The 57,671-nt window shown below is 70.3% G+C and carries 49 protein-coding genes (2 of these 49 cut by a window edge); 29 read left to right on the top strand and 20 right to left on the bottom strand.

All coding sequences use genetic code 11. The annotated features are described in order from the left end of the window. The 4 genes in view from KIP79_RS08355 to KIP79_RS08340 are tightly spaced (at most 13 nt apart) and all read right to left on the bottom strand, a layout consistent with a single transcriptional unit that may run on beyond the window. A protein-coding gene (locus KIP79_RS08355) for an SDR family NAD(P)-dependent oxidoreductase (RefSeq protein ID WP_214104112.1) crosses the window boundary here: on the bottom strand, window positions 1–221 show its beginning. The gene continues 592 nt to the left of window position 1, outside the view; the window shows 221 of its 813 coding nt (coding positions 1–221); the start codon lies at window positions 219–221; its stop codon lies off the left edge, out of view. Window positions 222–234: 13 nt separating this feature from the next. Next, window positions 235–1,134, bottom strand: a complete 900-nt coding sequence (locus tag KIP79_RS08350; protein WP_308169621.1) for a 3-hydroxyacyl-CoA dehydrogenase family protein — start codon at window positions 1,132–1,134, stop codon at window positions 235–237. Next, window positions 1,131–2,264, bottom strand: coding sequence for an acyl-CoA dehydrogenase family protein (locus KIP79_RS08345; RefSeq protein ID WP_214104111.1), 1,134 nt, complete (start codon window positions 2,262–2,264; stop codon window positions 1,131–1,133). Before KIP79_RS08345 ends, KIP79_RS08350 begins: the two co-directional genes overlap by 4 nt. Next, window positions 2,242–3,102, bottom strand: coding sequence for an SMP-30/gluconolactonase/LRE family protein (locus KIP79_RS08340; RefSeq protein ID WP_214104110.1), 861 nt, complete (start codon window positions 3,100–3,102; stop codon window positions 2,242–2,244). Before KIP79_RS08340 ends, KIP79_RS08345 begins: the two co-directional genes overlap by 23 nt. A 149-nt stretch (window positions 3,103–3,251) precedes the next feature. Between KIP79_RS08340 and KIP79_RS08335 the strand changes: the two genes are divergently transcribed. From KIP79_RS08335 to KIP79_RS08300, 8 genes are all read left to right on the top strand, one after another. Then, window positions 3,252–4,469: an acetyl-CoA C-acetyltransferase gene (locus KIP79_RS08335; RefSeq protein WP_214104109.1), complete on the top strand. Its 1,218-nt coding sequence runs from the start codon at window positions 3,252–3,254 to the stop codon at window positions 4,467–4,469. Window positions 4,470–4,699: 230 nt separating this feature from the next. Continuing rightward, window positions 4,700–5,815 (top strand): ABC transporter substrate-binding protein, encoded by a 1,116-nt coding sequence (locus tag KIP79_RS08330; RefSeq protein WP_214104108.1) that lies wholly within the window; start codon window positions 4,700–4,702, stop codon window positions 5,813–5,815. Continuing rightward, a complete protein-coding gene (locus KIP79_RS08325) occupies window positions 5,812–6,639 on the top strand; it encodes an ABC transporter ATP-binding protein (protein WP_214104107.1) in 828 nt (275 codons plus the stop codon). Before KIP79_RS08330 ends, KIP79_RS08325 begins: the two co-directional genes overlap by 4 nt. Then, window positions 6,636–7,532 carry an ABC transporter permease gene (locus KIP79_RS08320; RefSeq protein WP_214104106.1) on the top strand — a complete coding sequence of 299 codons (897 nt, stop codon included), beginning with the start codon at window positions 6,636–6,638 and terminating at the stop codon, window positions 7,530–7,532. The genes KIP79_RS08325 and KIP79_RS08320 overlap by 4 nt, the downstream gene beginning before the upstream one ends. Window positions 7,533–7,725: 193 nt before the next feature. Continuing rightward, the gene (locus tag KIP79_RS08315) at window positions 7,726–8,952 is read left to right on the top strand and encodes a TetR-type transcription factor C-terminal domain-containing protein (RefSeq protein WP_214104105.1); all 1,227 of its coding nucleotides are present in this window, start codon (window positions 7,726–7,728) and stop codon (window positions 8,950–8,952) included. A 150-nt stretch (window positions 8,953–9,102) separates the two neighbouring features. Next, a complete protein-coding gene (locus KIP79_RS08310; protein ID WP_214104104.1) occupies window positions 9,103–9,669 on the top strand; it encodes a hypothetical protein in 567 nt (188 codons plus the stop codon). Window positions 9,670–9,877: 208 nt separating this feature from the next. Continuing rightward, complete coding sequence (locus KIP79_RS08305; RefSeq protein WP_214104103.1) at window positions 9,878–10,879, top strand: MDR family NADP-dependent oxidoreductase; 1,002 nt, start codon at window positions 9,878–9,880, stop codon at window positions 10,877–10,879. Between the two features lie 17 nt (window positions 10,880–10,896). Further along, window positions 10,897–11,286, top strand: coding sequence for a MerR family transcriptional regulator (locus KIP79_RS08300; RefSeq protein ID WP_214104102.1), 390 nt, complete (start codon window positions 10,897–10,899; stop codon window positions 11,284–11,286). Between the two features lie 102 nt (window positions 11,287–11,388). On the opposite strand, the gene KIP79_RS08295 is transcribed toward KIP79_RS08300, so the two are convergent. Then, the gene (locus KIP79_RS08295; protein WP_214104101.1) at window positions 11,389–12,804 is read right to left on the bottom strand and encodes an MFS transporter; all 1,416 of its coding nucleotides are present in this window, start codon (window positions 12,802–12,804) and stop codon (window positions 11,389–11,391) included. Window positions 12,805–12,901: 97 nt separating this feature from the next. Between KIP79_RS08295 and KIP79_RS08290 the strand changes: the two genes are divergently transcribed. The 15 genes from KIP79_RS08290 to KIP79_RS08220 all read left to right on the top strand — a co-directional run bounded on the left by KIP79_RS08290 (window position 12,902) and on the right by KIP79_RS08220 (window position 32,236). Next, window positions 12,902–13,330, top strand: coding sequence for a MarR family winged helix-turn-helix transcriptional regulator (locus KIP79_RS08290; protein ID WP_214104100.1), 429 nt, complete (start codon window positions 12,902–12,904; stop codon window positions 13,328–13,330). A gap of 222 nt (window positions 13,331–13,552) precedes the next feature. After that, on the top strand, window positions 13,553–14,914 hold the full coding sequence (locus KIP79_RS08285; RefSeq protein WP_214104099.1) for a GntR family transcriptional regulator: 1,362 nt from the start codon (window positions 13,553–13,555) through the stop codon (window positions 14,912–14,914). Between the two features lie 59 nt (window positions 14,915–14,973). Further along, window positions 14,974–16,686, top strand: a complete 1,713-nt coding sequence (locus KIP79_RS08280) for an ABC transporter ATP-binding protein (RefSeq protein ID WP_214104098.1) — start codon at window positions 14,974–14,976, stop codon at window positions 16,684–16,686. Beyond that, complete coding sequence (locus KIP79_RS08275; protein WP_214104097.1) at window positions 16,683–18,542, top strand: ABC transporter ATP-binding protein; 1,860 nt, start codon at window positions 16,683–16,685, stop codon at window positions 18,540–18,542. Before KIP79_RS08280 ends, KIP79_RS08275 begins: the two co-directional genes overlap by 4 nt. A gap of 301 nt (window positions 18,543–18,843) precedes the next feature. Further along, window positions 18,844–19,818, top strand: a complete 975-nt coding sequence (locus KIP79_RS08270; RefSeq protein ID WP_214104096.1) for an ABC transporter permease — start codon at window positions 18,844–18,846, stop codon at window positions 19,816–19,818. 3 nt (window positions 19,819–19,821) lie between these two features. Beyond that, window positions 19,822–20,691 carry an ABC transporter permease gene (locus tag KIP79_RS08265; protein WP_214104095.1) on the top strand — a complete coding sequence of 290 codons (870 nt, stop codon included), beginning with the start codon at window positions 19,822–19,824 and terminating at the stop codon, window positions 20,689–20,691. After that, window positions 20,688–22,397 carry a nickel ABC transporter ATP-binding protein NikE gene (nikE, locus tag KIP79_RS08260; RefSeq protein ID WP_214104094.1) on the top strand — a complete coding sequence of 570 codons (1,710 nt, stop codon included), beginning with the start codon at window positions 20,688–20,690 and terminating at the stop codon, window positions 22,395–22,397. Before KIP79_RS08265 ends, nikE begins: the two co-directional genes overlap by 4 nt. Next, window positions 22,394–24,523: an NtaA/DmoA family FMN-dependent monooxygenase gene (locus tag KIP79_RS08255; RefSeq protein WP_214104093.1), complete on the top strand. Its 2,130-nt coding sequence runs from the start codon at window positions 22,394–22,396 to the stop codon at window positions 24,521–24,523. Before nikE ends, KIP79_RS08255 begins: the two co-directional genes overlap by 4 nt. Further along, window positions 24,520–25,731 carry an acyl-CoA dehydrogenase family protein gene (locus KIP79_RS08250; protein WP_214104092.1) on the top strand — a complete coding sequence of 404 codons (1,212 nt, stop codon included), beginning with the start codon at window positions 24,520–24,522 and terminating at the stop codon, window positions 25,729–25,731. The genes KIP79_RS08255 and KIP79_RS08250 overlap by 4 nt, the downstream gene beginning before the upstream one ends. A gap of 14 nt (window positions 25,732–25,745) precedes the next feature. After that, the gene (locus KIP79_RS08245; protein WP_214104091.1) at window positions 25,746–26,822 is read left to right on the top strand and encodes an aldo/keto reductase; all 1,077 of its coding nucleotides are present in this window, start codon (window positions 25,746–25,748) and stop codon (window positions 26,820–26,822) included. Continuing rightward, complete coding sequence (locus KIP79_RS08240; protein ID WP_214104090.1) at window positions 26,819–27,508, top strand: NAD(P)H-binding protein; 690 nt, start codon at window positions 26,819–26,821, stop codon at window positions 27,506–27,508. Before KIP79_RS08245 ends, KIP79_RS08240 begins: the two co-directional genes overlap by 4 nt. Next, entirely contained in the window at window positions 27,505–29,238 is a 1,734-nt protein-coding gene (locus KIP79_RS08235) for a DUF7405 family protein (RefSeq protein WP_214104089.1), read from the top strand. Before KIP79_RS08240 ends, KIP79_RS08235 begins: the two co-directional genes overlap by 4 nt. Window positions 29,239–29,241: 3 nt before the next feature. After that, on the top strand, window positions 29,242–30,801 hold the full coding sequence (locus KIP79_RS08230) for an ABC transporter substrate-binding protein (protein WP_214104088.1): 1,560 nt from the start codon (window positions 29,242–29,244) through the stop codon (window positions 30,799–30,801). Window positions 30,802–30,882: 81 nt separating this feature from the next. Continuing rightward, window positions 30,883–31,668, top strand: a complete 786-nt coding sequence (locus KIP79_RS08225; protein WP_214104087.1) for a DUF1684 domain-containing protein — start codon at window positions 30,883–30,885, stop codon at window positions 31,666–31,668. A gap of 106 nt (window positions 31,669–31,774) precedes the next feature. After that, complete coding sequence (locus KIP79_RS08220; protein WP_214104086.1) at window positions 31,775–32,236, top strand: RrF2 family transcriptional regulator; 462 nt, start codon at window positions 31,775–31,777, stop codon at window positions 32,234–32,236. Window positions 32,237–32,269: 33 nt separating this feature from the next. On the opposite strand, the gene mgtA is transcribed toward KIP79_RS08220, so the two are convergent. The 8 genes from mgtA to KIP79_RS08180 all read right to left on the bottom strand — a co-directional run bounded on the left by mgtA (window position 32,270) and on the right by KIP79_RS08180 (window position 42,555). After that, window positions 32,270–34,843: a magnesium-translocating P-type ATPase gene (mgtA, locus tag KIP79_RS08215; RefSeq protein ID WP_214104260.1), complete on the bottom strand. Its 2,574-nt coding sequence runs from the start codon at window positions 34,841–34,843 to the stop codon at window positions 32,270–32,272. Between the two features lie 265 nt (window positions 34,844–35,108). Further along, a complete protein-coding gene (locus KIP79_RS08210) occupies window positions 35,109–36,572 on the bottom strand; it encodes a hydrogenase large subunit (protein WP_308169620.1) in 1,464 nt (487 codons plus the stop codon). Then, window positions 36,569–38,047 carry a proton-conducting transporter transmembrane domain-containing protein gene (locus KIP79_RS08205; protein ID WP_214104085.1) on the bottom strand — a complete coding sequence of 493 codons (1,479 nt, stop codon included), beginning with the start codon at window positions 38,045–38,047 and terminating at the stop codon, window positions 36,569–36,571. Before KIP79_RS08205 ends, KIP79_RS08210 begins: the two co-directional genes overlap by 4 nt. Then, on the bottom strand, window positions 38,047–38,706 hold the full coding sequence (locus KIP79_RS08200) for a hypothetical protein (RefSeq protein ID WP_214104084.1): 660 nt from the start codon (window positions 38,704–38,706) through the stop codon (window positions 38,047–38,049). The genes KIP79_RS08205 and KIP79_RS08200 overlap by 1 nt, the downstream gene beginning before the upstream one ends. A 12-nt stretch (window positions 38,707–38,718) precedes the next feature. Continuing rightward, window positions 38,719–39,663, bottom strand: coding sequence for a respiratory chain complex I subunit 1 family protein (locus tag KIP79_RS08195; RefSeq protein ID WP_308169619.1), 945 nt, complete (start codon window positions 39,661–39,663; stop codon window positions 38,719–38,721). After that, the gene (locus tag KIP79_RS08190) at window positions 39,660–41,720 is read right to left on the bottom strand and encodes a proton-conducting transporter transmembrane domain-containing protein (RefSeq protein ID WP_214104083.1); all 2,061 of its coding nucleotides are present in this window, start codon (window positions 41,718–41,720) and stop codon (window positions 39,660–39,662) included. Before KIP79_RS08190 ends, KIP79_RS08195 begins: the two co-directional genes overlap by 4 nt. Then, window positions 41,717–42,196: an NADH-quinone oxidoreductase subunit B family protein gene (locus KIP79_RS08185; RefSeq protein WP_214104082.1), complete on the bottom strand. Its 480-nt coding sequence runs from the start codon at window positions 42,194–42,196 to the stop codon at window positions 41,717–41,719. The genes KIP79_RS08190 and KIP79_RS08185 overlap by 4 nt, the downstream gene beginning before the upstream one ends. Next, complete coding sequence (locus KIP79_RS08180; RefSeq protein WP_214104081.1) at window positions 42,193–42,555, bottom strand: ArsR/SmtB family transcription factor; 363 nt, start codon at window positions 42,553–42,555, stop codon at window positions 42,193–42,195. Before KIP79_RS08180 ends, KIP79_RS08185 begins: the two co-directional genes overlap by 4 nt. Window positions 42,556–42,929: 374 nt before the next feature. Here KIP79_RS08180 and KIP79_RS08175 point away from each other — a divergent pair, with 374 nt between their 5' ends. The 3 genes from KIP79_RS08175 to KIP79_RS08165 all read left to right on the top strand — a co-directional run bounded on the left by KIP79_RS08175 (window position 42,930) and on the right by KIP79_RS08165 (window position 44,663). Further along, on the top strand, window positions 42,930–43,289 hold the full coding sequence (locus KIP79_RS08175; protein WP_214104080.1) for an AMP-binding protein: 360 nt from the start codon (window positions 42,930–42,932) through the stop codon (window positions 43,287–43,289). 2 nt (window positions 43,290–43,291) lie between these two features. After that, complete coding sequence (locus KIP79_RS50010) at window positions 43,292–43,801, top strand: SDR family oxidoreductase (RefSeq protein WP_372453534.1); 510 nt, start codon at window positions 43,292–43,294, stop codon at window positions 43,799–43,801. Between the two features lie 145 nt (window positions 43,802–43,946). Further along, complete coding sequence (locus KIP79_RS08165) at window positions 43,947–44,663, top strand: nitroreductase (protein ID WP_214104078.1); 717 nt, start codon at window positions 43,947–43,949, stop codon at window positions 44,661–44,663. A gap of 513 nt (window positions 44,664–45,176) precedes the next feature. Here KIP79_RS08165 and KIP79_RS08160 read toward each other — a convergent pair. Further along, the gene (locus KIP79_RS08160) at window positions 45,177–46,313 is read right to left on the bottom strand and encodes an FAS1-like dehydratase domain-containing protein (protein WP_214104077.1); all 1,137 of its coding nucleotides are present in this window, start codon (window positions 46,311–46,313) and stop codon (window positions 45,177–45,179) included. Window positions 46,314–47,002: 689 nt separating this feature from the next. Between KIP79_RS08160 and KIP79_RS08155 the strand changes: the two genes are divergently transcribed. The 3 genes from KIP79_RS08155 (at window position 47,003) to KIP79_RS08145 (ending at window position 51,505) form a co-directional block, all read left to right on the top strand. Beyond that, window positions 47,003–47,926 (top strand): MarR family transcriptional regulator, encoded by a 924-nt coding sequence (locus KIP79_RS08155; protein WP_214104076.1) that lies wholly within the window; start codon window positions 47,003–47,005, stop codon window positions 47,924–47,926. Window positions 47,927–48,014: 88 nt separating this feature from the next. Continuing rightward, window positions 48,015–50,333 carry a CaiB/BaiF CoA transferase family protein gene (locus KIP79_RS08150; protein ID WP_214104075.1) on the top strand — a complete coding sequence of 773 codons (2,319 nt, stop codon included), beginning with the start codon at window positions 48,015–48,017 and terminating at the stop codon, window positions 50,331–50,333. 23 nt (window positions 50,334–50,356) lie between these two features. After that, on the top strand, window positions 50,357–51,505 hold the full coding sequence (locus KIP79_RS08145) for a CaiB/BaiF CoA transferase family protein (protein ID WP_214104074.1): 1,149 nt from the start codon (window positions 50,357–50,359) through the stop codon (window positions 51,503–51,505). 47 nt (window positions 51,506–51,552) lie between these two features. Here KIP79_RS08145 and KIP79_RS08140 read toward each other — a convergent pair whose 3' ends face one another. The 6 genes from KIP79_RS08140 to KIP79_RS08115 all read right to left on the bottom strand — a co-directional run. Next, window positions 51,553–52,536: an ABC transporter ATP-binding protein gene (locus KIP79_RS08140; RefSeq protein WP_214104073.1), complete on the bottom strand. Its 984-nt coding sequence runs from the start codon at window positions 52,534–52,536 to the stop codon at window positions 51,553–51,555. Further along, entirely contained in the window at window positions 52,533–53,570 is a 1,038-nt protein-coding gene (locus tag KIP79_RS08135; protein ID WP_214104072.1) for an ABC transporter ATP-binding protein, read from the bottom strand. Before KIP79_RS08135 ends, KIP79_RS08140 begins: the two co-directional genes overlap by 4 nt. Next, window positions 53,567–55,141, bottom strand: a complete 1,575-nt coding sequence (locus KIP79_RS08130) for an ABC transporter substrate-binding protein (protein ID WP_214104071.1) — start codon at window positions 55,139–55,141, stop codon at window positions 53,567–53,569. The genes KIP79_RS08135 and KIP79_RS08130 overlap by 4 nt, the downstream gene beginning before the upstream one ends. Before the next feature lie 36 nt (window positions 55,142–55,177). After that, window positions 55,178–56,074 (bottom strand): ABC transporter permease, encoded by an 897-nt coding sequence (locus KIP79_RS08125; RefSeq protein ID WP_214104070.1) that lies wholly within the window; start codon window positions 56,072–56,074, stop codon window positions 55,178–55,180. Beyond that, window positions 56,071–57,021, bottom strand: a complete 951-nt coding sequence (locus KIP79_RS08120; RefSeq protein WP_214104069.1) for an ABC transporter permease — start codon at window positions 57,019–57,021, stop codon at window positions 56,071–56,073. The genes KIP79_RS08125 and KIP79_RS08120 overlap by 4 nt, the downstream gene beginning before the upstream one ends. A gap of 171 nt (window positions 57,022–57,192) precedes the next feature. Next, on the bottom strand, window positions 57,193–57,671 hold the 3' portion of the coding sequence (locus tag KIP79_RS08115) for an enoyl-CoA hydratase/isomerase family protein (protein WP_214104068.1). 283 nt of this gene lie beyond the right edge of the window; 479 of the gene's 762 nt are visible here — the last part of the coding sequence; the start codon falls outside the window, past its right edge — the gene reads right to left on this strand; its stop codon occupies window positions 57,193–57,195.

The raw sequence follows: 57,671 nt of genomic DNA, 5'->3' as shown, positions 1-57,671 counted from the left end.
GTGACCAGGGGCAGCGCCCGCCCACCGGCCGCCTCGATCTCGGCCGCGGCGTCGGCGATCCCGCCTTCGAACGCGCCCGACCCCGAGTCCTTCGTCCGGGCGGCGAGGACCACGGTGGCCCCGTGCCCGGCGAGCGTGGTGGCGATGGACCGGCCGATGCCCCGGCTGGCGCCGGTGACGACGGCGACCCGTCCGGTCAGGTCGGGTAGCGGAACGGACATGCTGACTCCTTGATCAAACGCTGATGTCGGCCGCGCGCCGGATCCTGCCGCGGGCGTCCCACTCGTAGAAGCCGTGGCCCGACTTGACGCCCAGACGGCCCGCCCCCACGAGGCGGCGGAGCAGGTCCGGGGGCCGGAACCGGTCGCCGAGCTCCGCGTGCAGGTGCTCGGCGATGGCCAGCCGAACGTCCAGGCCCACCAGGTCGCTGAGGGCCAGCGGCCCGATGGGGAAGCGGTAGCCCTTCACCATGCCGGCGTCGATGTCCTCCGCCGAGGCCACGCCTTCCTCCAGCATGCGGATCGCCTCCAGGCCGATGGCGATGCCCAGCCGGCTGGTGGCGAACCCCGGCGAGTCCCTGACCTCGATCGACTCCTTGCCGATCCGCCGAACGAGGTCATGGCAGGCGGCCGTGACCCGGCTGGCGGTGCGCTCTCCGCGTACGATCTCCACCAGCGCCGACCGGGGGACCGGGTTGAAGAAGTGCAGCCCGACGAAACGCTCCGCGTCCGGCAGGCGCCGGGCGAGCGCGTCGATGGACAGGGCGCTGGTGTTGGTGGCGATGACAGCGGCCGGGTAGGCCAGGGCCAGTCGGTTCAACACGCCGGCCTTCAGGTCCTCGTCTTCGGGCACCGACTCGATGGCGAACGTGATGTCCGTACGCGCCGGGAGGCCGGCGCCGACGTCGAGCCGGCGGGCGAGCTCTGCCACCGCGGCGGGGAGTTCGTTTCTGGCCGCCCGTCTCTCCAGCCCGGCGAGGACCCTCTCCCGGGCGGCGAGGGCCGCGGTGTCGTCGATCTCCGTCAGGCAGACCGCGAAGCCGTTCTCGAGGAACGCCTGCGCGATTCCGGCACCCATGGTGCCACCCCCGACCACGAGGATGCGTTCGGTGTCCGGAAGGGTGTCGTTGTTCACCCACCAAGTATACCAAACGATCCGTACACCTTGCTTTCCCTTGGCAGTCCGAGCATGCGTTCGGCGACGATGTTGCGCAGCACCTCGCCGGTGCCGCCCATGATCGTGTAGCTGGGCGCGTAGGCCAGGGCGCGGCCGAGGCCGTCCCAGGCCAGGGCGGGAAGCCCCAGGGTGCGCGACGCGAAGGCGGCCACCCGTTGCTCGTGCTCGGTGCAGAACGCCTTGGTGACGGCGGAGAAACCCGCCGGGCCCTGCCGCGCGGTCTCCCTGAGCACCATGAGGCGGCCGACGCGGTAGCCGGTCTCCAGCCGGGCGATCTCCTGCCGGACCTCAGCCTTGGAGAGGTCGGCGTGGGGCAGGGCGGTGTCGTACAGCAGGCGGTTGGACAGCAGCCGGTCGACGCCGCCGCGCTCGTGTTCCAGCTGCCTCATGGTCTGCCCGAAGGCGGCGCCCTCGACGCCGACGAGGTTCTCGGCCGGGACCTCGGCCTCGTCGAAGAAGACCTCACAGAAGTGCCGTCCGCCCGCCATGTCGAGGATGGGCCGCACGGTGATGCCGGGGGTGTCCATCGGCACGATCAACTCGCTGATGCCCTGGTGTCCCGTTCCGTCCCCGGTGCGGCAGATCAGGTAACAGAAGTCCGCGGTGGCGGCGAAGCTGGTCCAGATCTTCTGGCCGTCCACCACCCAGCCGCGCCCGGATCTGCGGGCGCGGGTGCGCAGGGACGCGACGTCGCTGCCCGCGCCGGGTTCGCTCATGCCGATGCACCAGGTCGACTCCCCGGCGAGGATGCCCGGCAGGAAGCGACGGCGCTGCTCCTGGCTGCCGAAAGCGATGAGCGAGGGGCCGATCTGGCGATCGGCGAACCAGCTCGCCGCGATGGGCGCCCCCGCGGTCAGCATCGCCTCGCTCACGATGAACCGGTCGAGCGGCGGGCGTCCGCCACCGCCGTGCTCCTCGGGCCAGCCCATGCCGATCCAGCCGCGTACGGCCAGCTCCCTGGAGAACTCGCGAGAGTATCCCGTCATCCAGGCGTCGGAGTGGGCGCCGAACCGGGTGACGGCGTCTGCGGCGACCTTCGCCGCCTCGGCCGCCAGGCGCCGTTGCTCAGGAGTCCAGTCGAAGTCCATCGCTCACCTCCGTGGCCCGCGGGTAGGGGGCCGTGGCGCGCTCGACGCGCCCGAGGGACTGGCCGAGGTGGTATCGCCGCAGGTCGGTCTCCGCCGTGAGGCCGAAGAAGGTGTCACCGTCCGGGCCGCCCAGCACGCAGGCCACCGCCCAGCGGCCGGTGGTCGGCACGGTGTGGGTGATCCGGCCCCGGGCGTCGATCCGGACGAACTCGCCCGCGAACGGAGAACCGAACCAGACGCCACCCGCGGCGTCAAGGCAAAGGCCGTCGGCCTGGTGCGACCCGAGCTCCGCGTGGACCGCGCGGTCGTGCAGCGTTCCGTCGGGGGCGATCCGAAACCGGGTGATGATCCGCCGGGGGGTCTCGGCGACAAGCAGTTCGTCCCGCCCGGTAACCGCCATCCCGTTGGCGAAGGTGACGTCGGGGCAGGCCACCGACACCTCTCCCGTTGGAGCGACCCGGAGCAGCGGGCCCGGCCGGGGACGCTCCCCGGCCGCCAGGTCGTAGCCGAAGCAACCGACGAACAGATTGCCGTGCCGGTCGGCCGTCATGTCGTTGAGCAGCCCGACCGCCACCCCGCTCAGGTCGGCCCAGGTCCTGGTCACGCCTTCCGGGCCCAGGCCCAGTACCCGCCCGGTCCGCATCGACGCCACCAGCGCTCCCTGACGGGTGAAGGCCAGCCCCGACGGGGTGCCGGGGACCGGCAGGCGGCCGGTCACCCGTTCGCCGGTGACGGTCAGCACCTCCCCCTGGTCGAAGTCGGACAGCCAGAGCCGGCCGTCGTGCCAGCGCGGCGACTCCACGTATCCGAGACCGTCGACGAGCACCTCGAGTTCCACACCGCCTCCTGTAATCGGTACGGTCAGTATACCGAGTCCGCGCAACCCCGCCCGGCACGTTCACCCGGAATCCATACATCCCAGGAACGCGGCATGGCCCAGGCTCGGCCCAATTTGTATACTGAACATATAGTTTCCTAGGAGTCATCTTGCCTGAGGCTGTCATCGTCAGTGCCGCCCGCTCGCCCATCGGCAGGGCGTACAAAGGAAGCCTGACCACCATCCGCCCGGACGAACTCGCCGTCCAGGTGGCGCGGGCGGCGCTCGACCGCGTTCCCGGCCTCGACCCCGCCACGGTCGACGACCTGATCCTGGGTTGCGGGCTGCCCGGCGGGGAACAGGGGTTCAATCTGGGCCGCGTCGTGGCCGTCGGGCTCGGACTCGACAAGCTGCCCGGCGTCACCGTGAACCGCTTCTGCTCCTCATCCCTCCAGACCACCCGGATGGCGATGCACGCCATCCGGGCCGGCGAGGGGGACGTCTTCCTCTCCGTCGGCGTCGAGACCGTCTCCCGGCTCGGCCCGAATCCGCCCGACTCGGACACCACCGTCCACAACCCCCGGTACGACCAGGCTCAACGCCGGACCGCCGACCAGGCCGTGGCCAACACGGCCTGGTCCGACCCCCGGACCGACGGCCAGGTCCCCGACATCTACATCGCGATGGGCCAGACGGCCGAGAACGTCGCCACCCGCTACGCCGTCTCCCGGGAGGACCAGGACCGTTACGCCGCGCGCTCGCAGAACCTGGCGGAAGCGGCGCTCGACGCCGGGTTCTGGGGCCGTGAGATCACCCCGGTGACGCTGCCTGACGGGACCGTGGTCTCGCGCGACGACGGCCCCCGGCGCGGCACCACCCTGGAGGGTCTGGCCCGGCTGGAGCCCGTGTTCCGGAAGAAGGGCACGGTGACCGCGGGGAACGCCTGCCCCCTGAACGACGGCGCGGCGGCACTGGTGATCATGAGCGACGTCCGGGCCGGGGAACTCGGTCTGACCCCTCTGGCGAGGATCGTGGCGACCGGGATCTCCGGGGTCTCGCCGGAGATCATGGGCCTGGGGCCGGTCGAGGCGACGCGCGACGCCCTGAACAGGGCCGGGATGTCCCTGGGGGACATCGACCTGTTCGAGATCAACGAGGCGTTCGCCTCCCAGGTCCTGGCCAGCGTCGACGAACTCGGCGCAGACCTCGCCAAGGTGAACGTGCACGGGGGCGCGATCGCCATCGGCCACCCCTTCGGGATGACCGGCGCGCGGATCACCACGACACTCCTCAACGGCCTGGCGAGCCGCGACGCCACCATCGGCCTGGAGACCATGTGCGTCGGCGGCGGCCAGGGCATGGCGATGATCGTCGAGCGCCTGGCCTGAGGCCCACGGCAGGAGCGACGGACGGACATCGATCCGGCACGCTGCTGATCAGGCCGGCCCCGGAGGCGCCGCGGCGAGTCGTGACCGTCCACCATACACTTACCGAGAAGTTTACTTTGATGAAACCTTGCCAGCATCTGCGGCTGTGTCTACACTCACCGTCAAGTATACATCGGCTGGCCCGGGAACCTGAAAGTCGCTCCCCCCGGTGGAGCAGTGAGGAATAACCGATGTTGGATTCCGTTAAGCGTGTGGCCCTCGCCGGATTCGCCGGCGTCCTGGTGCTGGGCGGGCTGGCGGCGTGCGGGTCAAGTGACTCGGAAGCGCCGAAGATCACCTCGGCGCAGGCAAGCGACAGCGCTGATCCCCTGGCCCCCAGGCCGCTGTCCCAGCGGACCACGGTGACCATGGCACAGGTGGGGGCGATCATCTCCAACCTGCCCGTGTACGTCGCCGACGCCAAGGGCGAACTGGAGAAGGAGAACATCGAGCTGAAGCTCGAGACCATCGGGATCCCCGACAACCTGCTGGTCGTGGAGCGTGGCGACGCCGACTTCACCAACGGCACCGTCTCGGCCGGCATCCTGAACTTCCAGGCGAGCGGCAAGAACGTCCGCCTGGCCTTCCCCGGCGGCACCACGCGGCCCGAGTCCAAGTTCGGTCTGTGGGTGTCGAAGAAGGTCGCCGGTGATGACGGCGTCGTCCAACCTGAGGAACTCAAGGGCCTGAAGATCTACGGCCCCTCGGGCCCGAACGTCAGTCTCTACTACTACCTGGAGCCGATCAACGCGAAGGCCGGGGACGGCGCGAAGATCACGCCCCAGGACGTCACGCTCGAAACACTCGCGGCCGCCGACGTCGCAACCGCCCTCACCAACGGCTCGATCGACGCAGGCCTCGTCCTCGACCCCTTCTGGCTGACCCTCAAGGAGAACGACTGCTGCGTCTGGGTGTCGGGCAAACCCGAGTACCCGGTCTCCGCCTACCTGTACGGCCCGTCGCTGCTGGAGAAGGAGCCGCAGGTCGGCCTCGCACTGACCAGGGCCCTCACCCGTACCGTCCGTGACCACCTCCAGGGCGACTGGACGAAGGACCAGGAAATCGTGAAGATCGCGAGCAAGTACACCGGTCAGCCCGGCGACACCCTCGTCAAGCTGCCCTCGGACGACTACGGCACCGGCGACCCCGCCCAGATGGCCGCGCGGCTGGACCAGCGTTACCTCGACGGCGCCCAGTCGGAGTTCGCCGCACGCAAGGTCGCCGGCTCCGCGATGCTCAACTACGACAAGCCGCTGGAGTACGCCTCCGTCTTCTACGACGGATTCCTGAAGGAACTGGCCGGATGAGCGTGATCGCGCACTCGGAGGCCGGGGTCAAGGTGCGGGTCGAAGGGGTCTCGAAAGTCTTCCCGCACAAGGCCGCGCCGGTCCAGGCGCTGGACGCCGTGGATCTCACCATCGGCGAGGGCGAGTTCGTCTGCATGGTGGGTCCCTCGGGCTGCGGGAAGTCGACCCTGCTGCGCATCGTCGCCGACCTGATGAAGCCCAGCACCGGCCAGGTCGAGGTGTCCCACGTCGACCCGGCCCGCCCATGGCGCTCGGTGGTGTTCCAGGACTACGGCATCTTCCCGTGGAAGACCGTCGCCCACAACGTACGCCTCGGCCTCCAACTCAACGGGGTGCCCAAGAAGAGGAGCGCGGAGCTGGCCGAGGCCTGGCTCGATCGTGTCGGCCTGGCCGACTTCGCCGACGTGCTGCCGGACACCCTGTCGGGCGGAATGCGCCAGCGGGTCTCGGTGGCACGGGCTTTCGCGCTGGAGCCCGAACTCCTCCTCATGGACGAGCCGTTCGCAGCCCTGGACATCCAGCTCCGCACGATCATGCAAGACGAGCTCGTGGCCCTGTGGCAGACGCAGCGGCGCTCGGTCCTGTTCATCACCCACAACCTGGACGAGGCCATCTACCTCGGCGACCGGGTGGTCCTGATGAGTTCGCGTCCCGGCCGAGTGGTCGCCGACTTCCCCGTGCCCTTCGAACGCCCGCGTGACCCGCGGATCCGGGGCTCGGCGGAGTTCGCCGAGCTCGAACAGCGCATCTGGGATCTGCTGCGGGTCGAGGTGGAGAAGGCGCTGCCCGGCACGATGAAGACCGGCACGAGGGATTCGCGATGACTGAAGTGAGGAGCGAGACGGTCAGCGATCCGGCCGGGCTCGGAGTGCCCGATGGCCAGGAGCGTGCGCGGACGGTGCGGGTCGTGCCGGGCCCACGGGAACGCGATCTGAAGGGGTCCGTGCGTCGCAGGCGCCGGCTGGACAACGTCCTGCGCTGGGGGACCCCGGTCATCCTGGTGATGTTGTGGCAGCTCACAGCCGTCAACGAGCTCATCGACCGCAACTTCTTCCCCGCGCCCACCGACGTGGCGGTCGAGGCCAGACGGCTGATCGAAGAGGGCATCCTGTGGGAACACCTGTGGGGTTCCGTCCGGCGCATCCTCGAAGGCACGGCCCTGGGGGCGCTGCTGGGGGTGACGATCGGCATGTGTCTCGGCTCGGTGCGGTCGCTGCGTGTGGCGATCGGGCCGATCATCAGTGCCCTTTACACGGTCCCCAAGCTCGCGGTCCTGCCGCTGCTGCTGCTCATCTTCGGCCTGGGGGAGCGGCCCGCCATCCTGCTCATCATGATCGCGGTCTTCTTCGTGGTCTGCATCTCGACGACGGCGGCGGTCCTGGAGGTTCCGAAGGGGTACCACGAGGCGTTCAACTCCATGAGCGTCTCCCGGGTCAGGCGGTTCCAGCACGTGATCATTCCGGCGGCCATGCCGGGCATCGTCGTCTCGCTGCGAATCAGCGCGGGAATGGCGGTCCTGGTGGCGATCGGCGTCGAGTTCGTCCACGGGGACAACGGGCTTGGATTCCTGATCTGGCAATCCTGGCAGCTGTTCCTCGCGCCGCGGATGTATGTCGGAATCGTCACCGTCGCACTGTTCGGTGTCGCCTTCCAGGGGGCGATCACCTTCCTCGGTCGCCGGTTGACACCCTGGATCCCGAGCGTCAGCGGGCGGTGAGGCTCCCGGAAGAGCCTGATGAACCACATGCCGGCGGTGCGGCGACGGCCCGCCGCCGGCACATCGTGCTGACTGGATCGGGTTGGGATTACCCTATGCTGGTTGATGGAACCAGCCACCGGAACGGAGGCTTGTCGCCCCCAACACAGCAAACGGAGATGCCGTCGTTGTCGTCTCGAACAGGAGCGGGCTCATGACGGTTGCGCGTCGCTCGGCGAATCGAATTCCGGCTGAGGAAAGACGGCAGCAGATTCTCGAATGCGCGACCGAGCTGTTCGCTCTCCAGGGTTTCGATTCGACGACCATGGATGACATCGCGCGGGCGGCCAAAATAACCAAGCGCACACTCTACCGATACGTGACCTCCAAGGAAGAGTTGCTTTTCGAGCTGCACGACAGCTTCACGGTGCAGCAGCTCTTCCCTCAGGCCACCGACAACGGTGACCCCGTCGATCTGCTGGTGGCGTTCATCTCCCGCCACGTGCAGATGGTCGCCGAACACCCGACCGCGATCGGAGTGTTCTTCGGAGAGCGCAAGCATCTCAGCGAGAAGAACGCCAAACTCATCGAGCGGCGCCGCGACGACTACGAGTCCGCGGCGGTGTCCATCATCCGCATGGGGATCGACCAGGGCGAGTTCGTCGACGTCAACGCGCGGGTCGTGGCGCAGGCGATGCTCGGGGCGATGACCGAGATGCACCGCTGGTACCAGCCGGACGGCCCGCTGACGGTGCCCGGGATCGCCGAGCTGACCACCGACCTGTTCCTGCGCGGCGCCGCCGCGGACCGGAGCCAGGCGCTGCCCACCGCGTCGCCCGCGCCCCAGGTGACGACCTCGGCGGTGAACGCCGGCCGCCAGAAGGTAGTCGACGCGGCCACCAAGAGTTTCGCCCGGGCCGGATACCACGCGAGCTCGATCCGCGACCTCGCCGACGTGGCCGAGATCACCAAGGGCGCCGTGATGTACCACGCCGGCTACAAACACGATCTTCTTGAGGAGATCCACCGCAACACCTACAAGGACAGCATCGCGCAGTTGCAGTCGGCCCTGCGCGGGGTCCCCACGGATCCGGTGGCAATGCTGGTCGCGCTCATCCGTTCCCACACCGAGTTCGTCGCCGCCCGGCGCGACGCCATCGCAGTGATCAACGAGAACATGCGCTACCTGGAACCCATAGCCCACCGCAGCATCGACAAGCTGAACGTGCGATGGGTGGCCATCTTCCGTGACGTGATCGAGGCAGGGGTCGACTCCGGCCGACTGCGCCCACTGGACGCGGGCCTCATGACGCGCACCCTCATCGGCATGTTCAACTCCGCGGCCCGCTGGTACAACCCGACCGGCCGGTTGAGCCCCGCGGAACTCGCCGACATTTTCGCCCGCCTCTTCGTGCTCGGGCTGCTCTCGAACGGCGAGTGACGGGAGGGGCATCCGCTCGCGGGTGAGCCCACAGTTCCCTGGCGGTCTGCAGGAATTCGGCCGCGCGGCTGTAGCGGTCGACCTCGGCCGGATTTCATGTATTATCGATCTAATATACATGAAATACCGGTGCTGCCCAGGAGGTGGACCATGCCCACCAATCCCGCCACCCACCTGCACGAACACCGCTCCGGCAGCCCCGACGGTTTCGCCGCCCTCGCGGCAGCCCGCGCGCTGGCGAACGACCTGACCTCAGCCTCCTACCCGGCCGACGGGTACCGCATCGACCGCCTCCAGGACACCGGCCTCCTCGCTATCAAGATCGGCGATCCCGGCGTCAGCCCGCGCGTCCTCACCAGAATCGTCACGATCATCGCCACCGCGGATCCCGACCTCGCCCACTTCTACCGCGCCCACCTCCTCAACGCCGCCGGCAGCGCCCACTCCTCCGGTTCCCTGGCCCTGCTCCTGCTCACCGCCATCGAACTGGGCGCCGCGAAACGCGCGCTGACCGGACCCGACACCTACCCGGCCTGGTCCGAACACGGCTACTGGAAACCCGCCCCCACAACCGAACGATCCACCGACCGCACCGCCGGCCTCCACGCCGTCGAAGCCCTCCTCGACACCGCGAGCGCCACCCTCGACTCGACGGCCATCGCCCACGTTCACGGCCAGGCGATGAGAGCCGTCGCCGGCCTCACCCGCGTCCGTTGAGGGAGATCGTCGAGGCCGCACCTGCGGAAGGTGAGCACGAGTACCCACGCCGGCCGAGGGCGCAGGCGAGGATGACGGCCGACTCTGTGATCAACCTGCCATCCGCTCTGCGGGCACCCTTGCTCTTGACGTGCGGGTCAAGGGTTAGGGTCGCCACGCCCTTTCGACCCGTACATCCGAGGAGCGGAGTATGCCGTCCCTTCCGCAAGTGTCAAGAGAAGTCCGGCTCGTCACCGTGCCGGACGGGCTGCCCAAGCCAGAGCATTTCGTGGTCGCCGAGGTCCCGCTGCCTGTGCCGGACAAGGGCCAGGTGCTGGTCCGCAATCGCTTCTTCCAGGTCTTCGCCGCGCTTCGCACATTGATCAGCGGGAGCGCGAAGGGCACGCCCATGCCGCCGCTGCGCCCCGGCGACACCCTGCTCGGACCCGCGATCGGGGAGGTCGTGTCGACCACCGGGGATGACGGGCCGCAGGCGGGCGACCTGGTCTCCCACTGGCTGGGCTGGCGCGAGTACGCGGTTGTGCCGGTCGGCCAGGTCAAGCTGCTGGGCGACGCGCTGCCCGACCCCGTCGCGCATCTGGGCCAGGGCGGGCTCGCCTACGCGGCGCTGACCAGAGATGCCGAGGTCAGATCGGGCGATACGGTGTTCGTTTCGGGTGCCGCGGGCGCGGTCGGCTCGCTGGCCGGGCAGATCGCCCGGCTGCTCGGCGCCGGTCAGGTGATCGGCAGCACCAGCTCCCAGGAGAAGGCTGATCGGCTGACCTCTGAACTGGGGTACGACGCGGCCGTGATCCGCGGCACGGCGACGATCGAGGAGCAGCTGGCGAAGGCCGCCCCCGACGGCATCGACGTCTACCTGGACAACGTCGGCGGCGACCACCTCCAGGCGGCGCTCGCCGTGGCCCGGCCCGGTGCCCGGTTCGTCCTGGTCGGTGCGCTGTCCGGGCAGATGTCACGCCACGGAACGGGTGGCACGGCGCCCGTCGAGCTCGACATCTACCAGCTGATCCTCAAGCGGATCTCCATACAAGCCTTCCAAGGCCGCGATGAGCAGGCGCGATCCCAGTGGCTCGAACGCTTCGGCGGCTGGCTACGCGCGGGCGACATCACGTTCCCGCACGTTCGGGTAGCGGGCATTGATTCCGCGCCGCAAGCGTTGCGGGAACTGATCGATGGACGGCATTTCGGGACCGTCATCGTCGAACTGTAGGACTTCTGGGAGGACTGATGCGCATCGGCGACGCCGCCGCCGCGGCGGGCACCACGCCCCGGGCACTCCGCTTCTACGAGCAGCGCGGGCTGCTGCCTCCACCCCCGCGCACGTTGACCGGCCAACGTGAGTACGGGCAGAGCGAGGTAGCCCGCGTCCGTATCATCCGCGAACTGCTGTCACTCGGGCTCACCATCGAGGACGTACGCACCTGCGCCGATCGCCTGCACCTCCTGGAGGGCGACACGCTGCCGCCGCGTGGCGGCCCCGGCTGCTCCACTGCGAACCGCGTGGTGGAACGCAGGCTCACCGCCCTCGACGAAGAGATCGCCCGCCTGTCCCGAGTGCGCGAACAACTCGCCGCTCGAGCCGGAGTCGAGGTAGACGCGACGACCGGCCGTGGTTGAGCCCGGATGGTGCCCGAGCTTGCCCGCTGCGGCATCCCGCCGGAGACGATCACCGCCATGACGGTAGGCGAGCCCGCCTGGTTGCTCGACCGATCCTGAGCCTCATGCGCGGACGCGCCGACGTACGGCGAACGGCGAGACGACCGCCCCGACGGCCGCGACGGCGGCGCCCAGCCAGAACAGGGCCGCGAAGGCGGAGTCGGGCACCGCCGCGGCGCGGCCGGAGACGGTCGAGGCGATGACGGCGGCGGCGAGCTGGCTGCCGATGACGCTGCCCACGGTGCGGATGATGTTGTTGATGCCGTTGGCGGTGCCCGTGCGGGCCGGCGGCACGACGTCGGCGATCAGCTTGGGCAGCGCCCCCATGACGAGCCCGGACCCCACCCCGACAACCGTGTAGAACACCAGGTGGTGCCAGTACGCGTCATGCGCGAGGGCGAGCGGCGCCGCCCCGGCGGTGAACAGCAGGAATCCGCCCGCCAGCGGCCAGCGCGGGCCGAGCGTCGCCGAGATCCGCCCGATCGCCATACCCGCCGGGATGATGGCCAGCATGCCCGGCAGCATCAGCAGGCCCGCCACAGTGACCGAGGCGCCGAAACCGGTACCTTCGGCTCCCGGTTCCTGCTGGGCCAGCAGCGGCATCGCCAGGTAGAAGAAGTAGGAGCCGGCGCCGAACAGCAGGGCGGCGGCGTGCGTGGCCAGCATCGGCGGATCGGTCAGCTCGCCGATGTCGATGAGCGCGTCGTCCCTGCGCCGCTCCACCGCGACGAGCGCGGCGAACAGCAGCAGGCCGAGCCCGAACAGGCCGAGCACCCACGCCGAGGTCCACCCCCATGAGGGACCCTGGGTGAGGGCGAGCAGTATCGAGACCAGGCCGAAGGCGAGCAGGGCGGCCCCGGGCAGGTCGAGGCGGCCCGGCGCGGTGTGGTGGTGGGCGGGCACCCACCGCCCCACCAGCACCAGGCTGACCAGCGCCAGGGCGGCGCCCAGAACGAACAGGTACCGCCAGGACAGGAGGTCGGCCAGCAACCCGCCGACCACCAGCCCGGCGCCGGCCCCGGCTCCGACGATGCCGGAGACCAGCCCCATCCCGTACGGCAGCCGGTCCCGGGGCAGTGCCTCGCGCAGGATCGCCATCGACAGCGGCACCACCGCCAGCGCCGCACCCTGCACGACCCGGGCGGCGATGAGCTGGCCGATGTTCTGTGCCAGCGCCGCGCCGGTCATTCCCACCGCGTACGCGACGAGCACGCCGACCATCACCCGACGCCTGCCGTACATGTCACCCAGGCGGCCCAGGAGCGGGGTGAGCACGGCGCTGGAGAGCAGGAACGCGCTGAGGATCCAGGCCGACCAGGTCGGCGTCGTCCGCAGTTCCCTGGTGAGCAGGCCGAGCGCGGGGACCACCGCCGTCTGCATGAGTGCGTAGCCGAAAACCGCCGTGACGAGTGCCGCCAGGACCCCGTTGCCGCTGTTGACACGGCCGGGTGGGCGCTCCGTCGGAGTGGGTGCGATCACGACCCCTCCCTAGTTCGCATCACGAATAGTTGGTACTGCGAACTAGATTAGTTAGGACTACGAACCATCGTCAACTAGACTCGTATCGGGAGGTGCCATGATCGACACGACGGTCGAGTCGGAGTTCGCCACCGCGCTGGTGCGGATGTCCCACCTGGTGCAGTACGTGTTCGTCGATGTCAGCCGCGAGCACGGCATCACCCCGCAGCAGGCGCAGCTGCTGTGCATGCTGATCGGCGGCCCGCTCGGCATGTCGGAGCTCAGCCGCCTCCTGCACCTGGAGAAGTCAAGCCTTTCCGGCCTCGTGGACCGGGTGGAGCGCCGCGATCTCGTCACCCGCGTCGGCGACCCCCGCGACCGCCGCACCTGCCAGGCCGGCCTGACCCCCGCGGGCGAACAACTCGCCCGCGACGTGCACAACGAGATCTCCGCGAGACTCGACGCGATGGGCCAGACCCTCCCGGACGCCGACAGGCGGCACGCCACCGCCGCCATCACGGCCCTGCTCGCCCAGCACACCCGCTGAACAGTCGGCCGCCCCAGGACGCCCAGTCCAAACATAATTCTTATTGTTTGATTGTGATGTCCCAGGCGCCGCCCGCTGTGCACCAGCCAGTTCTGGGATTCTGCTGGTAAAGGGTTGAAGAGCCGATCGCCCTGTGGTTGTGTTTGCTACGAATGCGCCGATAGGGCGATTCAATGTTTGTATGGCAATTTTATGTTTGGAAAATATGTTTGCGGGGGGCGAATGGAGAGTCAGGTCATCTCCGCGGACTGGCTGGCGCACCGGATCGCCGCTACCAGCGCGCGGGAGGTGAGCACTGGTCTGGCCCGCCTCATCGACTCCGGCGAGGTGCCGGCCGGGGCGCGGCTGCCCACCATCCGCTCGCTCGCGGCCACGCTGAACGCGAAGGTGAGCACGGTGACCGACGCATGGGTGCTGCTGCGCCACGACGGGTTGGTCGAGACCAGCCGGCGGGGCGGCACCCGGGTCATCGGCCCGCGAGAGCGGGGATCGTCCACCGCCGCCGCGACGCCGTTCGCGGGCTGGGCCGCGGTCGAACTGATCCACGCGCTCCCCGACGTCGCGCTGGTGCCGCCGACGGCGGGGATCTTCGCCGCCGCGGTCGACCCGGGGCGCGCCATGGACCACACGTGTGTGATCGACCGGGTGCTGCGCTCACGGTTGGCGGAGTCCTGGCCGTTCCCCGCCGACTCCTTCGCCGCGCTTCCGAGCGGCTACGCGGCGCTGCGGATGACCGTGCGCGCGGCGCTGGCCGGGCGCACGGGGGTGGTCGCGGCGCAGACACCGGGGCTGCTGCGCACCGCCAGCGTGATCAGGGAAGTCTCCGGCCGCGCGCTCGCGGTCGACGGTGACGAGCAGGGTCCGCTCCCGGAATCACTGGACCGGGCCCTGCGCGCCGGCGCCGAGATCTTCGTCTACCAGCCCTGTGGTCAGGTGCCGCTGGGCGTCAGCCTCACCCCCGAGCGCCGCGACGCGCTGGCCGACGTCATCGCCGGCCACGGCGCCCGTACGCTGATCGTCGAGGAGGACGCCGCTGCGGGGCTGTTCCGCGGTGCGACCCTGGGGGCGCGCTTCCCGGAGCGTACGGTGCGCATCAGCCAGTACTGGCGGGCGTTCGGCGGCGATCTCGCGGTCACCGTCGTCGGCGGCGCTCCGGCGGTCGTCGACCGCCTGCGCGAGGAGCAGCGGGGGAGCGGGGTGCGGGTCGGCGGACTGCTGCAGAGCGTGCTGGCCAGCCTGCTGGCCGATCGTGACGCCTGGGCGCGGGCGGCGGCGGCAGGCGAGGTCTACACGCGGCGTCACGCCGCCCTGCAGCGGGCCCTGCGCCGCCGTGACCTGCGGGTGTCCTCGCGCGGCGGGCTGTTCGCCTGGATCCCCGTCCGCGGGGAACTCGGTGCGGTGGCGGATCTCGCGGCGCTCGGGATCAGGGTCGTGGCCGGCGGCAACGCCTGGCTGGAACCGGACCCGGAGCCGCACATCCGCATCGCGACCACCCGGCTTCCCGACGATCCGAACCTGGTGGAGGACCTGGCCGCCGCCGTGGCCACAGTCGCCTCCGGCCTCGCGCTGGTGGATGTCGAATGACACCTGCGCGCCGATCGTTCACGGCATCGTTGCGGAGGGTCCTGCCGTATGCCAGGAGCGTGATTCCGCGGCTCGGTTTCGGCCTGGCGGCGGCGGTCTGCGCGGCGCTGCTGGGGCTGGCGATCCCGCAGGCCCTGCGGTGGATCGTCAACGACACGCTGACCGGCGGCGGCGAGCGGCGACTGTGGCTTGGCGTGGCGGTGGTGGCCGCGCTCGGCATCGGCGAGGCGGCGCTCATCGTGACCCGTCGCCGCACCCTGGTCGGACCGGGCACCCGGCTGGAGTCGGACCTGCGTGTGCTGCTCTTCAGCCACCTGTCCGACCTGCCGCTCTCGGTCCACGGCCGCTACAGCGGCGGGCAACTGCTCAGCCGCACCATCAGCGACGTGCGCCGATTCCGGCGATGGCTCATCTTCGGCCTGAGCCAGACCTGTGTGAACGCCATCACCATCGTCGCCGGCGTCGTGCTCATCCTGTGGATCGACTGGGTGCTGGGCCTGGTCTATCTTGTCGGCTCGGTCCCGGCGCTGGCGCTGAGCTTCCGCGCCCGGGGTAGGTACGCCGTGCTGTCCCGCCGCGCCCAGGACCAGGCCGGCGACCTGGCCGCCACCGTCGAGGAGGCGGTACACGGAATCCGGGTGCTCAAGGCGTTCGGCCGGGAACGCGACGCCCTCGACGGCTTCACCGAGCGGGCCGGCGCGCTGCGAAGAACCGAACTCGGCAAGGCCGGCCAACGGGCCGTCATGACCTTCGCCGTGACGGGGGTACCGGACATCCTGCTCGCAGCGCTGTTGTTCGCCGGTCTCCACGAGATCTCCACCGGCGACCTGACCGTCGGCGGCCTGCTCGCGATCTTCACGCTCACCGCGGTCATGGGCGGTCCGCTGGAGCGGCTGAGTGAACAGTTCGCGGTCTCGATGGAGGCGAAAACCGCTCTCGACCGGTTTCTGGAACTTCTCGACCACCGTCGCGGCATCGCGGACCCTGCCCAGCCGAGGCCCGTACCCGACGGTCGCGGCCAGGTCGTCTTCGACCGGGTGTCGTTCTCCTACGACGGCACGCAACCGCTCCTGCGCGACGTCGACCTCGTCATCGAGCCTGGGGAGACGCTGGCGCTCGTCGGGCTCACCGGCAGCGGCAAGTCCGCGATCGGCCAGCTCATTCCCCGGTTCTGGGAGGCGAGCGCCGGCGCGGTGCGGATCGACGGAGTGGACGTGCGCGAGCTGCGCCGCCACGATCTGCGCCGGCTGGTGGCGGTCGCGTTCGAGGAACCCGTCCTCTTCTCGGCATCGGTACGGGCGAACGTCACGCTCGGCGCGCCCGAGGCCACGGACGAGGAGCTGTGGGAGGCGTTGGAGATAGCGCACGCGGACTTCGTGCGGGAGTTACCCGACGGGCTCGACACCCGGATCGGCGAGGAGGGCATGAGCCTGTCCGGCGGTCAGCGGCAGCGGCTCTCGCTGGCGCGGGCGATCCTGTGCCGGCCGCGGGTGCTGGTCCTCGACGACCCGTTGTCGGCGCTGGACGTGCACACCGAGGCCGCCGTGTCGCGGCGGCTGCGGACGCGTCTGGCGGGCACCACCACGCTGCTCATCGCCGGCCGCCTGTCGAGCATCGCCCTCGCCGACCGGGTCGCGGTCCTGCACGGTGGGCGGATCGTGGCGACCGGTACGCACGACGACCTCGCCGCCGGCAGCGCCGTCTACCGGTCCATCGTCTACGGTGAGCCGCACGCCGCGGCACGACCGGCGCCGACCGTGGTGGGCACATGAGCCACGGTGCGCCGCCCGGGGTACCGAGCGTGGCCGACAGCGTGGCCGACGGCGTGGCCGATGAGGACCGGATCGAGCTCGACAAGGCGGCGAACCGTGCCGTGCGGCGGCGCTCCTTCCGGCTGCTCGGCAGCCTGCTGCGCCCGATGCGCGCCAGGGTCGCCCGGCTCGTCGCCGTCGTCGTGGCCGCCCAGGCGGCCCGGGCCAGTGGTCCGCTGCTCATCGCCGTCGGGGTCGACGAGGCACTGCCGCGACTGCGCGCCGGTGACGCGCGGTCCGCGCTGTGGTACGGCGCCGCGCTCGTGGCGGTGGGCCTGGCCGGCGGCGCGCTGAGCTGGCTGTCGATCCGGCTGACGGCCGCGGTGAGTCAGGCCGCGCTGCTCGACCTGCGGCGCCGGGTGTTCCGGCACTGCCAGCGGCTCGATCTCGACTTCCACGGAAGCTACACCTCCGGCCGGGCCATCGCCCGGCAGACCAGCGATGTCGACGACATCCGCGAACTGCTCGACACGGGTGCCGGCCAGCTCCTGTCCGGCCTGATGTTCATGCTCCTCAACGCGCTCCTTCTCCTGCTGCTCGACCCGCCGAGCGCGGCGGTCCTCGTCCTCGCGCTGGTGCCGGTGTTCGGCGTGACCCGGTGGTTCCACCGCGCGTCGCAGCGGCAGTACCGCACGTCGCGGACCGCCTCGGCCAACCTCATCGGGCATTTCGTGGAGACGATGGTCGGCATGCGGGCCGTACAGGCGTTCCGGCGCGAGCGCGGCGCGGCCACGGAGTACGCGGGCCTGTCGGAGGCGTTCCGGGACGCCGACATGCGGACCATCTCGCTCAACGGCGTCTATGATCCCGCGCTGGTCCTGATCGGCAATCTGACCGTCGCGGCGCTGCTGGCGATCGACGGTTACCGGATGCTCTCCGGTGAGCTCGCGATCGGCACGTTGATCGCCGCGGTCCTGTACGCCAAGCGGTCGTTCCAGCCGCTGGAGCAGATGGCGCGCTTCTACAACGCGCTGCAGGCGGCGGTGGCTTCGCTGGAGAAGATCTCCGGGTTGCTCGCGCGGCGCCCGGCCGTCGGCGAGCGCCCGGTTCCGGTCGCGCTGCCCACCGCGCGCGGCGAGATCGCCTTTGAGGGCGTGGTCTTCCGGTACCGCCCGGGCGTCGACACCGTGCCAGGGCTCGACCTGCGGGTCCCCGCGGGGCAGACCGTCGCGCTGGTCGGGGGGAGCGGTGCGGGCAAGTCCACGATCGCGCGGCTGCTCGCGCGCTTCTACGACGTCGCGGCGGGGCGCGTGCGGCTGGACGGGATCGACGTACGCGATCTGTCCTTCGCGGATCTGCGGCGGCACGTCCTGCTGGTGACGCAGGAGAGCTACCTGTTCAGCGGCTCCGTCGCCGACAACATCGCGCTGGGCAAGCCGGGCGCCACCCGGGACGAGATCGTCGCGGCGGCTCGCGCGGTCGGCTGCGACGGCTTCGTCCGCGCCCTGCCGGATGGCTACGACACCGAGGTCAACGCCAGGGGCGCCCGGCTCTCGGCCGGTCAGCGGCAGCTGGTCTGCTTCGCCCGCGCGTTCCTCGCCGACCCGACCGTGGTGGTCCTCGACGAGGCGACCAGCTCGCTCGACCTGGCCGGTGAGGCGGCGGTGCAGCATGCCCTGGTGCGGCTGCTCGAGGGCCGCACCGCCCTGATCATCGCGCACCGGCTGTCCACGGTGGAGATGGCCGATCGGGTGGTGGTGCTGCGCGACGGCCGGATCGTAGAAGACGGGTCGCCGGCGACGCTGCGGGAGCGGGGCGGCGACTTCGCGCGGATGTCTCACCATCCGAGAGGAAGAAACCAGAGTATTCCAATCTGATTTGTAGGGATATATGCTGATGACAGTTCGAGGAGGTGCGATGTTCATCCAGACGAAGCCGGGTGTGGGGCCGATCGGCCGCGCGCCCGACTCGTGCCGATGTCGGCTGCACCTCGCACCAACGTTCCGCCGCCGAGGCGGCCTGGCTTAGAGCTCCGCCGGATACCGGACCGGCGGTCGCCGCACACATTCCCGGCAGACCCTCTATCACGCTGACGCGCTCGCGTCCCGCAGGGACCATTGCCGGCCAAAAACCTACTTATCTGATTGGTTAAATCCTCTTTTGCGAGTGAGGTGCCCCATGACGCGCGTGCCGAAGGCAGTGCGCTGGTCCGACACCGTGCGCGTGCCGTTGTCAGGACGGTTCCTGCTCCGGCGCCTGCTGCAGGGCCTCCTGGCCGTCTGGATGGCGGTCACCGGCGCCTTCGTCTTCCTCAACGCGACCGGCAGCCCCGAACGCCTGGTCGCGCCGCCGGACGCCAGCCAGGAAGAGATCGACCGCATCGCCGCGGCGTACGGTTTCGACCAGCCGCTGCCGCGGCAGTACGTCGACTTCTTCGTGAAGACCTTCACCGGCAGCTTCCCCGACTCGGTGAACTACCACGTACCCGCCATCGACGTGGTCCTGGACGCGGTCCCCGCCACGGCGCTGCTCGGCTCCGTCGCCTTCGTGGCCGGCAACCTCCTCGGCCTGCTCATCGGATACGTCTCCGCGACGAGCCGCTGGTGGCCGCTCCGGTCGCTGCCGCTCGGGCTGAGCCGGATCGGGCATTCGCTGCCCGCCTTCTACCTGGCCCTGCTCCTGGTGATCCTGTTCAGCGTCCACCTGCGCGTGCTCCCCTCGGCGGGGTACGGCACCGTCGAGAACCTCATCCTGCCGGCGACGGTGCTGACGATCGGCGTGCTGCCGGGCGCCGCGCGCCTGTACCGGGCCCAGGTGCTGGAGACGGCGGGCGAGGATCACGTCATCACCGCGGTCGCCAAGGGGGTGAGCCGCAACCGGGTGCTGCTGCGCCACGTCGGCCTCAACGCGCTCGGCCCCGCGCTGTCGCTGATGGGCATCCAGCTCGGCGGGCTGATCGCCGGAGCCGTCACGATCGAGGTCATCTTCCGCTGGCCGGGGGTCGGCTCGATGCTGATCGACGCGGTCAACGACCGCGACTACTCCGTCGCGCTGACCGGCGTCCTGTTGGTCGCGGTCGCCTACATCCTGGCGACGCTGGTCACCGACATCCTGGCGGCGCTGGTCGACCCGCTCGCGAGCCGGAGGGCCTGACCAATGAGCACCTTGGCCGGTCTCACCGCCCCCGGCACGCGGGGGCGAGGCGCCAGGCGCCGGCAGTGGTGGCGCTACGCCGCCGTGGCCCCGGCGGCGCTGATCACCCTGGCGATCGTCTTCGCCCCGCTCCTGGCGCCGTACCCGCCCAACGCCCAGGATCTGGCGAGCATGTCCCAGCCGCCGTCGCTGACGGACGGCCACCTGTTCGGCACCGACCTGTTCGGCCGGGACGTGTTCTCCCGGGTGCTGCACGGCGGGCGTCCTCCGCTGCTGATCGGCGTGCTCGCCGTGGCGGCCGCCGTGGCCGTCGGGGTGGCGTTCGGCGTGCTCGCCGGCTTCCGTGGCGGCCGGCTCGACTCCGTGCTCGCCCGTGTCGCCGACATCCAGCTCTCGGTGCCCGGCATCGTCATCGCCCTGTTCGTCCTGGCGATGCTCGGCGGGGGCTTCGTCAACGTGATCCTGGTGATCGCGCTGGAGTCCTGGCCGCTCCACTTCCGGGTGACGCGAGCGCTCGCCCAGGGCCTGCGCAACCGGGCCTTCGTCGAAGCGGCGCGGGTCTTCGGCCTGCCGACCCGCACCATCATCACCCGGCACCTCGTCCCGGCGCTGCTGCCGGTCATCGCGGTGACCGCGACGGCGAACTTCGTCACGGCGGTGCTGATGGAGGCCAGCCTGAGCTTCCTCGGCCTGGGCATCCAGCCGCCCACCGCGGACTGGGGCCTGATGGTCAGCCTCGGGCGGACGCAGATCGCCTCGGCGTGGTGGGTGTCGGTCTTCTCCGGCCTGGCGCTGGCCGCGCTGCTGTTCTCGGCCCAGTTACTCGGTGACGCGCTGGCCAAGCGGTTCTCGCTGGAAGGAGCCGACACGTGAACTCCACAGGACACGTGCTGTCCGTACGCGACCTCACGGTCACGGCCACCCGGGACGGGCGCGAACGGGAGGTCGTCGCCCGCGTCAGCCTCGATGTCGCTCCCGGTGAGATCTTCGGCATCGTCGGCGAGTCCGGCTCGGGCAAGACGATGCTGACCAAGGCGGCCACGGGCCTGCTGCCGGGCACCGCCAGGGTCAGCGCCGGGACCATCGAGATCCTCGGCCGAGACGTCACCAACGCCGACGCCCGGGCCTGGCGATCCATTCACGCTCACCACATCGGCGTCATCTTCCAGAACGCCGCGACCGCGCTCAACCCCAGGATGACGGTCTTCAGCCAGGTCCGTGAGGCGCTGCCCGCGACCCGCGAGCGCGGCCGGCTCGCCGACGCGCGGCGGGTACGGGAACTGCTGGAGACCGTGGAGATCGACCAGGCGGCACGGCGGCTCCGGCAGTACCCGCATGAGCTGTCCGGGGGGATCGCCCAGCGGGTGGTGATCGCCATGGCGCTGGCCCGCGACCCCAAGCTGCTCGTCGCCGACGAGGCCACCACCGCGCTCGACGCCGTGGTCCAGCGCCAGATCCTCGACCTGATCGGTTCGCTGCGCCGGTCGCGGGACCTGTCGGTGGTCCTCATCTCACACAACCTCGACGTCGTGCGGGACCGCTGCGACCGTACCGTGGTCATGCGCCGCGGCGAGGTCGTCGAGGCGGGCGACACCCGGGGCCTGCTGACCACGCCCGTCCATCCCTACACCCGGGAGCTGCTCGCCGCGTCGCCGTCGGTGCTGCTGTCGGGCCCGCGTCTCCACGAGCGCCCGGCACCCCCCACAGGCGAGCCCCCCGTCGTCTCGGTGCGGCAGGTCACCAAAAGGTACGCGCCGCAGGCCAAGAGTCCTGGCGGCGGGCCGCGCACCCGACCGCGTGCGGCGGTCGAGGCCGTGAGCCTGGCCGTGCACCCCGGCGAGATCGTCGGCCTGGTCGGCGCGTCGGGGTCGGGCAAGACGACGACCGCGCGGATGCTCGTCGGTCTGGTCACGCCCGACACCGGCACCGTCCAGTTCGACGGCCGTGACGTGACCGGCCTCAGCCGCCGGGAGCGGGCCATGTGGCGGCGCGATGTCCAGTTCGTCTTCCAGGACAACTACGGCGCGCTCAACCCGCGCTACACGGTGGCGGAATCGGTCCTGGAGCCGCTGCGGGCGAGCGGGCGCACCCTGCCCGAGCTCGGCTGGACCGGCCTCGGTGAAGTCCTGAGCGCGGTCGGGCTCGACGCCGGCTTCGCCGGGCGCCATCCCCGGCAGCTGTCCGGCGGCGAACGACAGCGGGTCGGCATCGCACGCGCCTTGGTGAGCCGGCCCAAACTGATCGTCGCCGACGAGCCGGTCTCGGCGCTGGACGCGACGATCCAGAAGCGGATCCTCGACTTGATCATCGAGCTGAACCGCAGCCACGGCACGGCGTTCCTGGTGATCTCGCACGACCTCGGCGTCATCGCCTATCTGTGCTCGCGGGTTCTGGTCATGAACGAAGGCGAGGTCGTCGAGCACGGCGACGTCGCGAGTGTCCTGGGTGCGCCGAGGCACCCCTACACGGCCGAGTTGATCGCTGCGGTCGCCGCCGGCGGCGTCCTGGCCGCGACCTCGGCGGGCGCGGCCGATCAGGCGGGCGCGGAGATCACGGAGTCCAGGAGGGCCGCATCGTGACAAGACAGAACGGCAACGGCATCCACATCGGGGTGAACATCACGGGGGTCGGCTCGCACAACGGCGCGTGGCGGCTTCCCGAGGCCGACGCCCAGGCGGGGTTCAGCCTCGACTACTTCGTGCGCGTGGCACGCCTCGCCGAGCGAGGTCTCATCGACGCCTTCTTCCTCTCCGACGTCCCGCGGCTGTCGCCCGACGTGGAGACGACCCCGCAGCACCAGAGCTTCGATCCGCTGGTGCTGCTGTCGGCCCTGGCGCAGCACACCGAGCGGATCGGGCTGGTCGCCACGATCTCGACCACCTGGCACCACCCGTACAACCTGGCCCGGTCGCTGCTGTCGGTGGACCGGGTCTCCAACGGCCGGGTGGGCTGGAACATCGTCACCAACCACACCCCCGCGGTCGCGCTGAACTACGGCCTGGACACGATGATCGAGAAGGCCGAGCGCTACGCGAGGGCGAGCGAGTTCGTCGAGGTCGTGCTCGGGCTGTGGCAGACCTGGGCGCCCGACGCGGTCGTCGCGGACAAGGCCCGGGGCGTCTTCGCCGAGCGCGGCAAGGTCCGGGGCATCGACTACGAGGGCAGGCACTTCCGGGTCCGCGGCGGATCCGCGGTCCCGCCCTCGGCCCAGGGCTACCCGGTCATTCTGCAGGCCGGCGCGTCCCCGCACGGGCTGGAACTCGCGGCGCGCTTCGCCGACGCCGTCTTCGTGGCAGCCAGCGAACGCCAGGTGGCGGTCGACTATCGCAAGAAGCTGGCCGCCGCGCGGTCCCGGGTGGAGCGCTCCTCCCCGGCGGAGATCCTGGTGATGCCGGGCGTCACGGTGAACCTCGCCAGCACCGACGAGGAGGCGCACCGGCGCCGCGCGGAACTGGACGAGCTGGGCGACAGCGCACACCGGCTGGAGTTCCTCGCCGGGCGCCTGGGGCTCGATCCCGCGACGCTCGACCTCGACAAGCCGATCGACCGCGACCGCATCGACGTCGAACGGCAGTACCGCCGCAACTCCGAGGGGTTCGTCGACTCCGTCCTGCACCTGGTCGACCAGGGCAGGACAGTGCGGGAGATCCTGCGCACGGGGGCCGGGCACACCGGATTCGTGGGAACCCCGCGGGGCCTGGCCGACAAGCTCGAACACTGGTACCGCAGCGGCGCGGCCGACGGGTTCAACCTCGGGTTCGACGTGGTCGAGGAAGGACTCGCCGCCTTCGTCGACGAGGTGGTCCCGATCCTGCAGGAGCGGGGCCTCTACCGTGCCGACTACCAGGGCACCACGCTGCGGGATCACCTCGGCCTGCCGACGCCGCCGTGGCGGCCGTCGTCGGCCGGCTCCCGCGGCGGGGCCGGGAGACCCTCCGGCACCACCGGCGACCGACCGGCCGACTCGCCGGTGACCACCGCACGGCTGGTCCTGGAGAGCGACGAACGCCTCCGCGCGGGACGGCAGTGGCTGGCCGGGCTGCCCGCCACGACGAGCCGGCGTGAGCTCGAACCGCTGCTGACCGCAGAGCCGGCCCCGCTCAGCCCGGTGGAGTCCTGGGGTGTCGCCCTGGAGCTCGGCCACCGCGGCGAGCCCGAAGCGCACCTCCTCGGCACAGGCGTGGCGCGGGCGCGACTGGCCGACCCTGAGCTGCGCCGGCCCTACGCGACGGTGTGGGCGACCGCGGTCAGCGTCGGCGCGCTGCTGCGCTGGCGCGAGGTCGCGGCGCATCAGGTCACCGCCGGCGGAGCCGCGCCCACGGATGATCCCCTGACCCTGGAGCGGCTGGGCCGGGTGGACGCCATCGCGTGGGCCGGGGCGACCGCGCTCGACGCCCTGGTCGAGGAGGCCGCCGGGCAGTTCGCCCCCGGCTCCGGCGGCGCGGGCGACCAGATCGGGCGACGGATCGCGGCGACGGCCGCGGCGGTGGCGAACCTCGCCGCGTGGACGCAGCACGACCTGGTTCCCGGCGAGGCCCAGGCCGACCCCTATCTCGATGCGCTCACCTACTTTCTCGCTTCGACCCGCGCGCTGCCCCACTCCTACCTGCAGCAGGCGGTCGGGCGGCATCTGCTGACCGGCGAACCCGTCTTCGCCGCCGACCGCGGCCCGCTCGTGCGGGCCGGCAATGGGAGGAACCAGTGACCACACGACTGGAAACCGTCCTGACCCGCGACTCCGACCGCTACCGCGCCTTCCTGGCGGAGATCGCCGAGCGCTCGCGCGGGCGGGAGGAGCAGCTCGAAGGATTCACCGATCTCGTCGAACTCCTGCGCTCCTCGGGGTTCAGCGCCTTCCGGGTACCGGTGGAGTACGGCGGCAGCGGCGGCTCGATCGAGGACCTGCTCGCCATCGTGGCCGACATCGCCCAGGTCAACCCGAACCTGGCCCACATCGTGCGTACGCACTTCGCCTTCGTCGAGGCGCGGCTGCGTTCGACGCGGGAGCGCGAGCGCGCGTACTGGCTGCGCCGTGCGGCGGCGGGCGAGTTGTTCGCGAACCTGGCCGGAGAGCTCTCCGCGAGCGCGGTCGGGAGGCTCCGCGTCGAGAAGTTCTCCACCACGGTCACCTCGGACGCCACCGGCCGGCACCTGTCCGGGGAGAAGTTCTACTCCACCGGCAGCCCGTACGTGGACCTGCTCGCGGTCTCCGCATCGGTCGCATCGGACGGCCGCAGCGTGACGGCGGTGGTGCCCCGCCGCCGGGAGGGGGTGCGCCTGCTGCACGACTGGGACGGCTTCGGCCAGCGCCTCACCGGTTCCGGTACGACCGTCTTCGACGACGTCGCCGTCGGCGACGACGAGCTGATCGAGGACGGCGAGGGCTCCGGCACCGACCTGAACTACTACGTGCTCGGCCAGATCTACATCCTCGCCATGCAGGTGGGCATCCTGCGCGGCGTCGTCGACGACGGGATCGCGCTGTTGCGCTCCCGTACCCGCAACTTCTCCACCGCGCTCGCCGCCGACCCGGTCAACGACCCGCAGCTGTGGCGGGTGGTCGGCGAGCTGGCGTCGGTCGCCGCCCTCGCCGGCGACCTGGTCCGCTCGGCGGCGCGGGCCTTCGACCGGGCGATGGCGACGGTGCTGGCCCGTGATCCGGACCCGTCCCTGGCCCGGGAGTTCGCCGTCCGCATCGCGCGCGCGAAGGTGGTGATCGACCAGGCCGGGCCGTACGCGGCCAACCTGCTGTTCGATCTCGGCGGGGCGTCCTCGACGCGCGGCAGGCTCAACCTCGACCGGCACTGGCGCAACATCCGGACGGTCTCCACGCACAATCCCGCCGCGACCAAGGCGCGGCTGCTCGGCCAGTTCCTCATCGACGAGGAACTGGAGTCTCCCGCTCTGTGGTAGCCCGAAAGGACCCCATGTCACACCGCATCCTCGGCCGGACCGGCCTGCAGGTCACCCCGCTCACCCTCGGCACGCTCAACCTCGGCCACGCCACGGCCGAGCACCACGAAACCAGTCGCCAGGTCATCCATACGGCTCTGGACGCGGGCATCAACGTGATCGATACCGCCGACTCGTACTTCCAGGGACAGTCCGAGGAGGTGATCGGGGAGGTCCTCGCCGAGCGCGGCGCCCGCGACGACGTCCTGCTCGCCACGAAGTTCTTCCGGCCCAAGGGCGGCCCGCTCCGCCAGGGCGGGACCCGCCGGTGGATCTTCCAGGCCGTCGAGCTGAGCCTCAGGCGGCTGCGCACCGACTACATCGACATCTACCAGTCCCATCGGCCCGACGAGCTGACCGACATCGACGAGACGCTCGGCGCGCTGACCGATCTGGTGTCACAGGGCAAGATCCGCTACTTCGGGACCTCCACCTTCGAGGCGCACCAGCTCGTCGAGGCCCAGCTGGTGGCCCTGCTGCGGCACCGGGAGCGCCCGGCCACCGAGCAGCCGCCGTACTCGATCCTGGTCCGCGGCGCCGAGCGCGCGGTGCTCCCTGTCGCCGAGCAGTACGGCATCGGGGTGCTGTCGTGGAGCCCCCTCGCCGCCGGCTGGCTCTCTGGAAGCCTGACCCGCTCAGGCGAGGAGCACGCCGTGCAGAGCTGGTCGCAGCGCCTGCGCAAACAGCCGGAGCGCACGAACCTGACGCTTGAGGAGAACCAGCGCAAGCTGGCGGCGGTCGGCCGCCTCAGCGCGCTGGCGGACGAGGCCGGCCTGACACTGATCGAGCTGGCCATCGCCTTCGTCCTGCACCACCGCGCGGTCAGCTCGGCCATCGTCGGACCGCGCACGGCCGACCATCTGCGGGCCGCCCTGTCCGCGCCCGAGGCCGGCCTGGACGACGCCGTACTCGACGCGATCGACGAGATCGTGCCGCCCGGCAGCGCGCTGATCGAGCGCGACCAGGGACACACGCCGTTGGCCCTGCAGGATGCCGGCCGCCGCAGGTGGGCCGGTCACCCGAACCCCGCGATTGGGAGGAACACCGCATGAGAATCGTTCAGCTGACGCCCGGGCTGCACGTCACCGAGGAACTGGACCCAGGGGTCGAGTTCAACGTCCGCCCCTGGATGTCGGCGGCCGCGCTGCGCCAGGCGGCCGCCGCCGGCGCGCACGTCCTGGACACGATCGACGGGCCCAGCGCCCGCCACTCCGACGCGGGCGCCCTGGCGGAAGGGGCGGACGTGGTCGTCATCGCGCCGCAGTCCACCCCGGCGCCCGGCGACGAGAGCCGGATCCGGCTCCTGGCGACCTCCCTGGTCGCCTCGCTCGCCGCGCGGGCGCCCTCGGCCCACACCGTGCTGGTCAGCCACTTCCTGGTCGGGCACGGCCGGGCGCACCCGAACGCCAAGGCCGGCACCTGGGGACTGCACGAGTTCGAACGCGCGCTGCGGAGCACCTCGCTGAGCTGGACGATCGTGCGGCCGACCTGGCTGTCGCTGGAGCCGGACACCCGGGCGTACTCGGTGCACGCCAGCCAGAGCCCGCTGGTCGACGGGCTGGTCAGCGCGCACGGCCTCGCCGCGACCATCATCGCGGCCGCGCGGGAGCGTACGGCGGCGCAGGGGACCACCTTCGGAATCTACGCGACCCCGCCGGAGGCCGGCGGGGTGTCCCTGCCGCGTTTCGCCGAACTCCGCAAGGACCGGGAGTTCCTCCGCGAGCGGGTGCTGACGTGAGCGGGCTACCGGTGGGGCAGCACGAATGGGAGGCCACCTTCGCCCGGGACGAGCAGGGCCGCCCGCTTCCCCCCAGGTTCCATCTGCTGTTGCTGGGCGACGTCGTGCGGACGCCGACGTCGCGTGACCAGTCGGCGCTGGAAACGCTCTTCGCGGAACTCGAACGACGCCACCCGTACGGCCCGGCGGGACTGCTGACCACGCTCGGCTGGGGGACGACCTGGTTCGAGCGCTTCACCCACACGGCCTCGCCGGTCAACCGGCCGGTCAAGATGGCGCGGTGGGAGGACCCGGTCCTTGAGGACTACGACTTCTTCATCCACCTCGCGAGCGACGAGGAGGCTCCGCTGCACGCGGCGAAGGGACTCCTCTTCGGCCCGGAGGGCACCGGGCTCGACGGCGTGCTGCGGCTGCGCGACGAGCGGACCGGTTTCGTGGGCGCCGGGCTGCCCGCGGAACGGGTCAGCTCGGTGGCGATCCCCGAGTCCTCCCCGTTGCTGTTCGGATTCCGTTCGGTGTACCGCAAGAGCCAGGCGCCGGAGGAGACCGTCACGATCCGTGAAGGGGAGTGGGCCGGTGGAACGACCGCGCACGTGAGCCGGATCGTGCTGAACCTGGAGCAATGGCACGCCAAGGACCGCGACGAGCAGTCGGCGTTGCTGCACGCGCCGACCGTCTCCGCGGCCGAGGCGGAGGCCTTCGTCGACGACGCGCCCAGTGACCACCTCAAGGCTCGCGCGACCGTCGCCGAGCACGGGATCATCGGCCATGCCCAGGCGGCGGCGCGGGCCCGGGTCAACGACGTCCCGTTGATCAATCGACGCGACTTCGCGACCCTCGACGACGGGGCGCCCGGGACGCATTTCGTCTCGTTGCAGCGGGAGCTGCGTGACTTCAACAACACCCGTGCGATCATGAACGGCTCCGACGCCGCCGACGCGCACCCCGCGGTGGGCGCCCGGCACCGCAACGGGATCAACTCCTTCATGACGGTGACGCGGCGCGCGACGTTCATCATCCCGCCGCGGCGACTGCGCGCGTTTCCGCACCTGACCACCAGGGGCCACGAGGTGGTCGCCATTCTCACCGAGGAACTCGCGACACCGATCGCCGAGGTACTCCGTGCGGGCGCCATTCCCGGCGCCGACGGGCGAGTGCCGGTACTGCGGGAGGCACTGGACCTGATCCGCGCGTCGGCGTGGGGCGAGGCGGTGGTCTCCGCCGTGCTCCTCGAACTCGGCGGCGAACTCGACGGCGAACTCGGCGGCGGGCTCGACGGTGTCGCCGCCGAGCTCGACGCCGTACTCGGCGGGCTCGACGGTGAACTCGCCGCGATCGTGCGGGGGCACCTTCGCCTCGTCAGGGAACTGCTCAGCGAGCACGGCCAGACGCACCTGGCGGGCGACATCGGGCGAGGGCACCTGCTGGGAGCCGCGCAGGCCGTCAACGTCGTGATCAGCGAAGCGGCCTCGGGCGGTGCGTTGCTGTCCGGGCGCGTTCGCGCCGAGTTCCCCTGGGAGCTGTTCGACACGCTCGTCCTCGACGTCGGCGGGCCTACCCGGTTCGCGGTGCCCACCTTCCGCGCGGGCGTCGAACCCGTTCCCGGTGCCGCCGGCGCGCGGGAGCTCACCTTCGACCAGGTGCTCGTCCCCGCCTACGACCGGCTCGCCGAAGCGCCAGGGCCAAAGGCCACACCGACCGGCACGGCCCGGAAGAACCAGGAAAGGTAAGTCATGCCCATTCTCCGCCGGGCGCGTCGACGACGTGCCGGAAACTCCGTGGTGATCACCGCGCTCGCGGCATCGGTGGCTCTGGCCGGCTGCGGCGGCTCCACGGGAGCGGCCCCGGCCGCCGACCGCGAAGCGCCCGTCGTGATCGCCGTGTCGAGCGTGGTCAGCCTCGACCCCGGGCTCGCCTCCAACAGCAAGGCCAACCTGACCGTCGTCGGCAACGTCTACGCCGCGCTGACCCGGTTCGGCGCCGACGGAAAGCTCGTGGGTGACCTCGCCACCGAATGGAGCCAGACCGCCGACGACGTCTGGACCTTCAAACTGCGCTCCGGCGTCACCTTCGAGGACGGCGAGCCGCTGACCGCGCGGACCGTGGTGAGCAACTTCGAGCGGCTCAAGAACGACGCGAAGCTCGTCGCCGGCGCCAAGGTGGTCTCGGCGGTGCGGGAGGCGGAGGCGACCTCCGACACCGAGGTGGTGTTCCGCACGCAGGGCACCTTCCTGTCCTTCCCCGGAATCGTGGCCGGGTGGCACCTCCTGCCGATCGAGTGGCTCAAGACCCACGACCCGAACACCGAAGTCAACGCGTCCGGCCCCTACAAGCTCGTGTCGTTCGCCCCGGACCAGAGCATCAAGCTGGCCGTCAACGAGACGTACTTCGGCGAGGCACCGCAGGTCAAGAGCGTCGAGTACCGCGTGTTCAGCGAACAGGCGGCGATCATCTCGGGTGTGCTCGCCAACGAGATCGACGTCGCGGTGCAGCTCAGCCCGTCGGACCTTGAGCAGTTCGAGGCGACCGGCGACTTCATCACGGGCGGTCGGCCGGGTAACCGCATCCACATCCTGCAGGTCAACGCCTCGAAGAAGCCGTGGGACGACCCTCGGGTCCGCGAGGCGGCGGCGATCGCCATCGACCGGGCGACCATCACCAAGACGATCCTCAAGGGCCTGGTCGAGCCGTCGCGCAAGCAGCCGTTCGGCATCGGTTACGTCGGCTACCAGGAGGACCTGGAGCCGTGGCCCTACGATCCGCCGCGGGCGCGGAAACTGCTCGAGGAGGCCGGCGCGGTGGGCGCCAGGGCGGAACTCGCGGTCGCCGAGTACCAGTTCCCCGGCGGCCCGCAGACCTCTGAGGTCATCGTGGAGCAGCTCAAGGCCGTCGGGTTCGACGCGGCGCTGCGCCGGCTGCCGCTGGCGACCTGGAGCGATCTGCTCAAGTCCGAGGAGACGGCCCCCGAGCTCATCTTCATCGGTGAGGCGTCGCCGTCGAACTCCAGCGCCGAGGCCACGCTCAAGTACCAGTCGAAGGAGGCCTACCCCGCGACCAACGCGAAAGGCCCGGTCAGCTCCGAGATCGACGCCGCCGTCCAGGCCGCGTGGACCGCGAAGACGGTAGCGGAGCAGGCAGCGGCGATCAAGCGGTTCACGGCCGAGAACATCCGCACGGTCCGCATCATCGACATGTGGCCCCAGCCTCAGACCTACGTGGTGTCCAAGCGGATCAAGTACACCCCCCGGGCCGACGACCTCAACCGTGCCTACGATCTCGAGTGGGCCAAGTAGCTGTTCTCCGTTCCTGTTCCCTGTTCCCGCCTGAGCACCCTCGGGCGGGAACCCGGGAGCGCCGTCATGAAGGAGTGAGAGTTGGCCTACATCGACGAGTGGCGGCACTGGCACGCCGCGCGGGCGGAAGCGCTCGCGGCCCCGTACGGGCCTCTCTCCGCGATGTGCGGTATCCGCGTGCGCGGCTCGGCGGGTGTCGCGCCCTACCCCGACGACGTGCACCAGATCCAACCCAGTTCGCCGGTCGGCTCCGACCTCGCCCACACCTGGGACGACAGGCTCATCAGAGTGCCGCTCTGCCTGCCCAACAACAGTGTGGACCTGGAATCGCTGACCCCGCAGCAACGGAATCTCATCGACGCCGAGGGCGTCTTCGCCCTGGACGCCATCGAAGACCGCATCCATCGGATCACGTTCGGCGGGCTTGAGGTTTTCGAGCCGCACTACGACTGGGTACTTCCCGCAACGGTCGTGGAACTGGAACCCGACCGGGTCGTACGGACCGTCGCCCCGTGCACCGACGGTCACGAACGCTGGATCATCCTCGACGCGCTGATCCAGTTCGAAATCGATGGGCGCCGGTTCGAACTGATCGCGACGCACGAGCCACGAGGGGCCTTCCACGCCATCTTCCGCGACGCGACGCGGGGCATGGGCTACCCATTCCGCAATATCCACGTTCCGGCCCCGGTTGTGGGGAATGAGACGACGATCGATTTCAACCGGGCAGTCCTGCCGCTCGCCGCCCTGTCGACACGCTTCCCTGCGGTTTCTGCGCCGCCGCGGAACCAGCTCGACGTCGCGGTCACCGCAGGTGAACACCGGCCGTACCTGGACGGTGGGCACCCGGCCACCGAGCCGGTTTAGTATTCCTGACGGGGCGGCCGTCGTAGATTAATCACGTCGCATATCGGAACAATTCAGACTCAACCGGACAGGCAGGGTATGCGCCCATGGCGAGACTCGGGGAACCATGAGGCTCTCGGCACGAACGGACTACGCGTTGCGGGCGGTGATCGAACTCGCGGCGACCGGCGGCGGTCCGACCTCCGCCGTCGAGGTCGCCCAAGCGCAACAGATCCCGCGTCAGTTCCTCGATCTCATTCTCCGCGACCTTCGCCGGGCCGGACTCATCACGAGCCAGCGCGGTTCCACGGGCGGTTTCCTGCTCGCGCGCAAGGCCGGCGAAATCTCGCTTGCCGACGTCATCCGCGCGGTGGACGGGCCCCTGGCCACGATACGCGGCGAGGCCCCGCAGGACCTGCGGTACGAGGGAAGCGCGCAGGCGCTGCAGTTCGTCTGGATCGCCCTGCGGGCCGACCTGCGGGCCCTACTGGAGAACGTCACCATCGAGAACGTCGTGACCGCCACACTGCCGGAACACATCATGCGGTCCGTCGAGGTGGCCGCCGCCTGGAAATCCTCACCGTCCTGAGCACGTCGCGCCGCACGGGCAGCCGGGGCCTCTCTAGCTCGTTGTGTTGAAGTGTGCGGCGCGGCGGTGGGTCCGGTGGCCTGGCCGGCGCGGGCGTTCGGGTGGTACGGCGGGAGCCGTACGGAAGAAGCGGCGTTTGCCGAGCTCGATCAGCGCGAGGTAGGCCAGCACCATCAGCACCAGGGCCAGGAAGAAGGCTCCGGGCAGTGGGCTGAACCCGAGCGAGGCCGCGAAGGGTGTAGCGGGAAGGACCGCCCCGACGGTCACCACGCCGAGCGCCGCGAGCAGCAGCGGCACACTGGGGTGGCTGCGGAAGAAGGGAACCCGGCGGGTGCGGACGGCGAAGATGACGAGGGTCTGGGTGGCCAGCGACTCGACGAACCAGCCGGAGCGGAAGAGGGCGGGCCCCGCGGAGAACGCCCAGAGCATCACGCCGAACGTGGCGAAGTCGAACAGGGAGCTGATCGGCCCGAAGAAGAGCATGAAGCGGCGGATCAGCGTGATGTCCCAGCGGGAGGGCCTGGCCAGTTGCTCCTCGTCGACCGTGTCGGTGGGGATGGCGAGCTGGCTGGTGTCGTACAGCAGGTTGTTGAGCAGGATCTGCGAGGGCAGCATCGGCAGGAAACCGAGGAAGGCCGAGGCGCCGGCGGCGCTGAACATGTTGCCGAAGTTGCTGGAGGTGCCCATCAGCACGTATTTCATGGTGTTGGCGAAGATACGTCGTCCGGTCACCACGCCGTCGGCGAGCACAGCGAGGTCCTTCTCCAGCAGGACGACGTCGGCCGCGTCCTTGGCCACCTCGGTGCCGGAGTCGACGGAGATGCCGACGTCGGCGGCGTGCAGCGCGAGCGCGTCGTTGACGCCGTCGCCGAGGAAGGCGACGTCCACCCCGCCCTGGCGGTGCAGCCGCACGATGCGGGCCTTCTGCTCGGGGTCGATCCTGGCGAAGACCGTGGTGGCGGGGATGGCCTCGGCGAGGCGTTCGTCGTCCATGCCGGCCAGGTCGTCGCCGGTGAGCGTACCGCCCTCGGGAAGTCCGAGCTCGCGGCAGACATGCGCGGCCACCCGCGCGTTGTCGCCGGTGATCACCTTGACCTGGACGCCGAGCTCGGCCAGCCGCCGCAACGCCTGACGCGCGCTGGTCTTCGGCGGGTCGAGGAAGACCAGGAATCCCAGCAGACGCAGGTCGTGCTCATCGTCTAAGGCCAGCTCCGCCTTGCCGGGTGCGGGTTTGGCGGCCACGGCGATGGTGCGGTGGCCCGCCGCGAATTCGGCCTCCAGCACGGCCCTGGCCGGGCCGGGCACGTCCACGCATCGGTCGAGCAGGGTTTCCGGCGCACCCTTGGCGATGATCATGCGCTGCCCTGCGGCATCGTCGGCCAGCACGGACACCAGGCGCCGGTCGTGGTCGAAGGGCAGCGTGGCGATCCGCCGCCAGCCGGCGGCCGCCGCCGACGTCCCAGGGGATTCCCACAGGGCCGCGTCCAGCGGGTTGCCGACGACCACCCTGCCGTTCTCGACCTCGGCGTCGGTGCAGATCAGGCCGGGTGCCAGCGGCAGCGGCGAGGGCGCGCCGGTGGTGTCGAGGGCACGCATGAAGCTGATCCTGCCCTCGGTGAGGGTGCCGGTCTTGTCGGTGTACAGCACTTCGATGTCGCCCAGGTCCTCGATGCACACCAGCCGCTTGACCAGCACCTTACGCCGTGCGAGCTGCCGGGACCCGGCCGCCAGGCTGGTGGAGACCACCGCGGGCAGCAGCTGGGGGGAGATGCCGACCGCGATCGCCAGGGAGAACAGCAGGGCGTCCAGGATCGGCCGCTGGAGCACCAGGTTCACCACGAAGATCGCCACGGTGAGCACCGCACCCACCTTGATCAGCAGCGTGGAGAAGCGCCGCAGCCCGATCTGGAACTCCGTCGGCGGCTCCTCCTCGCCCAGGCCGAGCGCGATCTTCCCGAACGCGGTGCCGCCGCCGGTCGCCACGACCACGGCGCTGCCGCTGCCCGCCTTCACCACGGACCCCATGAGGACGCAGGAGGAACCCGCGGGCTTGTCCACCGGGATCGACTCCCCGGTCAGCACGGACTCGTCGCACTGCAGCGCCGTACCCGACAGCACCAGTGCGTCGGCGGGCACCACCTCGCCCAGCCGCAGCCGCAGCACGTCACCGGGCACCAGATCCACGACGTCCACCTGGCAGGGCCGGCCGTCTCGCAGGACGGCCGCGTGGTGCCTGATCTGCTCGTGCAACGCCTGTACGGCTCGCTCGGCGCGGTACTCGTTGAAGAAGCCCAGCCCGACCGAGGCCAGCAGGATCACCCCGATGATCAGGGCGTCGGTCCGCTCGCCCAGGAAGAACGAGGCCAGCGCCGTCACCGCGAGCAGCACCAGCAGCGGCGAGCGCAACTGCCGCAGCAGCACCCGCAACGGGCGGGCGCGGTGCGAGCGCACAGCATTCGGACCGTACCCGGCCAGTCGACGCGCGGCCTCGCCAGAGGACAGGCCATCGGCGGAGGTCGACAGCGCCTCCAGCACGTCCGCGGGCCTCATCACGGCCGCGGCCGCGGCACCGAGCGGCACCACCTGTTCAGCGGTGGCGCCGGTCATACTGCTCACGCCCTTCGGCGGATCCAAGGGCCGATAGTCCCTGTACGGCAGCAGATGATGCGTTCCGTCCTCGTACGCGAGGGTACGGCGGGGCGCTCGCTTGCTTGGGCATGACCGCTCCGTTCCTAGGTACGTGTCGAGACCGATGCCCGGATCATCTTTCTCACCTTCGTGCGCCAGGCCCAGCGACACCTGGGTCCTTGGTCCCGAAAGGATCGTCTTTCGTACTCATAGCCGCCGGCGGACCCGAAGGAGCCCACGCTGATCACAGGTCGTTGCCCGCGTAGGACAGGTTGAAGCTCTTGTTGACCAGCGGGAAGTCGGGCACGATGGCGCCGCGCAGCGCCACCGGCAGGGCGGGCCAGTTGAAGAACGACGGATCGACGATCTTCACGTGGGCCAGCGTGCCGTCCGCGCCGAGTTCCACCCGGTGCACGATGGTGCCGCGCCAGCCCTCGACGATGCCCACTCCGGTGCCCTGCGGGCCGGTCGCGGGCACGGTGGCGGGCGGGCGGTCCAGCAGGCGGGCGATCAGCTCGATCGAGGCGGCGATCTCCCGTACCCGGACCTGGAACCTGGCCAGCACGTCCCCGCCGCTCTCGACGGCGGGCGGGAACGCCCCGAGGTCCAGGGTGGGATGGTCGCGGCGGGCGTCCACGTCCAGGCCGCTGGCCCGCGCGACGTACCCGAGCGTGCCGAGGTCCTTGGCGGCCTGCGCGCCGAGGACCGCGGTGCCGGTGAAACGGTCGGCGACCACCTTGTGCCCGAGGGCCAGCGCGGCGATCTCGGCGACGTCGGCCCCGATCTCCCGCAGCTGGGCGGGGTCGGGCAGCGACCGCAGCTTCACCTCGCCGACCGAGACCGCCTCGCGCAGCAGCCGGTGGCCCGTGACCTCCGCGTTGATCCGCAGGAGCCGCTCCCGGACCCGCCCGGCCTGGGCGTGCAGGATCGAGTGGGCGACGTCGTTGCAGAGCGCGCCAAGGTCGGTGACGTGGTTGTAGAGCCGTTCCAGCTCCAGCAGCACCGCCCGCCTCGCCTGGGCCTCCGGCTCCACGGTCACGCCCAGCGCCTCCTCCACGGCCAGGCAGTACGCCAGCGCGTGCCCGAGTGAGGTGTCGCCGCTGACGCGCTCGGCCAGCGGGAGCCCGTCGGCGACGGCGCGGCCCCGGAACAGCTTCTCGATGCCCCGGTGCACGAACCACAGGCGGGCCTTGAGCTTGATGATGGATTCGCCCACCACCGAGAACCGGAAGTGTCCCGGCTCGATCAGCCCGGCGTGCACCGGCCCGACCGGGATCTCGAACGCGCCGGGGCCTGCCACGGTCACGAACGGGAAGGGCCCCTCCGGATCGCCGAAGGAGGGCGGCGGGCCCGCGTCGGCGCGCATCGGATACCAGCCGCGCGGCCAGTGGTGGTGGCGGACGAGACGGCGCGGCAACGGGTGGTCGAGCGGGGTCACGCCGTACAGGTCGCGCACCTCGCGCTCGAAGCGCCCGGCCGGGAAGGAGAGCCCGGCCAGGCTGGGGACGGCCGGGTTCTCGAACGGCACCAGCAGCCGCAGTTCGCTGCGCCGGTCGGGGTCCGCGGCCGTGAACAGGTAGACCAGGCCGAATCCGCGGGCCTGCTCGTGCGCGGACACCAGCGCCAGCCGGTACCCGTCGCCCAGCAGCCGCTCCGCCTCCCCCGGCAGGTCGCGGGGGCGGATCTCGGTGACGGTGCGGATGCTCACGGGGCGACTCCGGTGGCGATGGCGGCGGCCGAACCCAGCAGGTCGCCCAGCGGGCCGAGGGTGATCCCCAGCACCGCGCACACGCCCAGCGCGGCCACCAGCGGGATGGCGCCCCGATCCACCCGATCTGTCCGATCTCCCGGCTCCGACGACCGGCCGAGCAGCATCAGCAGGGCGTGCCGCCCGACGGCGGCCACGATGACCAGCATCAGGGCGAACGCGGCCACGATCACCCAGCCGAGCCCGGCGCCGAACCCCGCCCTGGCGATGCCGAGCTCGCTGGCGAACAGGCTGAACGGCGGCATGCCCAGCAGTGCCAGCAGGCCCACCCCGAACGCGCCGCCCAGCAGGGGCGCGCGCGCGGCCAGGCCGCGCACCGACTCGATCCGGCTGTTGCCCGCCGCCCGCTGGATGTGGCCCGACCCGAGGAACAGAGCCGACTTGGCCAGCCCGTGCCCGAGGATGTGCAGCAGCACCGCGCCGAGCGCCAGCGCGCCGCCGACCGCCGCGCCCAGCGCCAGCAGCCCCATGTGCTCGATGCTGGAGTAGGCCAGCAGCCGCTTGAAGTCCCGCTGGGCGAGCAGCAGCGCCGCCGCCACCGCGAGCGAGGCCAGCGCGGCGGCCACCAGCAGCACGCGGGTGAACTGCGGGCCGAGCGCCTGGTCGGCGACCACCTTGACGCGCAGGATGGCGTAGAAGGCGACCGCCAGCAGCACGCCCGACATCAGCGCCGACACCGGCGCCGGGGCCTGGCTGTGCGCGTCGGGCAGCCAGGCGTGCATGGGCGCCAGACCCGCCTTGGTCCCGAACCCGAGCAGGAGCAGCAGCACGGCCAGCCGGGTCACCCCCGGGTCCAGCGCGGTGGCCCGCTCGGCCAGCAGGGCCAGGTCCAGGCCCTCGCCCTCGCCGAGCCCGGCGTGCAGGGCCGCGAAGTACAGCAGCACGATGCCCAGCAGCGCGAGACCGATGCCCACCGAGCAGATGACCACGTACTTCCAGGCCGCTTCGGTGGCCTTGCGGGTGTGCCGGTGCCCGACCAGGAACGCGGTCACGATCGTGGTGGCCTCGACCGCCACCCACACCAGGCCCAGGCTGGCCGCCAGCACCGCCAGCGCCATCGCCGCCAGGAAGAGCTGGGTGAACACCCCGTACCTGCGGGCCAGCACCGCCGCCCGCGGCCCGGTCCTGTCCGCCAGGTACCCCGGCCCGGCCAACATCGCCGGCAACGCCACCGCGCCGATCACGATCAGCATGTACGCGCTGAGCGCGTCCACCCGCAGCAGCCCCCAGCACCCCGTCAGGGCCGGTTTCCCGGTGACGGCGACCGCCAGGCCGACCGCGGCGGCCAGCAGCAGGGCCGCGGCCACCGCCCCCAGCCACGCGGTCCTGCGGGTCCACCCGAAGACGGCGTACACCGCCGCGGCCAGCAGGGGAACCCCGGCGGGCGCGGCCACCAGCAGCTCGCTCGCGCGCATCAGTCGTGCAACTCCCGCAACTCGTCCAGGTCGGTGCCGCCGAAGGAGGCGCGGATCCGGTTGGTCAGCACGTACAGCACCAGGATGGCCAGCAGCACGTCCAGGGAGACGCCCAGCTCCACCACCAGGGGCACCCCGCTGGTGGTCAGGAAGGCGGTGGCGGTGATCGCGTTGTCCATCAGCAGGAAGCCCACCACCTGCGACAGTGCCCGCCGCCGGGTGACCAGCACAAAGAATCCGACCAGCAGCACGGTCAGCGCCACCGGCACCGCCCGGGTGGCCGGGCTGGGCGCCAGCTCGGTGAGCGGGCGGGAGATCGCGTACGCCAGCATCGCCAGCGCGGCGGCCACCACCAGCGACGCCGACACGTTCACCAGCGGCCGGGTCTCCCGGTCCTCGCCCCCGGCCGCCAGCGCCCTGGCCATCAGGTACGGCAACAGCCCCGCGCGCAGCGCCCCGACGCCGATCCCGACCAGGGCGAGTTCGAGGTCGCCCTGGTGGGCCGCGAGCACGCCGATCACGGCGGCCAGGGCCAGGCCCTGCAGGGCGAACAGCCGGATGACGGCGCGCAGGTCACGCCGCCAGAGCACCATCACGCCCGTGAGCAGGAAGGCGCCACAGGCCAGGTACAGCAGTTCGGTATACGTGAGATCAGGCATTCATCACACCAGTCAGACCAGGAAGTAGGAGGCGGCGACCGCCAGCAGTGCCATCAGGAAGGAGCCGGCCAGCAGTTCGGGGATGCGGAACAGCCGCAACTTGGCCATGAACACCTCGCCTGCGGCCAGTGCCACGCCGAGCACGGTCACCTTGACGACGACCACGATCGCGGCTACCAGCAGGCCCAGTGCCCCGGCCCCGGCGGTGGCGATCCCCCACGGCGCGAACAGCCCGGCCAGCAGGCCGAGCAGCAGGGTGAGCCGCATCGCCGACGCCCACTCGATCAGCGCCAGGTCGGGCCCGGCGTACTCCAGGATCATCGCCTCGTGGATCATCGTGAGTTCCAGGTGGGTGGCCGGGTTGTCCACCGGGATCCGCCCCGACTCGGCGATCGACACGATCGCCAGGGCCACCGCCGCGAGCAGGGTGACCGGCGAGAGCAGCGACAGCCAGTTCGCCTCGGCGGCCGCCACCAGTTCGCCCAGGTTGGTGGATCCGGCCGGGATGGACAGCGCGAACACCGACACCAGGATGGTCGGCTCGACCAGCGCCAGCACCGTCACCTCGCGGCTGGCCCCCATCCCGCCGAAGGCCGTCCCGGTGTCCAGCCCCGCCAGCGCCAGCGCCACCGAACCGAGCGCCAGCAACGCGGTCACCGCGAACAGGTCCGCGACCCCGTCCAGCGGCGACTCCGTGGTCACCAGCGGCACCACCGCCGCCACCACCAGCGCCGTGCCCGCCAGCACCATCGGCGCCGCCCGGAACACCCACCCGGTCCCGGCCGGAGTGATCGCCTGCTTCCGCATCAGCTTCCGCAGATCCCGCCACGGCTGCCATAGCCCGGCTCCCGCCCGGCCCTCCAGCCTGGCCCTGACCTGCCGCATCACGCCCACCAGCAGCGGCGACCCGACAGCCACGAGCAACACCTGAAGCACGACCCCGGCCACACCGGTCACCAGATCACCGCCAGCACCACCAGCGCGCCGGTCAGCGCGCAGAAACCGTAGGCCAGGTACCGGTGCACGCTGCCGTTGGCCAGCCGCCGGGCCACCCCGCCCGCGGCGGCCGCGGCGGCCACCAGCGGATCGTAGAGGCGGCGCTCGATCCGGTCGGGCACGCGGGTCTGGAAGCTCACCCGCTCCACCAGGTAGGCCGACTCCCTGGCGGGTGTCACGTCCACATCGCTCTCCGGGGCCAGCACGTCGTCGAACACCCGCTGCAGCGGCTCGGCGAACGACGTCGCCGTGTACTCCATGCGCGGCGACATCGGCCCCAGCCCGCAGTCCCACAGCCGGGCCGCCCGGCGGGCCCGCCGGGCCATCGCCGCCCGCGCCAGCCCCAGCACGGCGACGACCGCCACCAGCAGCGACACCGCGATCAGCGTCGGCGACACCGTGCTCAGGCCCGCGTCCACCCGCAGGGTCACGTCCTGGACGCTCACCCCGAAATCACCGGTCAGCGCCACGACGGCCGGGGCCAGCGCCGGCAGGATCAGCGCCGGAGCCAGCGCGAGCGCCACACAGCACCCGGCGGCCAGCCCCATCCCGCCCACCATCGATCGCGGGCTCTCGACCGCCCGCTCGGCGTCCGCGCTGCGGGGCCGCGCCAGGAACCCCACTCCGAACGCCTTCACGAACGTCGCCACCGCCAGCCCGGCCGACAACGCGATACCCGCGACCGCCGCCGGCATCAGCACCGCCCCGGCCAGCCCCGCGCCGGACCCCGACTGGATCAGACTCTGCAACAGGAGCCACTCGCTCACGAACGCGTTCCCCGGCGGCAACGCCGACGCGCACAACGCCCCAACCGCGAACAGCCCCGCCGTGTACGGCATGCGCTCGCGCAACCCGCCCAGCGCGTCCAGATCGCGACTGCCCGTGGCCCGCAGCACCGAACCGGCGGCCAGGAACAGCACCGTCTTGAACGCCGAGTGGTTGACCATGTGCAGCAACGCCGCCGCCAGCGCCAGCCCCGCCAGCGCCCCGGAACCCCCGGCCGCGAAGAATCCCGCCGCACCCGTCCCGATCAGCACCAAACCAATGTTCTCTGTCGTGGAGTAGCCGAGCAGGCGCTTCAGGTCCGTGGCCACGACGGCCTGGAGGATTCCGTACAGGGCGGACAGCACTCCTGCCGTCAGCACGACCAGCCACCACCACGCGGGCCCGCCGCCGAGCAGATCGAACCCGACCCGCAGGATGCCGTAAACACCCATGTTCACCATGGCGGCGCTCATCAGCGCGGACACATGACTGGGCGCCTCAGGATGGGCTCTCGGCAGCCACACGTGCAACGGCACGATGCCCGCCTTGGCGGCGAATCCCGCGAACGTCGCCAGGAACACCGCCGACCGGGTGCCCGGGTCAACCGCCGCGACCCGCAGCTGCTCAAAGGAGTCCCCGCCCGCTGCCGCGACGAACGCCAGCAACCCACACAAGATCGCGACGAACCCCAGGTGGGTCATCACCGCGTACCAGACCGCCGCCTCCCGCACCGCCTCCCGCTGCCGGTGCTCGGCCATCACCAGCAACAACGAGGTGATGGCCATCAACTCCCAGGCCAGCAGCAGCGTGCTCACGCTGTCGGCCGCCGGGACGAGCAGCAGCGATCCCACGAACAACGGCACCATGGCCTGGGTGATACGCCCATCCAGCGCATGCCCCCCGTGCCCGCCCGCATCGTCTCCGCCCTGGCCGCGGTCGCGTCCGCCCGCTGTGTAGCCCGCGCCGTACAGGGCCGCGCAGACAGTGACCGCGCCGGTGACGGCGACGAACACGCCGGCCAGCGAGTCGAGGGCCAGCCGGACGCCGGCCAGGGGCAGCAGATCGGGCAGCCAGACCTGCCAGCCGCCGTCGCCGATCGCGGCCACCCCCGCGACGGCCGCGAGCGCCCCCGCGACAGCCGTGATCACGCCGGTCACCGCCGGACGCCGGCGCGCCGGGACGAGCAGCGCGGCCAACGCGGCCAGCGCGCAGGCGCACAACGCCGCCACGAAGCAGACAGCCACGAGGTTCATCGGCCGGTCATCCGCCGCAACGCATCGACGATCACCTGCGGCTCCGGCGGGCAGCCGGGCACCTCCAGATCGACGGGCACCACGTCACTCACCGCGCCCACCACGCCGTACGCCTCCGCGAAGACGCCGCAGTTCCGGGCGCAGTCCCCCAATGCCACCACCAACCGCGGCTCGGGCACCGCTTCGTACGTGCGCCGGAGCGCCACTTCCATGTTCCGCGTCACCGGGCCCGTCACCAGCAGCGCGTCGGCATGCCGCGGCGAGGCGACCAGCCGGGCGCCATACCTCTCCGCGTCATAAACCGGGCCGAACGCCGAAGCGATCTCAACCTCGCACCCGTTGCACGAGCCCGCGTCCACATGCCTGATCTGCACGGACCCGCCCAGCTCGGCCGCTGCCGGCAGGTCCTTCCCCTCGCGCTCGGGAACAGGCTCCGCCACCCGCCCCGTCTTCCTGATCTTCCGTAGCAAGCTCACACCGAACTCCCAGATCCACCCGCGGACGGGGCTTCGGACTCGCGCAACTCGGCCAGCAGTTCCTCCTGCCCCGCGATGAGGTCCGCCAGAATGGTGCGCGCCACCTTCAGCAGATTGACCACCTCGTCGCTGCTCAGCGCGTACATGACCGTGGACCCCTCGCGGCTGGACACCACGATCCCCGTCCGCCGCAACACGGCCAGCTGCTGCGACAGGTTGCTGGCCTCCACGTTCAGATTGGCCAGCAGCTCCCGCACCGGCAGCGGCCCGGCCTGCAACAGCTCCAGCACCCGAATCCGCACCGGGTGCCCCAGCGTACGGAAGAAGTCCGCCTTCGCTTGATAAAGCGGTACAGGCACCTCCCACTCCTTCCGCTCCGGGAACTCCAACCCGAACCCATCATGTAGGCAATTGAAGAATTCTTCAAGTCGCAAACAACGCAACCACCTTACCGGCGATCCAGGTCGCCGCTTTTCGACAGCGTCCATGTCGGCTGCGTGCGGCAGGAGCGCTCGGATGACGAGCCGGATCGCAGGTCGAGCGCCCGGGCCTGCGCGGGCGCGGTACAGCATGGAGCGCCTCATCAGGAGCGCGACTCCGATCGCGGCTTCGCCGTCGCAGGCGGCGCGGCCGGGTTCGGCGGTGGACGACTTCAGCGAGATCGCGCGACAAGCACTCGACGACGTGCAAGCATCTACAGCCTTCTGCTGACGCGGCGACCGCCTTGAACAGGTTGGAGACCCTCGTTGGGGGCGCGCGGGGCGCACGCGAGCTCAACTACACGACCCACGTTTTCCGCGACCGCGACCCCGGCGCGGTGGCCGTCGTCGAGGTGACCGAGGACGGCCGGTTCACCGAGATCACCTGGGCGGAGCTGGAACGGCGGACGGCGGCGGTGGCCGGCTGGCTGCGATCACAAGGTGTGCGGCAGGGCGACCGGGTCGCCGGCTACCTGCCCAACGCCGGTTCGGCGATAGCCGCGTTTCTCGCGACCGCGAGCCTGCTCATGTTCGTCTTCATGGCGCTGGCGATGCTGAGGAGGCGTGCGGAGTACATGCTCCACCCGATCCGCATCGGCCTTAGGCGTAGGTAGCCATGGCATCCAAGTCGGCTCTGGCCGGATGGACACCAACGTCATCTCGGCCGGGCGCTTCATGTCACTCCGGACGCATGCCTCCCTATACGGTCACGGTGTTCGGTGCGACCGGTAAGACCGGCCGCCATGTCACCCGGCTGGCAGCGGCCGTGGGATGGCGGGTGCGAGCGGCCGGAAGGAGCCCTTCCGGACACGGCGAATGGGTTCCCTTCCACTGGGACGACGAGGACACCTGGACAGCCGCGTCCTCCGGCAGCGACGCCGCGTACTTCGTGATTCCCTACAGCCATCCCGGCGCGCCGGAGAAAGCTCCGCGGCTGCTGGAGACCATCGCGGTGGTGGGAGTCGACACGATCGTCCTGCTGTCCACTCTCGATGCCGAAAGGCCCCCGACACCGACCCATCGCGTACGGCGGAACTGGCTCTGCAGAGCCTCCCCGTCACCTCGGCGATTCTGCGCCCGACCTGGTTCATGGACAACTTCATCCTCGGGTCCTTCGCCGCGATGACCGACGCAGGCGAGATCAGGCTCCCGGCTGGCGACGGGCGCGTAGTCGAGAGATAGTTGCTTGATAGTTAGTCAAATAGTTGCTATCTTCGGTGGGTGAGAGCGTTGCCTCAATCACGGTGACCGTCGAATGAGAAGTGCGGAAAATGACACTCAGTTCGGATGTAAAACTTGTGGAGGACCTTGGCGACGCGCGGGTGTTGAGGCGGCTGCTGGACAGGCGCTTCAGCTGTCGCGCCTTTCTCGATACCCAGGTTCCGCGGGAAGCGATTCTGCGGATTCTTGATACGGCACAGCGGACCGCGTCCTGGTGTAATTCGCAGCCATGGCAGGTTATCGTCACCTCGGGCGAAGAGACTGAGTCATTCCGGCGTAGTCTCATGCGAGGCGCCGCCGAAGTGCGCGGAACATACGATGTGCCGCCGCCTGGCCGCTACGAGGGACCTTACAAAGAGCGGCGGCGACGGTCCGGATATGCCCTCTACGACAGTCTCGGCATCACCCGCGAAGACTCCGAGGGCCGGATGCGTCAGGCATTCGAGAATTACCGACTGTTCGGCGCGCCGCACGTCGCGATCGTGACCAGCGAAGCCCAACTCGGTCCTTACGGGTACGTGGACTGCGGGGCTTACGTCGCCAACTTCCTCCTGGCGGCGGAGAGCCTGGGAGTCGCGACCATCGCGCAGGCGTCGATCGCGAACTTTTCGAATGTGGTGCGTGCGCACTTTGATATCCCGGCCGAGCGGCACGTGGTGTGCGGTATCTCCTTCGGCTACGCCGACACCGAGCACCCGGTCAACGCGTTCCGTACCGAGCGGGCGACCATAGCGGAAGCCATCGAGTTCCGCGGCTTCGGCGACTGAACCCCCGGCTGTGCTCGGCACAGCCGGCGGAGCGCCCGGGAGGCGGCTGCGAGCAGCCTGTCGCCCGGGCAGATCGTCGTTCAGCCACTGAGCCATTGTCTTGTCGCCCACGTCCCGGCGAAGAAGAAACGCCACCAGCACATCTACAACAAACTGCTGCGAGGGCTCGCGGGGTCGGCGAGCGTGCGAACGCTCTGCTCACGGTCACCTTCAAGGCCCTGCGCCGGGTCAGCCTCGATCCCTGGCGCATCGGGAAGATCACCCAGGCGGCACTCGTCCTGCTGCATCACGAACGCGACTGGACCATTTCGGCATCACACAATGCGATCTTCAGTTACTGAAGAACAACTCACTGGGTGTGGCCAGTTGGCCGGTCCGTCTCCTATCGATTGTGAAGCCGGTCAGGCCTGTCTTCTCGCTGCGCGCACGGACGGCCTGGCCGGCTCTGGGTGCGAGCGCTGCCAGGTCGGCCGTGGCGTCGTCACGAGTCAGCGCCGCCTTAACGGTGCGCCGCTACCCGTAGATTCCAGCCTGGGGGGATCGCTCGGCGGCGAAGAGCAGCGAAGGGATCGATTCGGAAAGCTGCGACTCGTTCTCCGGCAGGCGGACGGTGACCTTGGCTGACGCGGTCACCTCGCCCCGCTGGTTGACGTTCTCCGCGACCACGTCGACCAGGGGTGCGCCGGCGTCGTCGCGGTACTTCTTCTCGACCCGTCCACGGATGGTGTTGGTATCGCCGACGAGGTTGGGACGCTTGAGGCGGGTCTCGCCGTAACGGAGGGCCCCGTGATCCCCGGCCCAGTCCGACACCGCCTGGATCAGCCAGCAGGAGCGCTGGGGGCCGAAGTCGAAGGACGTCGCCTGTGCCCTGCTCGATCGTGCGTACTCGGGGTCGGCCCGGCCGCCCGCGCCCATGTCGATCGTCCCCTCGTCGACCTCTCGCGAGCGATTGCCGCCGAGCGCCAGGTGGGCGAACATGTACAGCTCGGTGGTGGTGTAGGTGCCCTTCGGAAGGTCGGGGATCTCTTCGCCGTCCCGCACGTCGGTCCAGTACCTCGGCTCGGCGCCGCGGCGTTCGCGCTTCCATACCAGCGGGTCCGGGGCGACTTTGCCGCCCTGCTCGGCGACCGCCGACTCGACGGGCCGGGCCTGGTTCACGAAACGCAGCATGTCGTTCTCGAGGCGGGCGACGAGTTCGCCGCGCGAGTTCCAGTACTCGGTCTGCCCGGTGCAGATCAGAGCGGCGCCGGTCTGGCGCATTTCGACGCGCTTGATGCCGATCGGTGTTTCGATGGCGCGCACTTTGTCGCCCAGCCAGATGGGCCGGTACCAGTGGACCCTGTTACCGATGTAGAGAATCGTGAGGTCGGACATCGAGACGCGACTCTCCGGAATGTGCCCCCAGATGGAGGCGCTCGCGCCGAAATCGACCGAGAAGATGAACGCGGGTGACGCGGTCAATTCATGGTAGCGTCCCCCGGCGGCATATTCCGCGTCCCGGAAGAGGGGATTGAAGTCTCCCGCGCCGGTCCCGAAGCGGTACAGCCACTCCTCGGTCACCTTCCGCCACGGCCGCGGGTGCATCGGCTCGCCCAAGCCCTGCTGGTATTCGTGCTCGAATTCCTCAAGTGTCTTGATTTTGTCCGTCACGGTGTTCCTTTCACGAGACCTGCGCGGGCTTGTCAGCGCCACGGCGAGGAGTGTGCCGCCGTGTTCACGCGGGCGTACGCGTTACGGAAGCATCCGACGCGGGTCCGCAAGCGTTCACGACCGTCTACCCGCCGATGGCGGGCCATCTGGATCTCGCGAGCGGACGAGTCGGCCGCGCGTTGGCCGTGCGGCATCACGAGAGGCAGCCTAAGCTATATGCATGCTAGTAGGCAACTAATTTAGGCGCGCTGGACCTTCAGGCGGCGTGCGGTCGGCCGGGGGCGGCAGGGAGCGCGTCCGGTACGCGGCGCGCGGCATCGAGGCGCGAGATCGTGAAGCTCGTGCCGTGTGAAGGCGGCGCGCAGAGTGATAGGCCGCAGGTTTCGCACGTTCTGGGCGGTCGTCCATTGGTGTAACGCCGCGAAGGCGACCGGAAACGCCGGTGTAATCAGACCGACCCCCGACGGCTCGGCCGTCGGGGCTACTCTGGCGAAAAAGTTGCGTGAAAGAGGGCAATGATTCACGATGGTAGGGTGACCGGAGGACCGACGAGTGCGCCGCAGACCCGGAGCACGACCATGCGTGCCGGCAACCCGGTGGTGCGGCTCCTGCATTTTCTCGCGCTCAGCGCTCGTCCGGTGAGCAGACAATCGGAGCGATTGCGGGAAAGCACCGGATATCCCATCACAATGGCTGACCTCCGGGCGATTCAAATCCTGCTCGTGGACGAGCCGATGGCCATCGGCCGGGTCGCCTCCGAACTCGGGGTCAATTTCTCCCGGGCCAGCCGGCATGTCGCCAGTCTGGAGGCGCTGGGGCTGGTCGAGAGGTTTCCCGGTGTCACCGACGGCCGCAGCAGCCGGGTGCGCGCCACGGCACATGGCCGGGAGGCCGCCGACGCCTGGCAGCGCGTCTGGCTCGCCGACTACATCGCCGTCGTCGCAGGCTGGCCGGTGGCGGACATCGAGGAGTTCGGCGGCCTCATCGCGGATCTGCTGCCGCGGCTGCGCACGCGGTTACGGCAGCGGATCCCGGAACAGATCGACTCCTACGACATCGACCCCTGGAAGCCGGATCCCCAGGTCCACGCGGCACTCACCAGGACCATCCCGCTGATCCTGGTGTTCCTGAGGTGGGCCGGCGCCTTCGCCACCAGCGCCGCCAGTACGCGTGCCGTGCTGGCGGCCGCCCAGTCGCCGATCGCCCAGCAGCCGCTGGTCGCCCTGCGCGTCATCAGCAGGCACGGCCCGGTGGACGTGACCGAGCTCGGGCGGAGGATCAACCTGGACACCTCGCGGACCAGCCGGCGGGTCAGGCAGCTCGAAGAAAACGAACTCATTATTCGTGCCGATGACACGCTGGACGCCCGGCGTAAACGCATCAAGATAAGCCGAAAGGGCACCGCGTTGATTCGCCGGGTCGACGAATGCGAATTCGCCCCGTTCGCCGACGCGATGTCGATGTGGGAATCGGCGAAAAGTAGGCGGTTCCTGGATCTGTGCGCGGGATTCCTCGACGGGCTGCTCGCGCTGCCAGGCCACGTGTTCCCGGGAACCGGAGCCCTGGCGTCCACGGTCGGGGCCGAAGCCACCGAAACCATGATCCCAAACTAGTTGCCTGACTGCAGTTAAATTTGTTAGGCTCTGGCCGTCACCAGCCCTCGGCGCCGGTCGACGGCGCCCGGAACCTGTGGAGCGGCTGATGCTGGATGGCCTTCGCGTCGTCGAGTTCGCAACCAATATCGCCGGGCCGTACTGCGGCAAGCTCCTGCACGACGCGGGAGCCGACGTCGTCAAGGCGGAAGGGGCCTCCGGAGATCCGCTACGGCGGTGGACCCACGTCGATGTGGATATCACCGGGGACTCCGCGCTGTTCCGTTTCATCAACGCGGGGAAGCGGTCCGTCCTCGGCTCGTTCCCCGACGCGGCCGTCGGCGACCTGGTCGCCACGGCCGACCTGGTCATCGAGTCCGGGGAGCTCGACGACGCGGCTATCCGCGAGATCAGGTCGAAGCATCCGCGCGTACACGTCCTGTCCATCACCCCGTTCGGCAGGACCGGTCCCTGGCGGGACCGGCCGGTCAACGAGTTCACGTTGCAGGCGATGGCCGGATCGACGGGCAGCCGCGGCCTTCCTGGCCGGCCGCCGGTGTTCGCCGGAGGCCGGCTGGGGGAGTTCATCGCCGGCTGCTTCGCCGGCGTGGTGGCCGCGGCGCTGGCCCGCCAGGAGGAGGGCGAGCACGTCGATCTGTCCATGCTTGAGGCCATGTGCTCGACGATGTCGATGCAGATGCCGCTGACGGCGAGCCTGGACGGCCGCCACCCCGGGCCCGAACGCCGCTTCACCTGGTTGCCGTCCAACCACCCCACGGTGGACGGCCACATCGGGCTCTGCACGGCCACCGGACAGATGTTCGCCGATTTCGCCGTTCTGCTGGGCCGGCCGGAGCTCGCCGACGACCCGTCGATTCGCACGCCGGAACGGTTCGCCGAGCTCTCGGCCATCATCGACGAGTGGACGTCGGCGCGTACCGCGGCGGAGATCGAAGAACTCGCCGCGGCGTTCCGCCTGCCTGTCGCGCCCCTCGGCTCGCCGGAGACGCTGACCAAGGTCGGCCACTTCGCCGATCGCGGGGTCTATGTCGACAACGCTGACGGCGGGTTCCGGCAGCCCCGCATTCCGTACCTGGTCGACGGGCGGAACCCGCCGCTGCGGAACCTCGCGTCGCCCGCGCTGGGGGCGCATTCTCGCGACCCGCGATGGTGTCACGCGCCGCGTGCCCGCCGTCAGTCGATCTGCGAGCGGCCGCTTCCGCTCAGCGGTGTGCGGATCGTCGACCTCACCGCTTTCTGGGCCGGTCCTTTCATGACCCAGGTGCTGTCCGTCCTCGGGGCGGAGATCGTCAAGGTGGAGTCGGTGCAGCGGCCGGACGGCATGCGCTTCGCGACTCCGCGGGGGCGGACGCCGACCGACGAACCCTGGTGGGAGTGGGGCGGCCTGTTCCAGGCGTCGAACTGGAACAAGCAGGCGGTCACCCTCAATCTGGCCGATCCGCGCGGCAGGAGCGTCTTCCTCGACCTGGCGGCCGGATTCGACCTGGTCGTCGAGAACTTCTCTCCCCGGGTCATGGACGGCTTCGGCCTCACGGCGGAGGTCCTCAAGGAGCGCAACCCGAGACTCTCCCTGATCCGGATGCCCGCCTTCGGGCTGGAGGGTCCCTGGCGGGACCGCGTGGGCCTCGCCCAGACCATCGAGCAGGCGGCCGGGCCCGCCTGGATGACTGGCTACTCCGACGGGCCGCCGATGATCCTCAAAGGCCCCTGCGACCCGATCGCGGGTCTGCACGCCGCGTTCGCGGCCATCGTCGCCCTCGAACATGTCGATCGCACCGGGGGCGGTGTGTGCGTGGAGGTGCCCATGGTGGAGACGGCGCTCAATGTGTCGGCCGCCCTTGTCGTCGAGTTCGACGCGTACGGGCAGCCGCCGCGCCGGCGCGGCAACCGGGGGCCGCGGACGCTGCTCCAGGGCGTGTTCGCGTGTGGCGCGGACGGCTCCGATGAATGGCTGGCCGTCTCGGCGGAGTCTCGGGACCAGCTGGACGGCATCGGCAAGGTCCTCAAGCTCGCGGGGCTCACCGTTCCGGTCGACGACGCAGCAGCCGACCGGCTGGAGGCGGCGATCGCCCGGGCCTGCCAGGGCCGAGATGTCCGCGAACTGGAGCGGGCCCTCATCCAGGCGGGGGTGCCGGCGGCCCGGGTCTGCGAGCCGTCACGCGTCGACGAGCACGAGCAACACGCCGCCCGCTCATACATCGAGCGTTTTGTGCATCCGCTCGCGGGAGCGCGCGCCACCCTGGGCATGCCGTTCCGGTTCGCGCGCCGGTGGCGGGAACCGTGGCTGCGGTCCGCGCCGCCGCTGCTCGGCGAGCACAACGAGCAGGTGCTGGGCGCGGTCGTGCACGACGGCCTCGCAGATCTCGAACGGGCCGGCGTCGTCGGCCGGAACCCGGTCGGCAGATGACGCACACGGACAGGGAGCCGCCCATGACCTCCACCCCGACGCAGACCTCCGGCACCGGCCCGCTGACCGGGGTGCGGGTCATCGAACTGGGCGGCATCGGGCCCGTGCCCTTCGCCGGGATGATGCTCTCCGACATGGGGGCCGAGGTCATCCAGATCCACCGTCCGGGTGGCGAGAGCCACGTGCGGATCCTGGAGCGGAACCGCCGGTCGATCTGCGTCAACCTCAAACATCCCGATGGCGTCGATCTGGTCATGCGGCTGCTCGATCAGGCGGACATCCTCCTGGAGGGGTTCCGGCCGGGAGTCGCCGAGCGCCTGGGACTCGGGCCGGAGCCCTGCCTGGCCCGCCGGTCGCGGCTGATCTACGGCCGGATGACCGGCTACGGGCAGACGGGGCCGTACGCCTCCGTCGCCGGGCACGATCTCAACTACATCGCGGTGGCCGGTGTGCTGTCGACGATCGGATCGGCCGGCGGGCCGCCGGTGCCGCCGATGAACATCGTGGCCGACTACGGGGGAGCCATGCTGCTGGTGGCCGGCGTCCTGGCGGCCCTGGTCGAGGCGGGACGCTCCGGTATCGGCCAGGTGGTGGACACCGCCATGGTGGACGCCGCGGCGCTGCTCATGGCGCCGTTCTACGACACCGCCGCGAAGGGCCAGTGGGGTCCCCGCGGCACCAACGTGATCGACTCGGGTGCGCATTTCTATCAGGCGTATGAGACCGCAGACGGCCACTACGTGGCGGTCGCCGCCATCGAGCCGCAGTACTACGCGGCGCTGCTGGGGGTGCTCGGTCTCGACGCGGCGACGCTTCCCGCCCAGATGGACAGGGACGCCTGGCCGTGGCTGAAGGCGCGGTTCGCGCAGATTTTCCGGACCAGGACAAGGCCCGAGTGGTGCGCCTCCTTCGATGGCGTCGAGGCGTGTTTCTCTCCGGTCTACACGCCCGCTGAAGCCGTCGAGGCCCCGCATAACGTCGATCGTGGCACGTTCGTCACCATCGACGGCGTGGTCCATCCGGCGCCCGCTCCCCGCTTCAGCCGCACATCGGCCGAGCTGCCCCGTACCGCCCCCGGCATCGGCCAGGACACCGACGCGGTCGTGACCGGCCTGGGTCTCACCGAGGAGGAGGTGCGGGAGCTTCGTGCCGTCGGCGCGATCGGCGGGTGACGCGCATGACCGTGGCCCCCGGCAGAGCCGGGGGCCACGTCCGTTCTCTACTGACCGGGTGAATCCAGGGGGAAGTGGCAGGCCACCTGACGCCCTGCTCCCCAGGTGCGCGGCGTCGGCTCCTGCTCGCGGCACAGGTCGGCAGCCCGGGGACACCTGGTACGGAAGCGGCAGCCACTGGGCGGCGACAGCGGTGAGGGGATGTCACCTTTCAGCGCGGGCCCGGCGAACCCCTCCTCGGCGGTGGCGTCGGGCACCGAGTCCAGCAGGGCGCGCGTGTACGGATGGGCGGGCGCCGAATACACCTGCTCAGGGTCGCCGATCTCCACGACCTTGCCGAGATACATGACCATGATCTGGTCGCTCACCGAGCGGACCACGCCCAGGTCGTGGGAGATGAACAGAACCGTGAACGCGTACTCCTGCTTCAGGTCCTCGATCAGATTCAGGATCTGCGCCTGCACGGACACATCCAGCGCGGACACCGGCTCGTCGCAGATGAGCAGCGTGGGCCGCACCGCGATCGCCCGCGCGATGGCCACCCGCTGGGCCTGCCCCCCGGACAGCGCACGCGGCCGGACGTCGCCGAAGCGGTCGATCGGCAGCCCGACCTGGTCGAGCACCTCACGGGCGACACGTGCGCATTCGTCGTCTCCGGCCCCCGCGACGCGCAGGCCTTCCACGACGATGTCGCGGACCTTCCTGCGCGGGTTGAGCGAGCCCAGCGGATCCTGGAAGATCATCTGCATGCTGCGCCGGAGTTCACGCATGCGCCGATGGCCGGCCTGTTCCAGCTTCTCCCCGAGAAACTGCACCGATCCGGACGTGAAGTCGCTGAGCCGCAGCAGCGCGCGGCCGGTCGTCGACTTGCCGCACCCGGATTCACCCACGATGCCCAGCGTCTGGCCGGGAGCGACCTGGAATGACACCCCGGAGACCGCCTGCAGGACACCGGCCTTGGTCGGGAACTCGACGACGAGTTCCTCGGCGCGCAAGAGGACGTCGGAGTCTTTCGTGAGAAGTCCGGTCATGAGGTGCTCCTTTCGCCCCCGACGGCCGGTACGGCCTCGGCCTCCCCGAGCGGATGCCGGCAGATCGTCTCGTGCCGTGCACCCACCCGGACCATCTCCAGCGGCTCGATCGAGCAGGCATGATCCGCTCGGGGACATCTGGCCGCGAAGCGGCATCCGTCCGGCGGGTCGGTGGCGTCCGGAAGCGATCCGGGGATCAGCCGCAACCGGGCGTGCGGTGTGGACTTCACCGACGGGGTCGCCGCCAGCAGCGCCTCGGTGTAGCGGTGGCGCGGCGACCGGAACACCTCCTTCGTCAGGCCGACCTCGGCCAGGCGGCCCGCGTACATCACGGCGACGTCGTCGGTACGGCCGGCCACCAGGGACAGGTCATGGCTGATCAGTATCATCGCCATCTGGCGTTCCCGTTGCAGCCGCCGCAGGAGATCGAGGATCTGCCGCTGGATCGTCACATCGAGCGCGGTCGTCGGCTCGTCGGCGATCAGCAGCCGGGGTTCGCAGCTCAACGCGATGGCGATCATGATTCGCTGGCGCATGCCGCCGGAGAGCTCGTGCGGGTAGCTGCGCAGCCGTCGCTCGGGATCGGAGACCCCGACCTCGTCGAGCAGCCGCAGGGCGCGCGTGTGCGCCTCGCTGCGGCTGACGCCGAGGTGCCGGCGGATCCCCTCGGTGATCTGCCGCTCGATGCGAACCACCGGGTTCAGGGATCGGCCGGGGTCCTGGAAGATCATAGCGATGTCCGTGCCCAGCCTCTGGTTCAGCTCCCGCCTGGGCATGCCGAGCAGGTCACGCCCTCCGAAGGAGACCGAGCCGGTGACTTTGGCATGGGCCGGCAGCAGGTGCATGAGCGCCTTGGCCATCATGCTCTTGCCCGAACCCGACTCGCCCACGATCCCCAGGGACATGCCGCCGTCGACGGTGTAGCTCACGTCGTCGACGGCCCGTACGGAACCGTCCGGGGTGGGGATGTAGACGTGCAGGTTCTCGACCGTGAGCAAGGGCCGGTCGGCGGCCGGGTTTCCGGCCGGCGTCACTTCTTGATCCACAACTCTTCGGGCAGCAGGGAGCCGAGCCCGTAGAGGCTCACCCCGCCCACGTTGCGGCTGGTGTACACCGTGGAGTCCGGCCGGAACGTGGGGACCACGGGGTAGATCTCGTTGAACCGCTGCTGCAGCTGGTCGTAGCCGGTCTTGCGGGTGGCGGGGTCGGCGTTCTGCCGGCCGATCTCCAGCGCCTTGTTGACGGCCTCGTCGTCGATGCCGTTCGGGTTGAAGCTGGAGGTGCCGTGGAAGAACGTCCAGAGCGAGGTCTCCGGGTCGACGAAGGTCGTGCCCGAGTTGAACACGTCGTAGTTCTTGGCGAGCATCTCGCTCAGTGCCCCGGTGGGATCCAGCACGCGGACCTTGACGTCGACGTTCTTGTAGGTGCGCAGCTGTGCCTGGACGGCTTCGACGACCTTCGCGCCGGCGGCGGCCGAGCCGGTGCTGATGGTGAACGAGAGGGGCTTGCCCGCCGCGGCGAGCTCGTCCAACAGCGCCTGCGCCCGCGTCCGGTCATAGGTGTGCAGGTGGACGCCGGAGGCGAAGGGCGAGGCGGGGCCGAAGAAGGAGTCGGCCGGCTGACCGTGCCCGTCGTAGACCGCGGCGTTGAGCGCGTTCATGTCGATCGCCTTGGACAGGGCCTCCCGCGCCCGGACGTCGTCGAACGGCGGCCGGGTCATGTTCATCAGCAGCATGTTCGACCCGCTGATGTCCTGGGCGTGGACCACCAGGCCCGACTTCCTGGCGCGCTCGGTGCCGTTGGTGTCGCTGCCGATGGCGAGGTCGGCGCCGCCGCTGACGACCGTGTTGACGCGCTGGGTGGTGTCGGGGGCGAGGCTGATCGTGATGGAGTCCAGGTACGGCTTGGGCGCGTCGTGGTACTTGGGGTTCCGGTTGAGCGTCATCGTCGCGCCGCGCTGCCACTCACCCAGCACGAACGGCCCGGCGCCGACCGGATTCCCGTCGAAGCTCTCGCGCCCCTTCTCCAGGGCCGCCGGTGAGGCCACCCAGTTGAGCGAGCTGCTGGTCAGGCCGGAGGGGAAGCTCGCGTGCGGCGCGACCAGCTTCAGCCGCAGATGCAGGTCGTCGACCACCTCGAAGGTGTCGATGTAGGCGGCGGTGGCCCGGTAGGCCGAGCCGACCTTCGGGTCCCTGGCCCGGTCGAGGTTGTACTTCACCGCTTCGGCGTTGAACGGGCTGCCGTCGCTGAAGGTCACGCCCGGTTTGACGGCGACGTTCCAGGTCGCGCCCTTGTCCTCGGTCGTCCAGGTGGTCAGGGACGGCTTGATCTCGCCGGTCGCCGGGTCCGCGGTGACCAGCGTGCCGAACAGCGCGTTGCCGAGGAAGGCGTTCGCCGCCTGCGCGTTGGTCATCGCGGCCGGGTCGAGGCTACGGGGGTCGACGACCATGAGCACCCTGGCCGTCCCTCCCTGAACCGGGGCCCCGGTCGCCCCGGTGGCGTCGGTCGCGCCGTTCCCGCCCCCGCCGCCGCTCGTGCCACCTCCGCAGGCGGCCACCATCAGCATGGCGGCGATGCCGGCCAGCCCCAGGCGAAGTCGTCTCATGTCTTACCTTCTTTCGTGCGGGGGGTGTTCCGGCCGTTACGCGTGGCCGGATGCGTCGAAACGCTTACGCAGGTGATCGCCGACGACGTTGAACGAGAAGACGGTCACGAAGATGACGGCGGCCGGTACGAGCACCACGAAGGGGGCGGACTCGATCGAGTCCTGGCCGGCGGCGATCATGCCGCCCCAGCTCGGTGTCGGCGGTGGGATGCCCAGGCCGAGGAAGCTGAGCGACCCTTCCGCCACGATCAGCGCGGCGATCACGATCGGCATGTACGTCGCGAGCGGCGGAATGACATTCGGCAGGATTTCGCGGGTGATGATACGCAAGTGCCCGGAGCCCATGTTCCGCGCGGCCAGTACGAACTCCCGGGACGACCAGGCCATCGTGTTCGCGCGGGCCAGCCGGGTGAACGACGGGATCACCAGGAGGGTGAGGCCGATGAGCAGGGTCTGCATGCTCGGCGTCAGCACCGCCGACAGCCCGAGTAGCAGGATGAGCGGCGGGAAGGCGAGCATGGCGTCGGCCAGAACCGTGATCACCACGTCGACCCTGCCGCGGAAGTAGCCGGCCAGCAGGCCCAGCGTCGAGCCGATCGCGAAGCCGGTGACGCCCGCGATGGTCCCGATCACCAGTGAGGCCCTGGCCCCGTAGACGCAGCGGGACAGGAGCGAGCGGCCGATGTTGTCGGTGCCGAGGATCGCCTCGAAGCCGCCCGAGCCGAACGGCGCCTGCTTGGGCGGGCCGATCGCCTCGCCGTACGGGCCGACGGGCAGCCACTGGGCGAAGACGCCGGCGAGCACGATGACGCCCAGCCAGCCGAGCGCCACGTAGAACAGCAGGGGCCGCGACTCGCGGAGGCGCTCGGTGCTCGGGCGCTTCACCAGGGATGCGGGTGCCACGTGGTTGGCGTGGCCCACCGACGCCGTCATCGGTGGGCCACCCGGACTCGGGGGTCCAGGAACGAGTAGCTGAGGTCGACGAGCATGTTGATTCCCACATACGCAACGGCCATGAATACGACGATGCCTTGGACCATGACGACGTCCCTGGCGTTGATGGAGCTGGTGATGAGCTGTCCGAGGCCGGGCAGCGAGAACAGCGTCTCGACGATGACCGTTCCGCCGATCAGCCGGCCCAGGTTGACGCCGACCAGGGTGATCAGGGAGAACGACGACGGACGCAGGGCGTGCCGGAGGACCACGTACCAGAGGGGGAGGCCCTTGGACCGGGCCGCCGCGACGAAGTCCTCGCCCAGTGTGGTGATCAGGTCGGTGCGCAGGATGCGGTGGAAGGAGGCGATCTCGGTGAAGGCGATCGCCAGGGCCGGGAGCAGGGCCGAGCGAAGGTTGCCGGCCAGGTCCTCGGTGATCGGAACCCATCCCGCGACCGGGAAGGCCCCCAACTGCATCGCCAGCAGGTAGATCAGTACGGGCGCGGCGACGAAGGTGGGGATCGACAGCAGCATCGAGGAGAGCGCGTTGATGCCGCGGTCGAGCCGCGATCCCGCGGTCAGAGCGGAGACCACCGCGAGCGGGATCGCGATCAGCAGCGCGATCGCGAGGGCGAGTACGGCGAGGTTGAGGGTGACGGGAAGTCGTTCCAGGATGGCCGCCGTGATCGACTGCCCGTTGATCAGCGACGTTCCCAGATCGCCCTGCACCGCGTGGCCGAGCCACGACACATAGCGTTGCCATAACGGCTGGTCCAGGCCCAGTTCGGCGTTGAGCGCCGCCACCGCGCCCGGGGTGGCGCTCTCGCCGAGGATGACCTGGGCGGCCGACCCAGGAACGAGGCTCAGCAGGGAGACGACCGCCACGGTCACGATCAGGACGACGGCTACGGCTCGCGACAACCGGACGAGAAGTTGAACGGCCATCTGGATCTCCGTTCGGGAACCCGGCGGCGCTGCGACCCGGTCGCGAGCACGGTTCCGCCTGGTGAATTTGCGGTATGTCTGTAAAGTAATTTGGGCCCGGGCTGGCCCGGCTCGTTCCGTGCGTGTGGGCTCAGCCCGCGGCCGGTCGGCGGTGTGGCGCCGCCATCCGGGCTATCCGCCGAACGCGGCGGAGCGCTTCTCCAGGAAGGAGCGGTCGCCCTCGGCGGCCACCCCGGCGTTCACCAGCGCCCGGAATCGCTGCTGCCCTTCGACTTCGAGCTCCCTGGCGACCACGTTCTCCAGCTTCGCGCGCAGTGCCCGGTTGTCCGCGATGACACCGGCCGGCATCTGGGCGATGTACTCCGCCCGTTTCACGGCGGTGGCGAGCAGGTCCTCGTCCGAGGTCAGCTCGTTGGCCAGGCCCATCGCGTACGCGCGCTCACCCGAGACGCGGAAGCCGAACGCCAGCTCGATCGAGGCGGCCCGGCTCAGGTTGAAGTAGTAGCCGCTCTGCCAGCCGTGCAGCAGGCCGCGCGGCACCTCCGCGATCTGGAAACTGGCCGACGGGCTGCACACCACCAGGTCGACCGCACGGGTCGCGAGGTAGAAGCCCGCGCCTCCGGCGTAGCCGTTGACCGCGGCGATCATGG

The organism is Acrocarpospora catenulata, from assembly GCF_018476525.1.
Taxonomy (GTDB): Bacteria; Actinomycetota; Actinomycetes; order Streptosporangiales; family Streptosporangiaceae; genus Acrocarpospora; species Acrocarpospora catenulata.
The sequence above is the reverse complement of the archived record's forward strand: the minus strand, read 5'-3'. Positions and strand labels throughout refer to the sequence as shown.

What these genes read in the sequence shown, in the direction of transcription:
- mgtA (WP_214104260.1), bottom strand. Translation starts at nt 34,843, where the DNA reads ATGACCGGCGCCACCGCTGAACAGGTGGTGCCGCTCGGTGCCGCGGCC.
- KIP79_RS08150 (WP_214104075.1), top strand. Translation starts at nt 48,015, where the DNA reads ATGCTGGATGGCCTTCGCGTCGTCGAGTTCGCAACCAATATCGCCGGG.
- KIP79_RS08120 (WP_214104069.1), bottom strand. Translation starts at nt 57,021, where the DNA reads ATGGCCGTTCAACTTCTCGTCCGGTTGTCGCGAGCCGTAGCCGTCGTC.
- KIP79_RS08275 (WP_214104097.1), top strand. Translation starts at nt 16,683, where the DNA reads ATGAGCCACGGTGCGCCGCCCGGGGTACCGAGCGTGGCCGACAGCGTG.
- KIP79_RS08315 (WP_214104105.1), top strand. Translation starts at nt 7,726, where the DNA reads ATGACGGTTGCGCGTCGCTCGGCGAATCGAATTCCGGCTGAGGAAAGA.
- KIP79_RS08325 (WP_214104107.1), top strand. Translation starts at nt 5,812, where the DNA reads ATGAGCGTGATCGCGCACTCGGAGGCCGGGGTCAAGGTGCGGGTCGAA.
- KIP79_RS08130 (WP_214104071.1), bottom strand. Translation starts at nt 55,141, where the DNA reads ATGAGACGACTTCGCCTGGGGCTGGCCGGCATCGCCGCCATGCTGATG.
- KIP79_RS08200 (WP_214104084.1), bottom strand. Translation starts at nt 38,706, where the DNA reads ATGCCTGATCTCACGTATACCGAACTGCTGTACCTGGCCTGTGGCGCC.
- KIP79_RS08300 (WP_214104102.1), top strand. Translation starts at nt 10,897, where the DNA reads ATGCGCATCGGCGACGCCGCCGCCGCGGCGGGCACCACGCCCCGGGCA.
- KIP79_RS08270 (WP_214104096.1), top strand. Translation starts at nt 18,844, where the DNA reads ATGACGCGCGTGCCGAAGGCAGTGCGCTGGTCCGACACCGTGCGCGTG.
- KIP79_RS08330 (WP_214104108.1), top strand. Translation starts at nt 4,700, where the DNA reads ATGTTGGATTCCGTTAAGCGTGTGGCCCTCGCCGGATTCGCCGGCGTC.
- KIP79_RS08265 (WP_214104095.1), top strand. Translation starts at nt 19,822, where the DNA reads ATGAGCACCTTGGCCGGTCTCACCGCCCCCGGCACGCGGGGGCGAGGC.
- KIP79_RS08310 (WP_214104104.1), top strand. Translation starts at nt 9,103, where the DNA reads ATGCCCACCAATCCCGCCACCCACCTGCACGAACACCGCTCCGGCAGC.
- KIP79_RS08230 (WP_214104088.1), top strand. Translation starts at nt 29,242, where the DNA reads ATGCCCATTCTCCGCCGGGCGCGTCGACGACGTGCCGGAAACTCCGTG.
- KIP79_RS08245 (WP_214104091.1), top strand. Translation starts at nt 25,746, where the DNA reads ATGTCACACCGCATCCTCGGCCGGACCGGCCTGCAGGTCACCCCGCTC.
- KIP79_RS50010 (WP_372453534.1), top strand. Translation starts at nt 43,292, where the DNA reads ATGGCATCCAAGTCGGCTCTGGCCGGATGGACACCAACGTCATCTCGG.
- KIP79_RS08165 (WP_214104078.1), top strand. Translation starts at nt 43,947, where the DNA reads ATGACACTCAGTTCGGATGTAAAACTTGTGGAGGACCTTGGCGACGCG.
- KIP79_RS08140 (WP_214104073.1), bottom strand. Translation starts at nt 52,536, where the DNA reads ATGACCGGACTTCTCACGAAAGACTCCGACGTCCTCTTGCGCGCCGAG.
- KIP79_RS08220 (WP_214104086.1), top strand. Translation starts at nt 31,775, where the DNA reads ATGAGGCTCTCGGCACGAACGGACTACGCGTTGCGGGCGGTGATCGAA.
- KIP79_RS08205 (WP_214104085.1), bottom strand. Translation starts at nt 38,047, where the DNA reads ATGCGCGCGAGCGAGCTGCTGGTGGCCGCGCCCGCCGGGGTTCCCCTG.
- KIP79_RS08190 (WP_214104083.1), bottom strand. Translation starts at nt 41,720, where the DNA reads ATGAACCTCGTGGCTGTCTGCTTCGTGGCGGCGTTGTGCGCCTGCGCG.
- KIP79_RS08125 (WP_214104070.1), bottom strand. Translation starts at nt 56,074, where the DNA reads ATGACGGCGTCGGTGGGCCACGCCAACCACGTGGCACCCGCATCCCTG.
- KIP79_RS08290 (WP_214104100.1), top strand. Translation starts at nt 12,902, where the DNA reads ATGATCGACACGACGGTCGAGTCGGAGTTCGCCACCGCGCTGGTGCGG.
- KIP79_RS08145 (WP_214104074.1), top strand. Translation starts at nt 50,357, where the DNA reads ATGACCTCCACCCCGACGCAGACCTCCGGCACCGGCCCGCTGACCGGG.
- KIP79_RS08320 (WP_214104106.1), top strand. Translation starts at nt 6,636, where the DNA reads ATGACTGAAGTGAGGAGCGAGACGGTCAGCGATCCGGCCGGGCTCGGA.
- KIP79_RS08345 (WP_214104111.1), bottom strand. Translation starts at nt 2,264, where the DNA reads ATGGACTTCGACTGGACTCCTGAGCAACGGCGCCTGGCGGCCGAGGCG.
- KIP79_RS08240 (WP_214104090.1), top strand. Translation starts at nt 26,819, where the DNA reads ATGAGAATCGTTCAGCTGACGCCCGGGCTGCACGTCACCGAGGAACTG.
- KIP79_RS08155 (WP_214104076.1), top strand. Translation starts at nt 47,003, where the DNA reads ATGGCTGACCTCCGGGCGATTCAAATCCTGCTCGTGGACGAGCCGATG.
- KIP79_RS08285 (WP_214104099.1), top strand. Translation starts at nt 13,553, where the DNA reads ATGGAGAGTCAGGTCATCTCCGCGGACTGGCTGGCGCACCGGATCGCC.